Source organism: Microbispora hainanensis (genome assembly GCF_036186745.1).
GTDB lineage: Bacteria > Actinomycetota > Actinomycetes > Streptosporangiales > Streptosporangiaceae > Microbispora.
Genome location: NZ_CP108086.1, coordinates 284,730 through 342,400, shown reverse-complemented (window position 1 = coordinate 342,400; position 57,671 = coordinate 284,730). Strand labels below are relative to the sequence as shown.

Genomic DNA, 57,671 nt, shown 5'->3' with positions numbered 1-57,671 from the left:
GCGCCGGTCTTGGACGCGGCCAGCACGACGGGGGTGCTCGCGGCGTACCCGGCGGGTTCGGGCGCGTTCTTGACGCCGCTCAGCCACAGGCTGGAGTCGGGGATCCACAGGTCGGGGTCGATCTTGCCGTTGGTGGGACCGGTGCCCGCCATCGCGTTGGCGACGTCGGACGAGTCGGCGGCCTTGACCGTGACGGCGACGCACCTGCCGTCGACGGTCCTGCCCGACTTGCCGAACTTCGTGGCGATCTTCTGGACGGCGGGCTCGATGTCGGGCGCGGCGACGACCGAGAGTTCGACCTTCTCTCCGGCGCAGCCCGGGCTCTTGTTCACCACCACGTAGGCGGCGACGCCGAGGAGGACGGCGAGGGCGACCGCTCCGGCCAGCGGGACGAACACCGTCCCCCGCCCGGCGCGCCGCCGTGGCGGCGGGGGCTCGTACCGGGGGTCGAAGCCGCCATCGAGTTCGTCTGTGCGGTGTCGTCCGCCCACGGTGCTCTCTCCGGATATCGACGGGCCGTAACAGGTTTACGGAACGATACTGGCAAAAGGCATATCTTGTGCCAGGGTGCACAGACTGGGTGTACGGAGCGGGTGTGCGGGAGCGTTCGGCCTGGCCGTACGCTGAGGGCCGTGGTCATCCCGGTGGAGGACGCGGCGGATCCGCGCCTGTCGGACTACGTCCGGCTGCGCGACGTCGATCTGCGCAAGAGCGTCGAGAGCGAGCGCGGGCTGTTCGTCGCCGAGGGCGAGAAGGTCATCAGGCGGGCGATCGGCGCGGGCCACCCGGTGCGTTCCGTGCTGACCACGGCCAAGTGGCTCGACGCGCTGGCCGACGTCGTCGGCGACGCCACCGTCTATGTGGTCTCCGACCGGGTGATGGAGGGCATCACCGGCTTCCAGGTGCATCGCGGCGCGCTCGCCGCGATGGAGCGCACCCCGCTTCCCTCGGTCGGCGAGCTCCTCGCGGACGCGGGGGCGAGGATCCTCGTGCTGGAGGACCTGGTCGACCACGGCAACGTGGGGGCGATCTTCCGCTGCGCGGCGGCGCTCGGCGTCGGCGGGATCGTGCTGTCGCCGCGCTGCGCCGACCCCCTCTATCGCCGCGCCGTCAAGGTGTCGATGGGGGCGGTGTTCGCCATCCCGTACGCCCGGATGACCGACTGGCACGGCGGCCTGGCGGAGCTCAGGGCGGCCGGTTTCCGCCTGCTCGCGCTCACGCCCGACCAGTCGGCCGTGCCGCTGGACAAGGCCCCGCTGTCCGGCCGGGTCGCGCTGATGCTCGGCTCGGAAGGCGACGGGCTGTCGTCCCACTGGCTGCACGAGGCCGACGAGCCCGTCTGCATCCCGATGAGCGCACGGGCGATGGACCTCGGCGTCGACTCCCTGAACGTGGTGGCCGCCGCGGCCATCGCCTGCCACGGCCTGCTCAGGAGAGAATGACCCCGGCCCCTTCCATGACCTCTCCGCCAGGCCCTCCCGCGGCCCCTCCGCCAGCCCCTTCAGCGACCCCTTCGGCAGCCCAGTCGAGCAGCCTGCGCGCCGTCGCGAACCTGGCCCTGTCGCTGCGCTCGCCCAGCACGACCCCGACGTACGTGCGCCCGTCGCGGACGGCGGCGAACGACAGGCAGTAGCCGGCCTGGTTGGTGAAGCCGGTCTTCAGCCCCACCGCGCCGTCGCGCAGCAGGTCGTTGGTGTTGCGCCACACGTGCGCCCGGTGGTGGGCCGACTTCCCGACCACCCGCTTGGGCGTCTTGGCGACGGTCGCGATCACGGGGTCGCGCAGCACCGCGGCGGCCAGCGTCGCCTGGTCGCGGGCGGTGGAGTACGCCTTCGAGGGCAGCCCGTCGGGGTTGGCGTAGCGGGTGTCGCGCAGCCCGAGACGCCGGGCCGCGGCGTTCATCTTGGCGACGAACTTCGCCGTCCCCGGGCCGTACTTCTCGGCCAGGGCGTGCGCGGCGTCGGCTCCCGAGGGGAGCATGAGCCCGTAGAGCAGGTCGCGCACGGTGAGCCGCTCGCCCGCCCGCAGGCCCGCCGTCGTGGCCCCGCCGGCCACCGCGTGCCGTACGTCGGCCTGCTTGATGGTCACCACATCGTCGAGGCGGGCCTGCCGCCGCACCACGTAGGCGGTCATGACCTTGGTCAGGCTCGCTATCGGCACCCGGCGCGTCTCGCGCTTGGCGAACTGGACCGTTCCGTGCGCTCCATGCGCTCCGTCCGTGATGTCCACCAGGTAGGCCTCCCTGGCGGTGACCGACGGCTTCTCCGCGGCCTGAGCGGGCCCTGCCTGAGCGGGCCCTGCCTGAGCGGGCCCTGCCTGAGCGGGCGCCGCCGTGAGCCCTGTCGCGGCCCCCGCCGTGACGAGGGCGGCGGCCAGCGCGATGAGTACCCCGTTACGCATCCCGACATGATCGCACGGCCTCGGGCGCGGCGGGCGCGTCCCCGCCGCGGCCCCTCCTCCTGCGGCGCCGTACGAGGAGGGCGACGGCCACGGCGATGACGGCGACGACGGCGGCGGCCAGCACGGGGGAGCGGGCCGCCAGCGACAGCCAGGCCCACAGGAGCGAATAGAGGCCGAAGGAGGTCACCGGCACCCAGGTCAGGCAGCCGAGCGCGCTGGCCGTCACATACCAGCGGTAGTCCACCCGAAGAGCCCCCGCGACCCACGGCAGCGTGTGCCGCAGGCCGGGCACCCAGAAGCAGCCGTAGACGGCGAGCGCGCCCCACCGGCGCACGACGTTCTCCACGCGTTCGATCCGCTCCCGGCCGATCCTGCGGCCCACCCGGGAGCGGTAGAGCGCCTCGCCGAGCCGGCGGCCGACCCAGTAGTACACCTGGAACGCGCCGAAAAGGGCGACCGCGCCGACCGCGACGACCAGCCACAGAGGAAGGCCGAACACGGAGGCGGCCGTGGGGTCAGGGATCCTCACGTGCTCTCACCGCCGGTCATGGGGGCAGTCATCAGGCCAGCCTCACCTTAGCGTCCCGGCTCGCGCCGATTGCAAGCGAATGTCAACCGGCGATCAATTCGTCCTATGTACACCTGAGGGCACGAGAGGCGACGGGTTCGTGATGCGACAGGGGCCTTTGCGAACTCCGCCCCTCTGCTCCCTGCCCGCCCGCTCGCCCGCCCGCTCACCTGTTCGCGAGCGCCCCGCGGGCCTCGGCGACCCAGCGGGGCACGCCCACCCGCTCGGCCACGGCCAGCGCCTTCTCGTAGTGGTCGCGGGCCGGCAGGCCGAGCCGTACGGCGAGGTCGCCGAGCGTCTTCGCCACCGGCCACAGGGCGACCACACCGGTGCCGGCCCCGGCGATGCGGTCGCGGAACGGCGCGAGCTTCTCGTACGCCTCCCGCATCCGGCCCTCGTCGTCCAGCAGCATCCCGGCGAGGGCCCGCCAGATGAGCGCGAGCTCGTAGAGGAAGTCGGTGCGGACCGGTTCCCGGCTCGCGGCCACCACCTGTGCGTCCCTGATGTGCCCGGCCGAGGCGAGCGCCACGGCGTAGGCGTCGAGCGTCCACTTCGCGCCGCGCTGGTGCGCCTCGCCCAGCGGCTCGGCCATCTCGGCGGCCCGCCCGTCCACCAGGTGGAGGCAGAACGTGGCGATCAGCGGCAGGTCCTGGCGGCCTTCGAGCATGCCGGCCCGCGCGGTCAGCCGCGCCGCGTTGCGGTAGGCCCGCTCGGCCCCGGCGTAGTCACCGGTGATCATCAGCCGCTGCCCGGCGTACCACGCGCCGACCGCCGCCGGGGCGGGCAGGGCGTACTGCCGCCCGAGGCGCTCGGCCTGCGCGAGGTGCTCGTCGGCCTCGGCGAAGTCGCCCCGGGCCGCCGCGCACTCCAGCAACACGAGGTGCGCCAGCGTCTGCACCGCGATCTGGCCCGACTCGGCCCCGACCCGCAGCAGCTCACGGCCGATGGTCTCGCGCTCGTCCACCTGCGTCAGCGTGTAGGACTGCCGCAGCCGCCCGCTCAGCGCCATCGCCAGCAGCGCGGGGTCGCCGCTCGACCTGGCCAGCTCCTCGGCCTCCAGCGACGCCTGGTAGCCGCGCTCGGTGGCCGATCCCTCCAGCTCCAGGGCCAGCGTCGCGAGCAGGCTGGCCCGCAGCGACTGCTCGCCCTCCGGCAGCTCGACGAGCGCCTTCTCGGTGACGTCGACGATCTCCCAGGCCGTACGGGTGAAGTCGCGGGCGATGCCCTTGTGCGGCACCGCGAGCGCCGCCGCGACCCGGGCGGTCAGCTCCAGATCGCCGAGGGGCAGCGCGACCGACATCGCCTCACCCCGATGCGCACGGGCGGCGGTCATGTCCCCGCACAGCGCCAGCGCCCTGATCAGCCGCAGCTGCAGCTCCAGCCGGTCACGCGCCGGTCCCCGGCCCGCGTGAGCACGGTCGAAGGCGGCGATGGCCTGCTGCCAGAGCGTCGCGGCCTCCCGGTGGGCGAACCTGCGCTCGGCCTGCTCGGCCGCCAGACCGGCATACCGTACGGCCTTCGCGGCCGTCTCCACCGTGCCCGCCGCGTCGTAGTGGTGGGCCAGCGCCGCCACGTCGTTCGGGCTGCGCTGCTCGATCACCGAGGCGACCGCGGCGTGCAGCCGCGAACGGCGCAGCCGGGAGGCGTCCGAATAGATCGTGTCCCTGACCAGGTCGTGGTCGAACCTGAGCAGGCCGGGGCCCGGCTCGGTCACCAGCCCGGCGAGCAGGGCCGCCTCGACCGCGTCCACCACGGCGTCCTCGTCGCCCGAGACGTCGACCAGGACGTCCACGTCCACGTCGCGGCCGATCACGGCGGCCTGCAGCAACACCTGCTGGGCCCGCTCGGGCAGCCGGGCGATCCGCCGCCGCAGCACGTCGCGCACGCCCGACGGCACCTCGGAGATGTCGGCCTCGGCCTCGAACAGCCGGGCCGTCTCCTTGACGAAGAACGGGTTGCCCCCGGCCCGCTCGACGATCGTGCTGACGACCTCGTCGTCCACCTCGTGCACGCAGGTCGCCCGCACGAGCTCCGCGACCGCGGCGTCGTCGAGGCCGCCGAGCCCGACGCGTACGGGATCGAGCCGGGCCAGCGCGGCCAGCACGTCCTGCTGCTGGTCGTTCAGCTCGCCGTCGCGGCAGGTCACCACGACGAGCACGCGGCTGGCCGCGAGCAGGCTGGGCAGCGCGCGCAGCAGCGCGAGCGTCTGGTCGTCGGCCCAGTGCAGGTCTTCCAGGAGGATCAGCAGCGGGGCCTCGCGCGCCACGGCCGACAGGTAGCCGCCGACGGCCCGGTGCAGCCGGAAACTGCCCGCCGCCTCGTCGTCGGCGATGTCGGGGGCGGTGTCGTCGAGCAGCGGCGCCAGCAGCGCGGCGTACTCGCCCGCGCCCCTGCGCGCGACCAGGCCGCGCAGCACCTCGACCCAGGCCCAGCCGGGCGGGGTCGCCGTGCTGTCAGGGCAGCCTCCGGTCGCCCCGATCCAGCCGTCGCCCTCCAGGCGTTCGAACAGCCGCCGCACCAGCGTCGTCTTTCCCGCACCGGGGTCGCCGCTGACCACCGCGACGGTGAACCGGCCAGCCTGGGCGCGGGGCGCGGCGGCGGTGAGCGCGGCCAGCTCGGCGTCACGGCCCACGAACGGCTCGGGCTCCAGCGGCGGGGCGTCGCCGGTGGCGACCGGCCGGGGCGGCCAGGTCGCGGAGATCTCCACGGGCCGCCGGGGCGCGGGAAGCACGAGGTCGAGCCCGGGGTCCTGCGACAGGATGTCCGACTCCAGCTTCCGCAGCGCCGGCCCGGGGTCGATGCCCAGCTCGTCGGACAGGATCGTGCGGGCCCGGCGCAGCGCGGCGAGCGCGTCGCCCTGCCGCCCGCACCGGTAGAGCCCGAGCGCGAGCAGCCGCCAGCCCTCCTCACGCAGGGGGTGCTGGGTGGTCAGCGCCTCGAGGTCGGGCACGGTCTCGGCGTGCAGGCCCATGCGCAGCCCGGCGTCGGCGTGCCGCTCCCTGGCCACCAGGCGCAGCTCGCTGAGCCGCGCCACCTCAGCCTCCGCCCAGGGCTGATCGGCGAAGTCCGAGTAAGGCGTGCCCTCCCACAGCGCGAGCGCGGTGTCGAGCCGTGCCCGGGCGGCCTGGGGGCTGTCGTCCATCCGCTCCCCGGCCGAGCGGACCATCGCCTCGAAGCGCAGCGCGTCCACCTGCTCCGGCGCGGCGCGCAGGGCGTATCCCGACGCGACGGTCACGAGCAGGCGGTTGGGCCCGCCGCGCGGCCGGTTGGGCTCCAGCACGCGGCGCAGCCGGGAGATGTAGACCTGTAACCCCGACTGGGCGCCCTTCGCGGCGTCGTCGTCCCACAGGTCGAACAGCAGGGTGTCGACGGGCACGACCTGGCCGCGCGCCACGAGCAGGCGGGCCAGCACCGCGCGCTGCCGCAGCCCGCCGAGATCGAGCTCGTGGGTGCCGTCGTGCGCCCCCACCGGTCCGAGGACCCGGAACGTCACCGGGCTCGTCGGGGGGCTCATCGGGCGTTCCTCCGCTCTCGCACGTCGTGCCTGCCGGCCGCCGCTCGTCGTCCTGTCTCAGGCGTCACCGTATGCGCGCCCGCGAAGGGGCACAAGGCATTCACCAACCCGGACACCCTCACCTTCTCGCCCCGCGAGTGTAGGAGATCGGCAGGGTGACCCGCAGTTGATCAGCGGACCCGGGTGGGGTCCGGGGAGACGGCCGGTTCCGCCTCGGCGGAGGCGGCGCGGGCCTCACGCCTGCGCAGCAGGGACCAGCCGCCGAGCGCCAGCCCGCCCCAGGGGATCTCGATGGTGTAGGTCCAGAATCCGAACAGCACGGCGGCCGCGGTGGCCCCGCCCGCGGGCTGGCCGAACGCCCCGATCAGCAGCGTCGCGACGCCCCCCTCCATGATCCCCGCTCCGCTCGGCGTGACGAGGGCGGTGGTGAGGACGCGGCTGAGCGCGAAGACGGCGACGGTCTCGGCCGGCCCCGGGTAGGAGCCCGTGGCGACCAGGCAGGCGGCCATGATCAGGCACTGCAACGCGAGGAAGGCGACCATCCCGAGCGACAGGCCCGCCCACCGGCTGTGGATGATCTCGGCCGTGTCCCTGCGCAGCCGTTCGATGGCCGCCGACGCCGCGTGCTCCGCCGGGCGGAACCGCCGGGGCGCGAGCCGTACGATCCCGTCGAGGACGCGGCCGAGGACGGCGGCGGCGCGGTCCCAGTAGAGCGCCGTGGCGACGACGGCGACGAGCACGAGGATCGAGACGGCCCCGACCCAGCCCGCCTTGGCGACCGTGGGATTGGTGGCCTTGCCCGCCATGAGCAGGCACACGATCCCCACGGCGGGCAGGATGAACCGGAACAGCGAGTTCCAGATGCCGGTGACCAGCGTGTAGACGACGATCGGCCGGTTGGCGAAGCCCCAGCCGCGGGTCATGCCGAACGTCAGGGCCACGCCCGCCGCGCCGCCGAACGGCAGCAGGTTGCTGACCGCGCTGCCCGCCGCATTGAGCGTGAGCGCCTGCATGTGCGTGAGCCCGGGCAGCGCGGAGGTCATCACGAACGTGTACGCGTACAGGCTCGCCAGCCACAGGATCGTCATCAGCGCGATCGTCTGCCAGCCGAGGCCGCCGAACTCGTGGCCGATCTCCGTCCAGCTCACGGTGGCGCCGGTCAGGGTGTGCACGATCTGCGGGAGATAGATCACCAGTGCTGTGGCCAGCCCGAGCGACACCACGGACAGCGCGATCTGCAGCCACTTCCTGTTCACCCGCGTACGCCCCCAAGTCCGGTTGCCGGTCCCCTCCAGTCTGCCGGTCCCCGGAGGTGCCGGGCTCCTCCTGGGGGAGGAGTAAGCCCTTAAGGGATGTGCGGGCCGCCGTCGAAGGGGTGCCGCAGGCGGGTGCCGCGGGGCAGGCCGCGGCGCACGTACCACTCGGTGCCGAAGACGAACCGGTAGGCGGGCCCGGGGATCTTCAGCATCGCGCCCAGCGTGCGGTCGCCGTCGCCGCCGGTGGCCTGGGTGGCGTGGGCCGCCATCGCCGCCCGCTTGGCCTTGGCGTACTTGCGCACGTTGACGCGGTGGGTGATCGCGTCGCGGGGCGAGTAGGCCCGTTCGAAGCTCCGCACGTCGATCGCCGGGTAGAACCGGGAGGCCAGCCGCACACCCTTGAGCAGGAGGTCGCGGTCGACCGTCGCCTCCAGCACGATGGGCGTCCCGGCGATCTCGGCGGCCCGGCTGCCGACCCGGTAGACCTGCACGTGGTCGGGGTGGCCGTAGCCGCCGGCCGGGTCGTAGATCGTGAGCAGGTCGGCCGTCTCCTCCTTGAGCACCGAGGCCAGCCGCTGCGCCGCCTCCTCGACGTCGGCGTCGATGAACGCGTTGTCCGGCCGGTCGTCGGCCACGCCGCCGTCGATCGCCAGGCCGGAGTCGCCGTAGCCGAGCAGCACGACCCGGGCGCAGCCCAGGGCCGCCGCCGAGCGGTGCAGCTCGTCCATGCGGGTCCTGCCGAGCTCCTCGCCGTGCGGGAGGTCGGCGAGGCCGCGCTCACCGGCCGTCGCGACGACGAGCACCACGCGGTGCCCCTCGTTGGCCAGCATTGCCATGGTCCCGGCGGTCAGCAGCGCCTCGTCGTCGGGATGGGCGTGGAAGAACACCGCCGTCCTCATCGCGCCCCACGGAACGTCGTCATCGCGTGCTCCACTCGTCTGCGCCGCCGGTTCCGCCCATGATCCCACGTGGCCCGGGTCGCGTGACGTCGCCCTCCCCCTGAGCAGTCCGAATAGGCACGCGGTTTGATGGGCGTGGCGGGCTCTGTCAGGCTGACCCGGTGAGGATTCTTCACGTCAGCGACTGCTATCTGCCGCGGCTCGGGGGGATCGAGGTGCAGGTCGCCGACCTCGTCAGGGCTCAGCGCGAGGCGGGCCACACGGTCGAGGTGGTGACGGCGACGCCGGGGGAGCGGCTGCCGGGGGTGCACCGGGTGGTCGCGAACCTCCCGTTCGACCTGCCGGTCCATCCGCGCGGCACGGCCCACCTTCTCCGGATCATGAGGAGCGGCCGGTTCGACGTGGTACACGTCCACACGGGGGCCGTCTCGCCGTTCGCGTGGATGGGCGTGCAGGCGGCGGTCCGGGCCGGGCTGCCGGTGGTCGCGACCGTCCACAGCATGTGGGATCCGGTCACCCGCGGCGTCTACCGGGCGCTCCAGGCGGCCTTCGGGTGGCGGCGCTGGGGCCTGGTCCTCACCGCCGTCAGCGAGGCCGCCGCGCGGCCGATCCGCGCCGTGGCCGGGCCCCGCGTGCCCGTGCAGGTGGTGTCGAACGGCCTGGACGTGACCTCATGGCGGCCCGAGCCCGGCCCGTCACAGCCCGGCCCGGCGCAGTCCGGCCCGTCACAGTCGGGCACGTCACAGTCGGGCACGGCACAGTCGGGCACGGCACAGTCCGGCTCGGCACAGTCCGGCTCGGCTCGGCTCGGTTCCGTACGGGACGGTGTGCAGGACGCCGGGGACGCGGCGGTGCACGTGGTGGCGGTCGGCAGGCTGGCGCCGCGCAAGCAGCCGTTGCGCCTGCTCAAGCTGCTGGAGACGGCCCGCGACAGGGTGCCGAGGGACATCGCGATGCGCGCGACGATCGTGGGCGACGGACCGGCCCGCGGGCGCATGGAGCGCTACCTGCGGGCGCGCCGGATGAGCTGGGTGTCGCTGCCGGGCAGGTACAGCCGGGAGCAGATCAAGGACCTGCTGGCCGTGGCCGACGTGTTCGTGGCCCCGGCGCCGCGCGAGTCGTTCGGCCTGGCCGCGCTGGAGGCCCGCGCGGCCGGCGTGCCGGTGGTCGCGCGGGCGCAGAGCGGCGTGGCCGACTTCGTCAGGCCGGGCAAGGAGGGCCTGCTGGGCCGCACGTTCGACGACCTCGTCGCCTCGGTCGTACGGCTGGCCCGCGACTCCGCCCTGCGCCGGTCGATCGCCGAGCACAACAGGGAGACGGAGCCGGTCCGGTGCTCCTGGCCCGCCGTGCTCGAGGGCTTCGCCCACTGCTACGAGCTGGCCGGACGCTGATCCGGAGCCATCGGGGTTAGTAGGGGAGGACCCTTCCCGAGGGGGTGCGCAGGTCGATCGGGGCGGGAACTCTCGGCGGCCGCGGTCGCGGCACGATCTGCACCTTCTTCATCGGGGCCCTCCTTTCGGCGGTGTCCGTCAGCTGGTGCCTTCATGATTCCCATGAATCGGCCGAGATTATCCTCCGGTCGCCAGTTCTTGTTCTTGTAACATTCGCCGCCCGGTCATCCGCGCGCCGCGGACGGCCCGGCGGCGGCCCGCGCGCCGGCCGGGTCCCGCGCCGGGTCCGCGTCACGTGTGCGCCGTGTGTGTACTGGGTCCGCGTCGCGTGTGCGTCGCGTGTGCGCCGCGTGTGTGCTTGGGCCCGCGCCGACGCCGCGTCGGCTGTGTGCCGGCTCTGTGCCGGCTCTGTGCCGGCTCTGGGCCGACGCCGCACCGACGCCGCGCCGTGCGATCAAGATCTATCTGATAAGCGCGGCGTGCTCGATTTGGTGGCGTTTAGCGAGCGCCCTCTCGATGTGCTGCTCCATGATCCGCGCACGTTCGTGATCTCCCTGCCGGGCGCTGGCGGCGGCGAGATTACGGACCACCCGGAGTACGGCCCCCGCCACTTCCTGCAGATGCGTTTCCCGATGCCAGGTATCGCTGAGCGGATCGAGGCCGAGCACATTCAGCATGGCCCGCACCGATCGGCATTTCCCGGCCGCCCGTTCGCGATCTCCGGACGCCAGCGCGGCGTTGCCTTCGGCCACCGCGCCGTGGACGGCCGCGAGGGCCTGCGGCACGTTCAGGTCGTTGTCCATGGCCTCGCTGAACTGCGGGGGAAGGGGCGCGGCGGCGTCGGAGGCCACCCGCAGCACGAACCTCTCGATCCGCCGGTAGGCCGCCGCCGCCTCGTCCAGGGCGTCGGGGCTGAATTCCACGGGCGACCGGTAATGGGCCGCCGCCAGGTAATAACGGAGTTCGGCCGGCCGCACCCGGTCGAGCAGGGCGGGGACGGCCAGCGGGTTGCGCTGGTGTTTACGTATCTTCTCGCCCCGGTGCGTCACCGGCCCGTTGTGCAGCCAGAATCGCGCGAACGAGTCCCCTGCGGCCCGTGACTGCGCCATTTCGTTTTCATGGTGCGGAAATATGAGATTTGCCCCGCCGCCGTGGATGTCGAATTCCGTGCCCAGATATCTGCGGGCCATCGCGGAACACTCCAGATGCCACCCCGGGCGCCCCTCGCCCCAGGGCGAGTTCCACACCGGCTCGCCGGGTTTGGCGCTCTTCCACAACGCGAAATCGCGTGGATCGCGTTTTCCGTGCTCGTTCTCCTCGGTCGCCCGCAGATGCCTCGCCTGCTGCCGGGAAAGGGATCCGTAATGCGGGTAGGTGCCGACCGAGAAATAGACGTTGCCGTCGGACTCGTACGCGTGCCCGGAGGCGACCAGCTGCTCGACCATCTCGATCATCTCCGGGATGTGCCCCGTCGCCCGCGGCTCCACGCTGGGCGGAAGGCAGCCCAGGGCGGTGTAGGTGCGGACGAAGGCGCGGTGGACGGGATCGGTGATCCGCCACCAGGGAACCCCCTCGGAAATGGCCCTGTGGATTATCTTGTCCTCGATGTCGGTGACGTTCCGGCAGAGCAGGACCTCATATCCGCTGTTTTTCAGCCAGCGGTGCAGGATGTCGAAATTCACCTGCGATCTGAGTTGCCCCACGTGCGGCGGAACGACGACGGTGGGACCGCAGAGATAAATCGACACAGTTCCGGGAATTCGGGGGACGAAATCGCGGACGGCGCGGCGATGCGTATCGTATAGGCGAAGACCCACCTAGCCGAGGGTAAGCGACTTATCCGCTCGCTGTCGATAGCGCGGAGCGACCCCGCACCGCACACCGAGAAATGGCGATTGTGAGGCCGGGGAATAAGGACGATCCGCCCGCTGGTTGGTGCGGGCATGGAGCCGACGAAACGGGGCCGTGTCCGGGTGGAGACGACGGCCAAGCGCGTGCGCGTCTACGTCGAGGGCAGGGCGGTGGCCGACACCACCAGGGCCCTGCTGGTCTGGGAGGTTCCCTACTACCCGACGTACTACTTCCCGGCGGACGACGTCCGCATGGAGGAGCTGAAGGCCACCGGGGAGACGCGGCACTCGCCGAGCAGGGGCGACGCGGTGGTCCACGACGTGGCCGGCCGGGCGGGCGCCGCCCTCGTGTACGGGGACGACGCGCCGCTCGATCAGATCCGGGGCCACGTCCGCTTCGACTGGGACGCGATGGACAACTGGTTCGAGGAGGACGAGGAGGTCTTCGTCCACCCCCGCGACCCGTACACGCGGGTGGACATCCTGCCCAGCTCGCGCCACGTCCGGGTGGAGGTGGGCGGCGTGACCGTGGCCGACTCGCACAACCCGCGCATCCTGTTCGAGACCGGTCTGCCCCCGCGTTACTACCTGCCGAAGACCGATGTGCGGCTGGACCTGCTGCGCCCGTCCGAGACCGTGACGCACTGCCCGTACAAGGGCCGCGCGGTGTACTGGTCGGTCGGCGAGGAGGAGTCCGGCAGGGACCTCGTCTGGTCGTATCCCACGCCGCTCCCGGAGTCGCAGAAGATCGCCGGGCTCGTCGCCTTCTACGACGAGAAGGTGGACGTGTACGTCGACGGCGTTCTCCAGGACCGCCCGAAGTCGAAGTTCGCCTGACCGCCTCGCCACCGGTCAGCCGAGGTCCACCTCTCGTGGGAGGTCCTTGTGCCGGGGGAACTCGACGTCGTCGTCCCAGTCGGGGTCCGCGAGGAGGAAGCGGACGAAGCCGGGGGCGTCTTCGTGCCACTCGGTCACAGCGGTGCGCCTGTCCAGCCTGTCCGGCCTGTCCTGACGGAACTGTAGGCGGCCGGCAGGCGGCGGTGCGGGCGATCCGGTGCTGTGGTCCGGATGGCCCAGCGGCGGATCAGTGGCGGATCAGCGGCGGATGACGTGGAGGACGCTGGCGATGCGCTCGGCGGCGGTGACCACGTCGGAGGCGTGCCCGATCCGGCCGGCCCACGACAGCCAGTACCACCACTCGCCGTCGCTGGCGTTGGACGCGAGCACGTCCTCGGCCATCGTGGGCTCCATGGGGTTGATGACGCGCAGACGTGGATAGAGACCGGCCGGCGCCGTCAGGCGCACCTGGAAGGAGTGGGCCTCGAGCTGCGCGGCGAGCCGCTCCAGGTGGTCCATCGCCTCGCTGCGGTCTACCGTCGTCATGGTCAGCCTCCGGGAACGTCAGGACCTATCACCGGAAAGGGTGAACCCGCAACGACCCACCGGCAATCGCGCCGATTCGCCGAAACCGTGCAACAACCAGGGAATTCGCCCGGTTTCCGTGGAACACCCGCGGGTTCGGGAACACGAAGGGATAACAGTCCCGGGGGGTTGGGTGCCTGCGTGTTTACCTTGGGGAAACAACCGTAAACGGGGACCGCTTCACCAGTGGAGGGCGTGCACATGGCCCGCGGAGAGCACTCACCCGCTTGCGCGCGTCGTTGGCGCGAACAGGCACAGGCACGGCAGTGGACGCTGTGGCAGACCGTCCAGGCGATCCACGGATGCTGCGGCGTCAGCCTGCTGAAGGCGCACCGGCTCGGCCGCGGATGGTCGGCCCGGCAGGCGATCGAGGAGCTGGAGCAGCTCTGCGAGCAGCAGAACCTCGGCCACCCGCGAGCGAGCATCGACCTGCTGAACGCCTGGGAGAACAACCGGGCCCGCCCGCGCCCCCAGACCATCGACCTGCTGGCCCGGCTCTACCGGGCCAACGCCGTACGGCTCGGCCTGGCCGCCGACTACTGCGAGGACACGGGCGGGCAGAAGATCGTCGTGGTGGGGCCGGGCCAGACCGGTGAGCAGACCCGCGCCGAGGACCCGGCCGCCGACGACGCGGAGCGCCGGGCGATGTTCCACCAGGCGATGCTCATGGGCACGCCGAGCGGCCGGTTCTTCGCGGAGATCGAGAGCCTGCGCCACGACCTCGACCGCACGCTGGCCGCGGGCACGGTGAGCGAGGACCAGCTCGACCGGCTCGACGAGCAGGTGCTGCGCTACCGCAGGGAGTACATGACGACCCCGCCGACGCCGATGCTCTGCCGGGTCATGCTGGAGATCTCCGACGTGCGCCGGCTGAGCGCGGTCCGCCAGCCGTCGTCGGTGCAGCGCCGCCTGCTCACCGCGACCACGATGCTCACCCTGCTCGCCGCCGACGCGCTGATGAAGCTGGGCGACACCCGCCAGGCCCACGCCTGGTACGGCACCGCCCGCGCCGCCTCCGACGACGTGGGCGACCTGCGGCTGCGGGCGCTCGTGCGGGCCCAGCAGACGATGCTCCTCTACTACTACGGCGACCTGAACGAGACCGTGCGGCTGGCCCGCGAGGCGCGGACGCTGGCCGGCTCGGCCCCCAGCTCGCCCGCGGCGCTGGCGGCGGCGGCCGAGGCCCGCGCGCTGGCCAGGATGGGCGACGGCAAGGCCGCCAGGACCGCGCTCGCCGAGGCGGAGCAGATCTTCGCCCGCATGCGCGGCATCAGCCAGGACGACCTGGCCTTCGTCTTCACGGAAAAGCGGATGAAGTTCTACCGCACCGGCACCCTGATCGAGCTGGGGGACGCCCAGCAGGTGCAGGGCATCGACGGGTTCCCCCCGGGCTTCCAGACCATCGACCCGGCGCTGATCCTGCTCGACCAGGCGAGCCACCTGGCCAGGAACGGCGATCACGAGGAGGCGTGCAGGATCGCCGCGGACGCGCTGCGCCAGGTGCCCGCCGAGCACCGCACCTCGATCGTCGTCACCCGGGCCAGGGCCCTGCTGGCGGACGCCGACCCCGCGCTGCCCGCCGTACGGCGCCTGCGACGGGTGCTGGCGGAGTCGACGCCCACACTCGCCATGAGCGGGCTGTACCCGGCGGCCGAGGGTGCCTGAAACCGCGATGAGGACGATGGAGCCGGCACCGCTGGCCGAGGAGGCGTTCGGGGTCCTGCGCGAGGTCTGCGCGAGCATCGGGGTGGACGCGCGCGGGGCGCGGCTCCTGCGGCTGCGCAGCAACGCGGTCTTCAAACTGCAGGGGGACGTGGCGGGCGGGGAGCTGGTGGTGCGGATCGCGACCGCGCCGGACGCGCTGACCCGGCTGCCGGTGGTCGTGGCGGTCGCCCGCTGGCTCGCCGACCGGGGCTTCCCGACGGTGCGGCCCGCCGACGAGATCGCCGACCAGCCGATCGTGCACGACGGCCGGGCGGTCACCTTCTGGCGTTACGTCCCCTCCCGCGGCCGCCCGACGACCCGGCAGCTCGGCCGGGTGCTGCGCAGCCTGCACCGCGAGCCGCTGCCGCCGGTGGGGCTGCGGACGCTCACCGACCCGCTCGCCGAGGTGCGGCACGCGGTGGAGCACCGGGCCGAGGTGCTCACCGCCACCCAGCGGTCGTGGCTGAGCGACCGCATCGAGGAGCTCACCGGGCGCTGGCACGACCTCGACACCGGCTCGCCGGTGCTGCTGCACGGCGACGCCTGGATCGACAACCTGCTGCGCTGCCAGGACGGGCACGTGGTGCTGTGCGACTGGGACGGCGTGGCAGTCGGCCCGCGCCAGTGGGACCTGGTGCACACCTATCACGGGCAGCGCCGCTTCGGCCTGTCGGCGGCCGACGTGGACGAGTTCGCCCGCGCGTACGGCTCGGACCTGCGGCTGTGGCCCGGTTACAGCACGCTGATGGAGGTGCGGGACATGTACGCCGTGGGCATCCATATCCGGAACGCCTCCGGCGACCCGTTCTCCCGGCAGGAGCTGCCCCGGCGGCTCGACTCGCTCACGCGCGGTGACGGGCACGCGCGCTGGTACATGGCGGCACCGGCATAGCCTCGGGTAATCGCGGGTACTCTCCGTACAGGCTGCGAGTGTCGCAGTAGACAATTCCTGAAAACATGGTTTGTAAAAAGCGCACCCGGGTTACATCCGGCGGCGGATATGCGCGCACTTCCAGCGTCCCACGCGGGTCGCGCGACGAATCCGCTGTGCAGCCTCGTGTTCCTGACCTGGGAACATGGTGTGGCTTCCAAGAAGGAGAAGCAGTTGTCTGAAGGCACTGTCAAGTGGTTCAACGCCGAAAAGGGCTTCGGGTTCATCGCTCCGGACGACGGCACCGCTGACGTGTTCGTTCATTATTCGGCGATCAATTCGAACGGTTATCGGACGCTGGACCAGAACCAGAGAGTCAGCTACGTGACCGTTCAGGGAAACAAGGGACCGCAGGCCGAACAGGTCACGCCGCTCTGAAGACGTGACTCACGGTGACATCGCGGTCGTGACCGGCCGCGCCCGCGGTACCACGTCGGCCCGCGCCGCTGCGGCGGCGCGGGCCCGATGTTTTGCCGTTCCTTTGCCGGGCAGCGGCAACGGTCATGAGACTGAGCATGACCTCCGATCTGTGGTGGAAGAACGCGGTCGTCTACTGCCTCGACATCGAGACCTTCGCCGACGGCGACGGCGACGGGATCGGTGACTTCAGGGGGGCGATCCAGCGCATCGACCATCTGGACCGGATGGGTGTGACGTGCATCTGGCTCATGCCGTTCTTCCCGACGCCCGACAGGGACGACGGCTACGACATCACCGACTTCTACCGCGTCGATCCCCGCCTCGGCACGCTCGGCGACTTCGTCGAGTTCATGCGGGTGGCCAGGGATCGCGGCATGCGGGTCATCGCCGATCTCGTGGTCAACCACACCTCCGACCAGCATCCCTGGTTCAAGGACGCCCGCTCCGGCCGCGACTCCCGCTATCGGGACTGGTACATCTGGTCGGACAAGCCGGAGCCCGACGATCCCAAGGGCATCGTGTTCCCCGATCAGGAGGACAGCCTCTGGGAGTACGACGAGAAGACCGAGCAGTATTACTTCCACCGCTTCTACCGGTTCCAGCCCGACCTGAACACCACCAACCCCGAGGTGCGGGACGAGATCGCCCGGATCCTCGGCTTCTGGATGGAGCTGGGCCTGTCGGGCTTCCGGGTGGACGCCGTGCCGTTCCTCGTCGAGCAGGTCACCGACAGCGACGAGCTGCCCGACCCGCACGAGTTCTTCTCCTGCCTGCGGGCCTTCCTCAGCCGCCGCGACGGCAGCGCCATCCTCCTCGGCGAGGTCAACCTGCCGTACGACGACCTGGTGCGGTATTTCGGCAACGATCTCGGCGACGAGATCACCATGTGCTTCGACTTCATCACCATGCAGCGGAGCTACCTGTCGCTGGCCCGCCAGGACGCCGGTCCGCTGGCCGCGGCCCTGCGGGAGCGCCCCAAGGCGCCCAAGGACTCCCAGTGGGCGACGTTCGTCCGCAACCACGACGAGCTCACGCTCGACAAGCTGAGCGAGGCCGAGCGTGAGGAGGTCTTCGCGGCCTTCGGCCCGGACAAGGACATGCAGTTGTTCGGCCGGGGCCTGCGCCGGCGCGTGCCGACGATGCTGGGCGGCGACCTCGACCGGATCAAAATGGTCTACAGCCTGCTGTTCTCGCTGCCGGGCACCCCGGTGCTCTTCTACGGTGAGGAGATCGGCATGGGGGAGAACCTGGAGCTGGAGGGCCGCCAGGCCGTCCGCACGCCCATGCAGTGGACCCCGCACCGCAACGGCGGCTTCAGCGACGCCGATCCCTCGAAAGTGCGCATCCCCATGCCCGCCGGGGACTACGGCCCCGAGAAGGTCAACGTCAGCGCGCAGGAGCGCGACCCCGGCTCGCTGCTGTCGTGGATCACCCGGTTGATCCGGCACTACCGCGACTGCCCCGAGCTGGCCTGGGGCGAGTACGCGGTGCTGGACACCGGTGTTGACGCCGTGTTCGCCCACCGGGCCGATCGCGACGGCGAGACGGTCGTGGCCGTGCACAACCTCGGTGAGACCGAGGTCGAGGTGGAGATCACCCTGGACGGGCTCGGCTCGTCCACGGTGCTGACCGACCTGCTGGTGGACGGCACGGTGGAGATCTCCGGCGACGGCCGGGCCCGCTTCCCCATGGGCAGGTACGGCTGCCGCTGGTTCCGCGCCTCCACCCCCGAGACTGCCCCGGCCGATTCCGCCGACGTCTCCTAGGGGATCCCTCAGGGACGGCTCGGGTGGATCTCCGATGGGCCGGTGCCCTTCCCGCGGCCAGAGTGAAGAGCCATGGGAATGGTCTTGGGATACGCGCTGGTCGCGGCCGGCGCCACCGCGATGTTCGCGCTGCACCTGGTGGGAGGGCTCGACCCGCTCACGGCGACGATCAGCCAGTATTTCTACGCGCCGGACGGCTGGCTGTTACCCCTCTCGCTGACGTCGATCGCCGTGGGCTCGGCCGTGCTCGCCGTACGGCTCGACCGGCTGGGGCGGCTCGACCGGCGCGCAGCGCTGCTGGTGGGCCTGTGGAGCGCCTGCCTGCTGCTGGTGGCCGGGTTCCCGACCGATCCGCTGGGCGCGCCGCTGTCGCTCTCCGGCAACATCCACCGCTATGCGGCCTTCGTCGCCTTCGCCAGCCTGCCGGTGGCCGGGCTGCGCGTCGCCCGGGCCACCCGTTCGCGTCTGGTGCGTGTGCTGTGCGCCGTCGCGCTCGGCTCGCTGGTCCTCGTGGTCGTGCCGTACGTGTTCCGGATGCTGGGCCTCGACCCCGGGACGGTGCCGGCCGGGCTCACCCAGCGCCTCACCGTCGTGACCGAGATGGCGGCGCTGGTGGCCATGTCGATATCCGCGTCCCTGGCGGCGCCGAGGTCAGCCGCCGCAGCTCTGGTAGGTGTAGACGCCGGGCCGGACCTTGTATCGGTCGCGGACCCGGGTCGTGCCCGTCCGGGTGTCGATCGTGAGGACGGTCACCACGTCGCGGGCGCGCTCGTAATCGGAGACGTGGACGGTCACCTCGTGCTCGCCGGTCCAGTCGACGGTGTCGGGCGAAACGTCCTTCGGCAGCGCGATGGGCACGGAGCCTCCCGTCTGGTCGGTCCTGACGTCGTAGAAGCGCAGCGCGGCCTTCTTGCCGCTGCCGGTGACGAAGGCGACCGTGCGGCCGTCGGCGGCCAGCGCCCACGGGCCGTTGTTGGCCACGATCTGGGGTGGGACCGCGCCGGTCAGCTCGGCGCCCGTGAGGTCGTGGACGGACAGCCCGGTGGTGTTGGCGCCGGCGTCCCGCGGCAGGAGGACGGCCGAGCCGTCCGCGCTGAAGCCGGAGAACCCGTCCGACTTCGGGATCGTGCCGGTCGCGGCCGCCCGCGCGACGTCGAACAGGCGGCCGTGCGTCGCGCCGTGCTCGTCGGTGTAGAGGAGGGCCAGGCGGCCGCCGTCCTGGGACATGTCCAGCCAGACCGAGTCCATGCCGACGCCGCGCGGTAGCGGCGTCTTCGGCATCACGCGGACCCCCTTGAGGACCCCGCCGTGGAACTCGCGCACCACCAGGCGGTGATCGGACTTGCGGAAGTAGGCCACCGACTCGCCGTCGCCACTGACGGTGAGGGGCGCGCTGGTGCTCTTGTCGACCTTTCCCTTGGCGTCGATCGGCCACAGCATGGCGTCCTTGAGCGCGACCCGCCTGCCGTCGAGCAGGTCCAGCCGCCAGGTGTGACACGGCACCTCGGTGCCGTCCTTGATCCGGCAGGCGTCCACCGAGGCGTAGCGGATCGAGTGGTGCGTGGTCTGGGCCGTGGCGGGCGCGGCCGTCGTGAAGATCGTGAGCGTGGACAGGGCGAGGCCGGCCAGACCCGAGACGACCGGCAGGGCGGGGTGGCGCATGACTTCTCCTTTCTGGGAGGCCATGCAATTGGACCAGCCCCGGGCGTCGCCGGTTCGTCACATCTCTGTTGCGTACGCCTCGCCGTACCGGGTGACGGACCCCGGACGGCACGAAGGGGCGGGCCCGCGGCGGGCCCGCCCCTTCGTGCGCGGTCGTCAGACGAGGCGGTCGTCAGATGAGACCGAGAGCCCGTACGGCGTCGCGCTCCTCGACCAGCTCGTTCACCGAGGCGTCGATCCGCTCACGGGAGAACGGGTCGATGTCCAGGCCCTGGACGATCTCCCAGCGGCCGTTCCTGGACACCACGGGGAAGGACGAGATGAGGCCCTCGGGCACGCCGTAGGAGCCGTCGGACGGGATGGCCGCCGAGGTCCAGTCGCCCTCGGGCGTGCCGTTCACCCAGTCGTACACGTGGTCGATCGCCGCGTTCGCCGCGGACGCCGCCGAGGACGCGCCGCGCGCCTCGATGATGGCGGCGCCGCGCTTGGCGACGGTCGGGATGAAGGTGTCGCGCAGCCACTCCTGCTCGACCAGCTCGGCCGCGATCTTGCCGCCGACCTCGGCGTGGAAGAGGTCGGGGTACTGCGTCGCGGAGTGGTTGCCCCAGATCGTCATCTTCTTGATCTCGGTCACCGGCACGTTCAGCTTGGCCGCGAGCTGCGAGAGCGCGCGGTTGTGGTCGAGGCGGGTCATGGCGGTGAACCGCTCGGCCGGAACGTCCGGAGCCGCGGACTGCGCGATGAGCGCGTTGGTGTTGGCGGGGTTGCCCACCACGAGCACGCGGATGTCGTCGGCCGCGTGGTCGTTGATGGCCCTGCCCTGCGGGCCGAAGATGCCGCCGTTGGCCTCAAGGAGGTCGCCGCGCTCCATGCCCTTCGTACGCGGGCGGGCGCCGACGAGCAGCGCGATGTTGGCGCCGTCGAAGGCCTTGGCCGGGTCGTCGGAGATCTCGATGCCCCGCAGCAGCGGGAACGCGCAGTCTTCGAGCTCCATCGCGGTGCCCTCGGCCGCCTTGACGGCCTGCGGGATCTCCAGAAGGCTCAGCTTCACCGGAGTGTCCGCCCCGAGGAGCTGACCCGAGGCGACGCGGAAGAGCAGCGCGTAACCGATCTGGCCGGCCGCGCCGGTGACGGTCACTTTGACGGTCATGACGATCCCCATTCGCGATATGTGTGACTCACGGATGCTACCCGCCGGGCGGGTTCCTCCCGTGACCAGGTGGCGCCGTGTTCCCGCGTCGCGCGGGTTCCCCGCTTCCGCGCGTCGGGGGCCGGAGGAGACATCCGGCCCCCTGGCCACGCGTTTCGCCTGCGGAAGGGTGAAACTTTCACGAAACACGTAGGTGACTTCAGACGTAACAGCGTGACGGAATCCCTGCTCGGACGCGAAGTGAACGCCGCGCCGCGACTTCGCCGTTCATCCGCCCTTGACGGGTCCCTGTACGGCGCCGGAGGCGGTGCCTATGGTTCGTGGGAGCGCTCCCAAGCGCAGAATTCATCGCCAGGAGGACCTTCCCAATGAGATCCACCCCCCGACCGGGAGCCGTGAGCTCCACGGTGCGCCGCGGCCTGGTCGCGGCGGCCGTGCTCGCGCTCGGTTCCACGGCGGCCGTCGCCACCGCCACCTCGGCGAGTGCCGCGGTCTCCTGCAAAGTCACCTACTCCGCCAGTGAGTGGCAGGGCGGCATGTCCGTCAACCTGACCATTCAGAACCTGGGCGACGCCATCAACGGCTGGACCCTCGCGTTCACGTTCCCGAACAGCAGCCAGAAGGTCACCCAGGGCTGGTCGGGCAACTGGAGCCAGTCGGGCAGCAACGTGACCGTGACCGCCATGGACTGGAACAAGTCCATGCCCACCGGCTCCTCGACGAACATCGGCTTCAACGGCACCTGGTCCGGGAGCAACCCGACGCCGACCGACTTCAAGATCAACGGCGTCTCCTGCAACGGCACCCCGCAGTCGCCGTCGCCCTCGCCGTCGCCGTCCGTCTCGCCCTCGGCCTCTCCCTCGGCCTCTCCCTCGGCTTCTCCCTCGGCCTCCCCGAGCGTGTCCCCGTCGGCCTCGCCCTCCCCGCGGGTCTCGCCGTCGATCTCCCCCTCGCCGTCGCCCTCCCCGTCGACCTCGCCGCCGCCGCCCGGGACCCACGTGGACAACCCGTACTCCGGCGCGACGGGCTACGTGAACCCGGACTGGTCGGCGAGCGCCGCCTCCGAGCCGGGCGGCTCGCGCGTGGCCAACATGTCCACGGCGGTCTGGCTGGACCGCATCGCGGCGATCAGCTCCGGCTCGGCCGGCAACAACAGCATGGGCCTGCGCGACCACCTCGACGAGGCGGTCAGGCAGGACGCGGCCAACGGCAGCACGCCTCTCACGATCCAGGTCGTCATCTACGACCTGCCGAACCGCGACTGCTCGGCGCTCGCCTCCAACGGTGAGCTGAAGATCGCGCAGAACGGCCTCGCACGGTACAAGAGCGAGTACATCGACGTGATCGCCGACATCATGTCGGACTCGAAGTACTCGAACCTCCGCATCGTGACGATCATCGAGCCCGACTCGCTGCCGAACCTGATCACCAACGTGAGCTCGTTCCAGGCGTGTCAGGAGGCCCAGTCCTCGGGCGCCTACGTCCAGGGTGTGCAGTACGCGCTGAACAAGCTGCACGCGATCAAGAACGTCTACACCTACGTGGACGCGGCGCACCACGCCTGGCTCGGCTGGGACAACAACTTCCAGCCGATGGTGAACCTCTTCTACCAGGTCGCCAGCGGCACCACCGCCGGCGTGAACAGCATCGACGGGTTCATCGTCAACACCGCCAACTTCGGCGCGACGGTCGAGCCGTACTTCACCATCAACACCTCGGTGAACGGCCAGTCGGTGCGTCAGTCCCACTGGGTGGACTGGAACTGGTACGTGGACGAGCAGTCCTTCGCGATCGCTCTCCGCAACGCTCTGGTGGCGAAGGGCTTCCCGAACACGCTGGGCATGCTGATCGACACCTCCCGCAACGGCTGGGGCGGTTCGGCCCGGCCGACCGGTCCGAGCACGTCCACCAACGTGGACACGTTCGTCAACGAGTCCCGCGTCGACCGCCGCATCCACGCCGGCAACTGGTGCAACCAGTCCGGTGCCGGTCTCGGTGAGCGTCCGAGGGCGAACCCCGCCACCGGTCTCGACGCCTACGTCTGGATCAAGCCCCCGGGTGAGTCGGACGGCTCCAGCTCCGCCATCGACAACGACGAGGGCAAGGGCTTCGACCGCATGTGCGACCCGACCTACGGCGGTAACAGCCTGAACGGCAACAACCCGAGCGGCGCTCTCGCGAACGCCCCGGTTTCCGGCCACTGGTTCTCCGCTCAGTTCCAGCAGCTCATGCAGAACGCCTACCCGCCCCTCTCGTAACACGAGGCGCGAGTGACAGCGGGCCCCGCCGCATCCGCGGCGGGGCCCGCCCCTTTGTGCGCCCGGTCTTTGTGCGCCCGGTCTTTGTGCGCCCGGTCTTTGCGCGCCCGGTCTTTGTGCGCCCGGTCTTTGCGCGCCCGGTCTTTGCGCGCCCGGTCTTTGCGCGCCCGGTCTTTGCGCGCCCGGTCATGTCGCCGGGTCAGGAGTAGTGGCTCGACCTGCTGCTCCGGGTGAGCTTGAGCACGACCGACACGATCAGCGCGATCGCGCCGATGATGAGAACCCACTTCAGCGCGCCGAAGATGAGCCCGATGACGGAGCCGAGAAGGAAGAAGCCGACGACCACGGCTGCGGCGATGAGGAGAATGCGTCCCATGCCTTCACGGTACGGGCCGCCCTCCCGCCGGTCACAGGGCCGAAGGCCAAGTTCAGGGCAGACTCAGGGTCATCTCAGGGTGGGGGGAGGGGGCCCGCTCCGGCGTCAGTCGTTGGCGTGCAGCGCCGCGTTGAGCTCGATGCCCCTGCTGTCGCGGGACACCGCCTCGACCGCCCCGGTCGTCGAGTTGCGGCGCAGCAGCAGGCCCGACTTGCCCGACAGCTCCCGCGCCTTCACGACCGCCCCGTCCGGCAGCGTGACCTTGGTGCCCGCCGTGACGTACAGCCCGGCCTCCACGACGCAGTCGTCGCCGAGCGAGATGCCGATGCCGGAGTTGGCCCCGAGCAGGCAGCGCTCGCCGATCGAGATGACCTCCTTGCCGCCGCCGGACAGCGTCCCCATGATCGAGGCGCCGCCGCCCACGTCGGACCCGTCGCCCACGATCACCCCGGCCGAGATGCGGCCCTCGACCATGGACGCGCCGAGCGTGCCGGCGTTGTAGTTGACGAAGCCCTCGTGCATGACGGTGGTGCCGCTCGCCAGGTGGGCGCCGAGCCGTACGCGGTCGGCGTCGGCGATCCGCACCCCGGAGGGCAGCACGTAGTCGACCATGCGGGGGAACTTGTCCAGGCCGTACACGGTCACCGGGCCCCGGGCCCGCAGGCGCAGCCGTACCTCCTCGAACCCCTCCACCTTGCACGGGCCGTGGTTGGTCCACACGACGTTGGACAGCAGCCCGAAGATCCCGTCGAGGTTGAGCGCGCGCGGCCGGACCAGGCGGTGGGACAGCAGGTGCAGACGCAGGTACACGTCATGCGTGTCGGCCGGCGGGGCAGACAGGTCGGCGATGCCGGTGCGCACGGCCACGACCTCGACGCCCCGGGCGGCGTCGGGGCCGACGAGGGCCGCCATGGCCGGGTCGAGCTTGTCGCCCGCGATCCGCTCGGTGCCCACGGCCGGGGGCTCGCCCAGCGCCGGGGAGGGGAACCAGGTGTCCAGCACGGTGCCGTCCGCGGCGATCGTGGCAAGGCCGATGCCGTACGCACCCGAGGTGGTGGAGTCGATAGCTGTCATGTGCACCAACGCTACCGGCTCACGGCGAAAGATCCCCAGGACGGACGACGCGGGCGGCGCTGCGGATCGCCGCGAACAGGTGCTCGGGCCACTCGGTCAGGGATCGACGCCCGTCACGTGACAGAAGGGGCACGCCGCACCTGGTCGGTCGCCGGGTGATCAGCTGCCGAACTCGCCCTTCTTGACACCCGCGATGAAGGCGCTCCACTCGCTCGGGGTGAAGGCCAGGACCGGGCCCGTGCGGTCCTTGCTGTCCCGTACGGCCACCACCCCCGGCAGGTTCGTCGCCACCTCGACACAGTTGTTCCCGCCACCGCTGTAGCTGGATTTACGGAACTCGGCACCGGACAGATCAGGGGAGATCATGTTCACTCCTCGCCGCAGTTATGAGCTCTGCTGACTTCTCGGGGGACAGGCATATGTTGAGGATGCGTTCGAATGTCAGCATAAGCCGCCGTACTTGATCGGTCGCCTCTACGTACACGTCGCCGGCTGGCCCTTCGACGTATCCGACGTCAGGATCCTCGTCGTCGAAACTCAGCACGGAGAAGCCTCCCTCCATGCCGCCGTGGGCGCCGGCCGCCAGCGGAAGGACCTGGATAGTGACGTTCGGCCAAGCCGCGACTTGGAGGATGTGATCAAGCTGGCGTGCCGTGAGGCCCGGTGATCCGACGGGCTTGTGCAGGATGCCCTCGTCGAGCAGAGCGTGCACAGTAGGGGCGTGAGAGCCGAGAAGGTTGATCTTGCGTGCCATGCGGGCGTCCACGCGCCGGTCGATGTCCGGCGAAGCAAGTTCGGGTCTTGTAGCGCAGATGATCTCGCGGGCGTAATCCTCGCTTTGGAGCAGGCCGGGAACCAGCGTAGGTTCCCACATTCGGATGGCCGTCGCCTCGCTTTCCAGCGCGATGTAGGAGCCGGTGAAGACGTCGCTGTAGGCGGTCCACCAGCCTCGTTTGCCGGCGTCCTTGCCGAGCTGGATCAGGCCAGCCTTCCCGCTGCTGTCCACGCCGTACAGATCGCAGGCGTTGCCGATGTCCTCCGCGCTCGGCAGCAGCCGCGCGTTCTCGACGCGATTGAGCTTCGAACGGCTCCACCCAAGCTGGTGGGCTGCCACCTCGGGTGAGAGACCCGTCTGCTCACGGAGTCGCCGCAGTTCGCGACCCAATCGGCGGTGTCTCACAGTGGGACTTCTCATCACCAAGCCCTTGGATAGTCATGATCGCGTGAAGATTGCCCGCACAGTTCCTTGCCATCTCGCACTGTGCGAGCCATGATGTCGCAGAGCGGACACGAACAGTAAAAGAATGATGACAGAGGGGAGCGGCTAAGCAAAGTCATCGCCATCAGAGGCGATACAAGGACGGACCCGCCCGTCGCGGGCACGATCGGACGGGTCCTTGATCAGGAAGCGAGGTTCCTGACCCATGACCCAAGATAGGGCCGCTGCGCCCGGCACGGAGTTCGCCGGGTGGCGGATCATGAGGAGCGACGCCGGCCGCTTCTGGGCGAGCCGTGAACGGCCGTTCCCATCGGAGGCCGAGCAGGCGGGTGCTTGCCGTACCGTCGACGCCGACAACCTGCGCGAACTGTGTCAGGCCATCGCGGAACAGGAGAGCCTGGCCGAGATGGCGGTGCTCCGATGATCGGAAACCGCATCACGACGTCCGCCGGAGTCGGCCTCCGCAATCGGAAGGGACCAGCTACGTGGGGCATGCCTTTCCGGCCGGGCCGTACGGCTGAGCGTTCGCGCCGGTCGTGCCCGCCCTGGTGCGTGGAGCCCCACATCGATGAGCCTCCTGGTGAGCGCATTCACAACGCCTGGCTGCGGTCCATCGAGCTGAACGCGATCCCCCTGGCCGGGCAGCCGCAGTGGATGTGGATCGATCTCAGCCTCGGGCCGGGTGACGCCGAGCCCCGCGTCCACCTGAGCATCGAGGATCGCTCCTTTGTAGAGCTGACGATAGGCGAGGCGCGGAGCGTCGGAACGCATCTGATCGGCCTGGCCGCTATCGGTGTGATGGAGATCCCGCCGACGTCGCCCGTCTGATCCTCGTACGCAACGTACATCCCCTCTCAAGCCTGCCGGTCGTTGCCGCCCGCGACCGGCAGGCTCGGGCGGTCTACGCGCACAATCCGGGCGCCGTGGGCGTCGGCGCGACGCTCCTCCGCTACGCCGGGGGTTCTGTGGGTCCCCGGCGTGATCGGCCTCGCCCGCCTCGTACGGCGGAAGGGCGTGGTGCTCGCCAAGGTGGCGGGCGTGGGTGCGGCCCTCGGTGATCCGGATGCGTGACGAGGGCTGATCGGCGGGGTGTGACGCCCGATAGCTACCTGTTTGGATGGGTTTCAGGTTGAATGGGGCAATTACGGGGAAAGCTGACTCGGCGCGACATAGTCGGCAGACCTCGGCCCGATGGGGGGCGAATGACCGACGTGCAGAGGTACGCCAGGGACTGCTTCCGCGGGGTCACCTCCGACCGGTTGGGCGTCGAGCTGGAGTTCCTGGTCTTCGACGCGGACAACCCCATGCTTCCCGTCCCCATCGCCCGGATCGCGGGGGCGCTTCCCACGCTCACGGGCGGCAGCCGGGTGACGTTCGAGCCGGGCGGGCAGCTCGAACTGTCCGCCCCGCCCGACGTCCTGCCCGTCGCCGTCGCCAGGCTCACCGCCGACGTCGACGCCGTACGGCTCGCGCTCGCCCGGGCCGGGCTGCGGCTGGGCGGCCGGGGCCTGGACACCCTGCGCCCGGCCGTGCGGCAGTTACGAGAGCCCAGGTATGAGGCGATGGCCGCGTTCCTGGAACGGCCGCACGGCCTGACGATGATGTGCTCGACGGCGTCGATCCAGGTCAACCTGGACTTCGGCGCCGACCCCCGGGCCCGCTGGGAACGCGCCCACGCGCTCGGCCCGGTGCTGGTGGCGGCCTTCGCCAACTCGCCCTTCGACGGGTGGGCCTCCGGCCGCCAGGCCGTGTGGGGCAGGCTCGACCCGAGCAGGACCGCGCCGGTCGCCCGGGACTTCGACGGGCGCGGCGACCCGGTGGGCGACTGGGCGCGCTACCTCCTCGACGCCCGGCTGATGCTGGTCCGGGGGTCCGGCGGGCTCCGGCCGGTGCTCGACGGCTCGGCGTTCCGCGACTTCGCGCGCGTGGCCGGGCGGCCTCCCGGCGAGGCCGACCTCGCCTACCACGCCACCACGCTCTTCCCGCCCGTACGGCCCCGGGGCTGGCTGGAGGTGCGCTACCTCGACGCGCAGGGGGCCGCCGAGTGGCCCGTGTGCGTGGCCGTCGTCCACGCGCTCGTCACCGACGACAGGGCCGCCGCGATCGCCATGGAGGCGGCCCGGCCGGTCGCCCACCGATGGGCGGACGCCGCCCGTCTCGGTCTCGCCGACCCCGGCCTGCGCCGGTCGGCCTCGGCCTGCTTCCGCGCCGCCGCCGAGGCCCTGCCCCGCCTCGGGGCCGAGCCCGCGCTGGTCGCCCGGGTCCGCGCGTTCGCCTCTCGGCACATCGAGTCCGGCCGATCGCCGGCCGCCGATCAGATGGAGGAGATACTCGCGTGACCGATCTCGACGCCGTTCTCGGCAACGCCGGCCCGACCGGCCTGAAGGAGCGGATCGCGGCCGAGCTCGCCGCCGTACGCGAGCGGTCGCTGGCCTACACCGACGCCGACGACGACCTGCTCGTGCGCCAGCACTCGCCGCTGATGTCGCCGCTGGTCTGGGACCTCGCCCACGTCGGCAACTACGAGGAGCTGTGGGTGCTGCGCGAGGTGGGCGGCATCGAGCCGCTGCGCCCGGAGATCGACCAGCTCTACGACGCGTTCAGACACCCGCGCAAGGACCGGCCGTCCCTCCCGCTGCTCGGCCCGGCCGAGGCCAGGAAGTACGTCTCCGGCGTACGCGGCCGGGTGCTCGACGTCCTCGACCAGGTGGACCTGACCGACCCCGATCCGCTGCGGTCCGGCGGCTACGTCTTCGGGCTGGTGCTGCAGCACGAGCACCAGCACGACGAGACCATGCTCGCCACGATCCAGCTGTCCCGGCGGCCCGGCCTGGTCCGCGACGGGGAGCTGCCGCCGGGCAGGCCCGCCGCCGACCCCGAGGTCCACATCCCCGGCGGCGTCTTCAGGATGGGCACCGACACCATCGGCTGGGCGTACGACAACGAGCGGCCGGCCCACCGGCTCTACCTGCCGGGCTACCTGATCGACCGCCACCCCGTCACCAACGGGGCCTACATGGAGTTCATCGAGGACGGCGGCTACCGCGACCCGCGCTGGTGGCTGCCCCAGGGGTGGGAGTGGGCCGAGCGCAACGGCGTGGAGGCCCCGCTATTCTGGACGCGCGACGGCGGCACCTGGTGGCGGGTCCGGTTCGGCCGGGAGGAGCCGGTGCCGCCGGACGAGCCGGTGCAGCACGTCTCCTGGTACGAGGCCGACGCGTACGCCCGGTGGGCGGGCAAGCGCCTGCCGACCGAGGCCGAGTGGGAGAAGGCGTGCGGCGGCCGCAGGTATCCCTGGGGCGAGGCCGACCCCGGCCATCTCGGGCGCTGGGCCAACCTCGGCCACCGCGCCGCCCGGCCCGCGCCCGCCGGGGCGTTCCCGGACGGCGCGAGCCCGTACGGCGTGGAGCAGCTCATCGGGGACGTGTGGGAGTGGACCGACTCGTGGTTCCAGCCCTATCCCGGCTATCGGTGCTTCCCCTACGAGGAGTACAGCAAGGTCTTCTTCGGGGAGACCTACCGGGTGCTGCGCGGCGGGTCGTGGGCCACCCATCCGTCCGCCGTCCGCACGACCTTCCGCAACTGGGACTACCCGATCCGGCGGCAGATCTTCGCCGGCTTCCGCTGCGCCCGCTCCGAGGAGTGAGGGATGTGCCGCCACGCGGCGTGGCTGGGCCCGGTGCGGTCCCTGACCACGCTCATCAACGACCCCGCGCACGGCCTACTGCACCAGTCGTACGCGCCGCGCCTGCAGAAGTACGGCACGGTGAACGCCGACGGGTTCGGCTTCGGCTGGTATGACGGGTCCCGGCCCGTGCGCTACCGCCGTACGGTGCCGATCTGGGCGGACGCCAACGTGCCCGGCCTGGCCGGGGCGGCCCGCTCGCACTGCATGATCGCGGCGGTGCGGTCGGCCACGGCCGGGATGCCGATCGAGGAGACGGCCACCGCGCCGTTCGCCGACGGGCCCTGGCTGCTCAGCCACAACGGCAGGGTCGGGCGCGAGGCCGTGCGGCCACTCGCGCCCGACGCGGAGAGCGTGTGCGACTCGGCATGGCTCGCCGCGGCCGTGTTCGCCCGGTTGCGTGACGGCCTGCCGCTCGCCGGCGTCCTGCCCGCCGTGGTCCGGGCGGCGTCCGAGGAGGACCCGGAGGCCCGGCTCAACCTGCTCGTCACGGGAGGTTCCCACCTGGCCGCCGTCGCGTGGGGCGACACGTTGTTCACGCACCTGGAGGAGGGGGTGCTGGTCGCGAGCGAGCCCCTGGACGACCGGCCGGGCTGGCGGGCGGTGCCCGACCGGAGCCTGCTGCTCGCGTCCCCCGACGGCGTTTCGGTGACACCGATCGATTGAGAGGCGACCATGGTTACCGATCATCTCGGCGGCGACTATCTGCGCCAGGCTCTGGAGAACGACGTGCGCGCCGGGCTCACCTCGTCGCCCAAGTGGCTGCCCCCCAAGTGGTTCTACGACGCCGCGGGCAGCGAGCTGTTCTCCCGCATCACCCGGCTGGCGGAGTATTACCCCACCCGGTGCGAGCTGGAGATCCTGCGCCGCCGCGCCGTCGACGTCGCCGGCCTCAGCCGGGCCGACACGCTCGTCGAGCTGGGCTCGGGCACGAGCGAGAAGACCGTGCTGCTGCTCGACGCGCTGGCCAACGCGGGCACGCTGCGGGCCTACACGCCGGTCGACGTGGACGCCGTCACGCTGGAGGCGGCGGCCGGGCGGCTCGCCGTACGCTATCCCGGCCTGGACGTGCGGCCGGTGCGTGCCGACTTCGAACAGCACCTGGCGCTGCTGCCGAGGACCGGCAGGCGGCTGGTGGCGTTCCTCGGCGGCACGATCGGCAACCTCCCGCCCGCCGCGCGGGAGGTGTTCCTCAAGGAGCTGCGGGCCACGCTGCGGCCGGGCGACACCCTGCTGCTCGGCGCCGACCTGGTGAAGGATCCCGCCCGCCTGGTCAGGGCGTACGACGACCCGCAGGGGGTGACGGCCGCCTTCAACCGCAACGTGCTGCGCGTGCTCAACCGGGAGCTGGACGCCGGGTTCGAGCCGGAGGCGTTCGAGCACGTCGCGCTGTGGGACGACGACAACGAGTGGATCGAGATGCGGCTGCGGGCCACTCGGCCCATGGAGGTGCCGATCAGGGCGCTCGGCCTCACGATCCCGTTCGCCGAGGGCGAGGAGACGCGTACGGAGATCAGCGCCAAGTTCCGCAGGGAGGGCATGCTCGACGAGCTGTCCCGGGCCGGGTTCGCGGTCTGCCGCTGGTACACCGACAGTTCCGGCGACTTCGCGTTGACCCTGGCCGCGGCCGGTGACGCCCAAAGCATCACCGGATAAGCGTCACCTGAGCGTCACCGGGTGAGCTGCGCCCTGGCGCTCGCGAGCAGCGGCAGGCGCAGGACGAAGCGGGCCCCGCGCGGGGAGTCCTCGATCCGCAGCGTCCCATGGTGCGCGTCCGCCGTGAGGCGGCACAGGGCGAGGCCGAGCCCGGTGCCCTTGGGGTCGCGGCGGCGGCCGTCCTTCAGGCGGACGAACGGCTCGAAGACCCGCTCGCGGTCCTCCGGCGCGATGCCGTCGCCGTCGTCGAGCACGGTGACGACCGCGTCGTCCCCGGCCCGCCCGACGATGACGTCGACCTTGCTGCAGGCGTGGCGCTGCGCGTTGACCAGCAGGTTGGTCAGCACGCCGCACAGCTGGACCCGGTTGCCGAGGACGGTCACCTCGTCTTCGGCCTCGACGTGCACGTGCACGGGCACGCCGTTCGTGCGGGCGGCGGCCTCCTCGCGTGCGATCGCCGCGAGGTCCACCGGCTCGTGTTCCGCCGCCGCGGACGTGCGGACCCGGGCGACCGTGAGCATCTCGTCGATGATCGCCTGGCACCGCTCGGTGGTCCGCACCGCCGTACGGATCGTCTCGTAGGGGTCGGTGTCCTCACGGTAGAGCAGAGCCTCCTCAAGTTGCGTGCGCAGCCCGGCGAGCGGGGTCCGCAGCTCGTGGGAGACCATCGAGGCGAAGTGCCGCTGCTGACGCACCGAGACGTCGAGGCGGTCGAGGAAGCTGTTGGAGGCCCGCGCGAGCTCGGCGATCTCGTCGCGCCCGGGCGGCTGGGGAACGCGCAGGCTGAGGTCGCGCACGCTGATCTCGGTCACCTTCTCGCGGATCTCTCTGACCGGACGCAGCGTGCGGCCTGTGGCACGCCAGCTCGCCCAGGTCCATCCGGCGGTCATCATCAAAACTCCGATCGCGATGAACAGTTCCAGCCGATGCGTGGCCAGGAGGCCGGGCTCGGCCCTCCCCGCGTACACGGCGTGGGGCTCGCCGCCCCAGAACAGCCGGGACTGCACCGGCAGGACCCGTACGGCGGTGAGCACGATGCACCGGTCGCCGTCGGGGCACTCGATGCGGTACTGCAGCCGGTCCTCGCCCCCGGGGAAGGGGGACGTCAGCGGGGCCTGGCCGCTCGCCGCCCGGCTCGCGGTGATCACCCGGTTGCGGGAGTCGACGAGCTGCACCAGGTCCGCGTGGCCGGCCGGCGGCTCGGGGACGCCGTTGGGGCCCATCCCGGCGATCCAGTCGGTCGCGACCCGCTGGGTCTCGATGAAGAGATGGCTGTGGATCCGGCTGCGGATGGCGAGGTCGAGGCCGAACCCGATCACCGTGAGGACGATGAGGGACAGGACCGCGCTCATCAGGGCGGTCTGCGCCTGGATCGAGCGCGGGCGTAGAGGCAAAGGCATGTGCCGGCCCGCCATGACCCCTCCATCCGTGTACGCAATGCAATGGCTAGGAAAAAATCTTAATAAGGGATATCCGGGAACGACGACTCCTGAACGTGTCAAATGGAAACCCTTGCGAGAACAAGGCGAAGGATCGACGTCGTCTTTGCCTGATCAACCATTTGCGCTGGTAGACGGCTTGGCAGATGCTTTTCCAAATGTGACGGATGGTTTTCGTGCGAAAATCGTGCTCGCTCCGGCGGCGAGGACGAGACAGGCGGCGACCACGGCCGCGATCGCCGGCCAGGGGACGACGACCAGGGGAACTGCCGCGCCCGCCTTCTGCGCCAGCCCGGCGCGCATTCCGAGCAGCGCGGGAACGGCCACGACGAGACCGAGCACGGCGCCGATCCCGGTGACGAGCGCCGCCTCGGCCGCCGCCGCCTCGGCCGCCGCCGCCTCGGCCGCCGCCGCCATGGCCAGGCCGCCCGCGACCGACACGGCGCCCGTGATCCACCACGCCGACGACCACCGCCGGGTGCTCGCCGTGCTCGCCTACCTGCGCGCCGCCGTCTGAGCGGGTTCCGGGGACGGCGCGGGCAGACGCCGGGCGGCGCGCCGCTTCCTGAGCCATCTCACCAGCTCGGCGACCGCGGTGATCGACAGCACGATGCCGAGGCCGAGGAGCAGGCCCTTGATCGGGTCGTTCTCGAACGCCATCCCGCCGAAGAAGCCGATCAGCCCGGAGTACACCGCCCACGAGCCCGCCGCGATCGCGTCGAAGAACGTGAACGAGCGCAGCGGATGCCGTACGGCGCCCATGGTGAGCGTGGTCGCGGTGCGCCCGCCGGGGATGTACCTGGCCACGACCAGGACGAGACCGCCCCGCTCGGCCAGCGTGTCGCGCGCCCAGACGAACGGCTTCGTGTTCCGCAGCCTGCCCGCCGACCTGCTGCCGATCAGATAGGAGACGTGGTCACCCGCGCACGCACCGAGAGCCGCGACAACGATGACCAGGGCCAGGTTGGTCTCGCCCGACGCGGCGAACACCGCGGCGGTGATCACCGAGGTCTCGGCCGGAACGACCGGGAAGAACCCGTCGAGCAGCGCCAGGGCGAACAGCGCCACGTACAGCCAGGGCGATGACATCACCTGGTGGACCAGGTCGAGGATGGCGTGCGTCATGGGCGTGACTCCGATCGTTGGACACCCGTAAACCGTGTCGGCCTGGGGGCATCGGAGACATCCGGGAGATCCCGGATCGGACGCGGGCCCATCCCTCAACCGGGATCAGGGCCGGCACCCCGTGAAGCTGGGAACGCCGCAGGTCACGGCACATCGGACTGCACGTCACCGCCTGCATCCACCTGAAGGGCGGGCGGCGGCCCTGCCGGACGGGCCGTCGGCGAGGTATCCCGAAGTCGGCTTCTGGTAACCGGACGAGCGGCCGGGATCAGCGTGCGGCGGCCGGCTCGGGGGTGGGCATGACGCGCCGGACCTGCTCGCGCATGCCGGGCGCGAGCTCGGCCGCCATCTGCCCCTTGTCGGTGCGCAGCCGGTTGAGCGCGAAGGCGAGCGCGGTGCCCCACAGCAGGTGTCCCGCCAGCAGCGCGGCCTGGCGGCCGGGGCGGTCCTTCGGGACCGGCGGGTACGCGCCGATGCTCGGCGCCATGCCCTGATAGCCGAAATACCACACCAGCAACCCGTACGCCGTGCCGATCGGGACGGGCACCCGCTGCCCGGCCGACAGCAGGCCGAGCACAGAACCACAGGAGGAGCCGAACGCGAAGTGCGCGATCGTGCCCAGCACGTTCTCGCCCCTCCTGGGCTTGTCCCGCCCGGAAAGGGACAGCCGTGCGAACCGCCGCGGCGGCGGCTCCTCCAGCAGGCCGGCCCTGTCCGCCGCCATCAGCATCGCGCTGTACACCGCCGTCGCAAGCGCGCCGCCGACGGCGCCGTTCACCAGGTTGCGCATCATGAGGAGGCTTTTCCCACCCGGGCCGGATCACCTGCCCTCGCGGTGCCCCGTTCTCGGTAAACAATCAAGGCCCAGCGGCGCGGTCACGATTTCGCGGACGTCGCGTAGAGCGCGCGGGCGACCCCGACACGATTGGACACGCCGAGCTTGGCGAAGATCCGCGACAGGTGCATCTCCACGGTCTTCTGGGTGACGTAGAGCCGATCGGCGATCTCCCGGTTCTTCAGCCCTTCGCTGACCAGCCGGGCGATCTGCCGTTCGCGTTCGGTGAGGAGGGCGGCGCCGGGCAGGCCGCCGGGCGGGCCGGAGGGCATCAGCGACTCCGTGACGACGTGCTCGGTCACCGCTGCGGTCATGTCTGTGGCGCTCGTCGGTCGTGCGGCCGGACCGGTGAGCACAGGCTGTTCCCGGCCGCACCTGTTCGCCGCCTCCGCAACGCCTCTGGCCCGCGCCGCGTCCCACGCCAGCCCGGCGGCGTCCAGCGTCGCGGCGGCTTCGAACGCGGCCTTCGCCCCGGCCACCGCCTCGGCCGCCGCATCGGTGGCGGCGAGGACCTGTGCCCGGGCGAGCAGCGCGACGGCCGCGGGCACGGGGGAGTCGAACCGCGCGGCGAGAGCCTCGGCCGCGGTGGCCCATCGGGAGGCCACGTCGGGCCGCCCGGCGTCGAGCGCCGCGCGGGCGAGCAGTTCGTATCGCCGCACCGTCGGACCCGCCGCGCGGTCGTCGCCGGCGATATCGAGCAGACTCCGGCAGCCGTCGGGATCGCCCGCGGCCAGCCTCGCCTCCGCGACCATCTCGGTGGCCAGTGCCCCGGGCCACCCTCGCACGACCGGCGGGCCGGACGCCGCCAGGCGGCGTCGCAGGGTGTCGAGGTCGCCCACGCGGGCCGCGACCAGGCAGCGCGCCGCCTGCGCGTAGGAGCGGAGGGCGGTGCTCCCCGACAGCCAGGCCGCCTGCGCGGCCTCGTCGGCGCTCTCCTGGGCCGCCGCGAGCCGGTCGCCGGCGCACAGCGCCATGACACGCGCCACCAGCGCCTGGCATTCGACGGCCCACCGGCCCGTCGACCGGCTGACGGCCACGGCACGATCGAGATGCCGAATCGCGTCGTGGGGGCGTTCGAGGAGAAGCGCGGCCCAGCCGATCCAGAGCGGCGCGTCGGGCCGCGCGGCGAGCTCGTCGTCGGTGAGGGCGCCGAAGACCGCGGCGGCCCGGGGGAGTTCGCCGAGTCCTCCCGCCGACGGCGTCGCCGAGAGCACGGCCGCGACGGCGAGCGTCCCCCGGGCCGCGCAGCCCAGCAGGCGAAGGCCGAGCCGATCGGCCATGCGGCAGGCGCGTGCGGCGTCGTCGCACGCCACGGCGGGGTCTCCGCTCGCCGTTTCGAGCCACGCCTGCTCGTACGACAGGATCGCGCGATCGGCCTCGTGCCGGGTGTGCGCGAGCTCGGCGCGTACGAGGACGCGCGCTTCGCCGGATCGGCCCACAGCGTGCAGAAGATGGGCACGCTCCGCGACCACCGTGGTGCGCAGGCCGGAGACGCCGGGCGGGAGCGACCGCAGGGCCTCGCCCAAGGCGTCGGACGCCGGTTCCGGCTGCCCCGCCGACACGCAGGCTCTGCCGAGCGCGAGCAGCAGGCCGACGCGGCCGTCGGGATGATCGTCGTCATCGCCGGGAAGCAGGTCGAGGGCCGCCCGCCGCCATTGGGCCGCCCGCCGGGGACATGTCGCCTCGATCTCGTCGGCGGCCACGGCGAGCAGCGCGACCGCCGTGCGGTCGCGCGAGGTGGCGATTCGCGTGACGTGCGGCGCCCTCTCGACCGCCCTCTCGACCGCCCTCTCGACCGCCCTCTCGACGGGCATCCCGGCGGGCATCTCGGCGGGCATCCCGGTGGCGACGGCGGGCGTCCGGCCGCCGGTCAGCAGGCGGGCCACCCGTGCGTGCGCGGCGAGCCGCCAGCCGGGGCTCACGCCGTGGTAGACGGCGCGGCGCACCAGTGGGTGCCGGAACCCGAAACGTCCGGTGCCCGCCACGAGACGGATGAGGTCGTGGGAGGCGATCTCGTCGATGGCAGGATAGGCGTCGTCCTCGTCGAGCTCGGCGACCGCGGCCACCAACGGCACGGTGAGAGGATCGCCGAGCACCGAACACGCGGCGACGACCAGCCTGCTCGTGTCCGACAGGCGGGCGACCTCGGCGGTCACGCCCGAGGCGAACCACGGCGGCACCGGGGCGATGTCGGCCTCGTCGATGCCGGGCGGGCCGCCGTCCAGCAGATCGGTCAGGGCCGCGAGATAACCCGGATTGCCCTCGCTCGCGCGGTACAGATCCCTGCGCCATCGCACGGGCAGGTCCTCGTCGATCAGCGCGAGGGCGTCGCTCTCCGCCAGCGGTTCCAGGTGCAGACGGGTGAGCTCCCGCGCCGTGTCCGCGGCGGCGCGCAGCCGCGGGGACGCCTGCCGGGGCCGGTGCGCGAAGGCCAGGAGCACAGGGGCGCGCGGCGGCGTGGACAGCAGCCGCGACACCACGTCGATGGTGCCCGCGTCGGCGTGATGCAGATCGTCGAGGACGAGGGCGATCGGCCGCGACGCGGCGAGAGTCTCCAGGAGCATGCGTACGGCGTGGCCGGCGCGGCGGGGCGCGGCGGCCTCCGGCGGCGCGCAGCCGCCCGCGGCAAGGGAGGGAAAGACAGCCGCCAGCACGTCCCCGTGGACCGTCGTCAGCCCCTCTGGCCGTACGCTCCGCATGGTGGCGGAGAGCGGACCGTCCAGAGCGTCGACGATCGCTCCGAACGCCAGATCGCCGTCGGCCGGGTGCGGCCGTCCGGTGAACACGGCGGCTCCCGCCGCCTGTGCGATGCGGGTCACCTCGGCGAGCACCGCGGTCTTGCCGATTCCGGGATCTCCGCTGATTTCGACGAGAGCGGAGCGGCCCTCCGACAAGCGGGAAACGGCCGCTTCGATCTCCCGGTGTTGTGCCTCCCGTCCGATGAGCGGACCCGCCGACCGACATCGATTCGGCGCCGCAGCGGTCGTGTTTTCGGGTGCCGGATACCACCCTGACAGCGCACTCATTTCTGTCACTCAATGGCCTCGCACTCTTGTCGCGGTGCTTGCTAACCGGATTTCGGGCACGGTTGTGAAACGATCGGAGGGGTTGTGGGAGCGCTCCCACAATGTTTACAGAATTGTCCGCGGAATGTCAGTGGCCGCTGAGTGGCAAGAAATGTCCTGGCAGGTTGTTGTCAGCCGCCTGCTTTGGCCTGCGTCGTGAAAGTGGCGCCGCCGCCCGCGCGTCCACGCTCCGTAAGGGTGCGGCGACGTGGTGTGGGACCGGTCCACAAGTCCGCCGACATGCTCCGGTTGCCAAAGCAGATGGCAACCGGAGCCGCGGAGACGGGTCGGCGGGCCAGCCTTAATATGACGGGTGTCCGGCAGGCTGCCGCGGCCTTCTGTGCCGGATAACTGCCATGTGACGCGGTACAGCGATCTGCCGGCGGTGTACGAGGGAAATGGCATGTGGATTCGCAGGCATTGCCGTAATAGCGTGTTGCAGGGTTTCGGTTTGGACGCGACCAGCGAATCGGTTTACCTCACCATCCTGGCCGAGCCCGACAGCACGGTCGCCGACCTGGCGCTGCGGCTGGACCTGGACGAGGATGACGTCCGGGCCGCGCTGGACTGTCTGCGACGGCTCTCGCTGTTGCGGCCGTCGCGGGATAGCCCGGGGGCGTTGTGCCCGGTGAGCCCGGAAATCGCCTTGGAAGCCCTCGTCAAACACCAAGAGGCCGAGCTGGTCCGGCAGCAGAACCAGATCGCGGAGAGCCGGGCGGCGATCGCCGTGCTGGCGGCCGAGTATGCGATCACGCGGCACGCGTCCGGCGACGTCCTCGAACGCCTCGCGGACATCGACGCGGTCCGTGAGCGGTCGGTGCAACTGGCGCGTGACGCGCGCCACGAGTTCCTGTCCCTGATGCCGATCGGCGCGCAGTCCGCCGAGGGCATGACGGCGAGCCGGTCGGCGGACACGCAGATGCTGGAACGCGGAGTGGACGTGCGCACCCTCTGCCTCGACACGATCGATCGGGATCCGGCCACGTCGGGGTACGCTCACCGGCTCATCCGGCTCGGCGCCCGGGTGCGCACCGTTCCGGTGCTGCCCATCCGGATGATCATCGTGGACCGGGAGGTGGCGATGGTCCCGGTCGACTCGGAGCGCACCGCGCTGGGCGCGGTCCTGGTCCGCGGCGCGGGCATCGTCGTGGCGATGCGCACGCTGTTCGACCTGCTGTGGGAACGCGGCCGGGACTTCGGCGCGCCCCGGGCGCGCGACCGCCACGGCCTCACCGGCCAGGAGCGCGAACTGCTGAGGTTCCTGTACGAGGGGCACACCGACGAGGTGGTCGCGCGCAAACTCGGGATCTCCATCAGGACGTGCCGCCGGATCACGGCCGACCTGATGAACCGGCTGGGCGCCCGCAGCCGGTTCCAGGCCGGGGCACAGGCGGCGGAACGCGGCTGGTTCCACTACCCCGTGCCCGAAACCGACGTGTGCCTGGACGCGCCGTTGTCGTGACGTCACGCGTCCACCGGCCGGCGCTCCCCGGGCAGCCGGTCGCGCAGGTGATCGACCAGAGCCGCAGGTGTCGGATGGTCGAACGCGACGTTCGCCGGCAGGGCCAGCCCGCTGGCGGACGCCAGGCGGTTGCGCAATTCCACGATCATGAGCGAGTCGAGGCCGAGCTCGAACAGGGTGGCGTCCGGCTCGATCGCTTCGGCGGAATGGCCGCTGACCTCGGCGACGTGCCCGACGACCAGGTCGAGGAGGAACGCGTCGCGTTCGTCCGGCGACAGGCCGGACGGCATCGGCGAGGCCGCGGCGTCCCGCGTGGCCTCCCCTCCGGCGCGTGCCGCCGCGAGGTCCAGATCGGCCGGCATGAGCAGCGGCTCGGCCACCGTGAGGGCGTCGTCGAACAGGCCCAGCCCGTCTTCGGCCGGCATCGGCCTGATCCCGGCGCGCCGCATCCGTTCGAGATCGGCCTGCCCGAGGCCGCCGCCCATGCCGTCGGCGTCCCACAGCCCCCACGCGAGTGACGTCGCGGGCAGCCCGAGGGAGCGGCGGTGGTGGGCGAGGGCGTCGAGAAAACCGTTGGCCGCCGCGTAGTTCGCCTGACCCGCGGTGCCGAGCACGCCCGCCACGGAGGAGAACAGCACGAAGGCGTCCAGGTCGAGTGTGCGGGTGAGCTCGTGGAGATGCCACGCGCCGTCGGCCTTCGGCCGCATGACGGCGTCGACCTGCTCCGAGGAGAGCGCGGTGACCACGGCGTCGTCGAGCACGCCGGCGGCGTGGACGACCGCGGTGAGCAGGTGATCCTCCGGGACCGCGGCGAGCAGGGCCTCCACGGCGGCGCGGTCGGCGACGTCGCAGGCGACGACCCTGACCTCGGCGCCGTGGGCGGCCAGTTCGGCGACGAGCGCGCCGGCACCCTTCGCGGCGTCACCCCGGCGGCTCGCCAGGATCAGGTGGCGCACGCCGTGCTCGGTGACGAGGTGCCGGGCGAACAGCGCGCCAAGGCCGCCGGTGCCCCCGGAGACGAGCACGGTGCCGCCCGGATCGAGGTGCCGGCCGGTCCGGCCCGTGATGAGCGACACCTGTGCCGGCTCCGGCAGGTGGAGGATTCCGTTGCGTACGGCGACCTGCGGCGCACCGGTGGCCACCGCCTCCGCGATCGCGTCCTCCGACTCGGGCGCCCCGTCGACGTCGACGAGCGTGAACCGGCCCGGATGCTCGGCCTGGGCCGAGCGGATCAGGCCCCAGGACGCGGCGTTGGCGAGGTCCTCGACCGGGTCGGTGGGGAGGGCGGCGACCGCGTGCCGCGTGACGAAGACCAGCCGGACGCCGGCGACGGTGTCGTCGGAGAGCCACCGCTGGGCGATTTCCAGCGTGCGGCGGGTGGCGCGGCGGGCGGCGGCGGGCGTCATGTCGTCCGGCGGCAGCGGTACGACCACGCCGGCCGGCGGCTCCGCCTGCGCCGCGATCGCCGCCCGCGCGGCGGACGGGTCGCCACCGGGCACCGTGACGACAGGGCGCGATCGGCCGCGCGGCGGCTCGGCGGCCTGCCAGGCGATGCGGTGCAACGCCGCTCGGCGGCCGGACGAGCTTCCGAGCTGCTTCGGCGAGACGGGCAGCATGACCAGCGACTCGACGACGACCGCCGGGCGGCCGGTCTCGTCCCACGCGGTGATCGACACCGCGCCCGGGCCGGCGGGCGAGACGCGCACCAGCAGCTCGCGCGCGCCGTTCCCGGATATGGCGACCCCGTTCCAGATGAATGGGATGCGCGGCCTCGGGGTGCCGTCTCCGCCGTCGGTGATCAGGTCGATGAGCGGCTCCGGCGCGCCGTCGAGGCCCAGCCCGTGCATCACCGCGTCCAGGAGGGCCGGATGCAGGTCGAACAGGCCGGAGCGAAGGCGCGGGTCCTCCGGCAGCCGGAGCTCCGCGTAGAGATCGTCGCCGTGCCGGAAGGCGGCGCGCAGGTTCTGGAACACCGGACCCCAGCCGTAGTGGCCGCGGGCGTTGAACCGCTGGTAGAAGTCGCCGACCTCGATCGGGATCGCGCCGTCGGGGACGCCGCCCCGACCCGTCGCCGCGTCCTTGGCGCGCCGTGCCGGGACGCCGGAGGTCCGGGCAGGCCCGAGGACGCCGGTGGCCAGTTGCGACCAGGGACGCCCGCGTGAGGCGGTCGCGCTTCTGCACCGCAGGGAGAACTCCCGCCGCCCGGCCGGGTCGGCGGGCCCGGTCCGCAGCTGGAGCTCGATCCTGCCGTCCGGCGGGACGATCAGCGGTGCCTTGTGGGTCAGCTCGACGACCTCGGCGCAGCCGGTCTGCCGGGCCGCCCACGCGGCGAGCTCCAGGAACGTCACACCCGGCACGACGACGTGACCATGCACCTCGTGGTCCGCGAGCCACGGCTGCGTACGCGCCGAGATGCCGCCGGTGAACAGCATGCCGCCGTCGTCGAGTTCGATGGCCTGGCCGGCCAGGGGGTGGCGCTCGGCCGCCGGCGGTTCGTCGCCGGCGCGGCCGCGGCCGGAGGCCGGCAGCCAGAACCGGCGATCGTCGAAGGCATACGTGGGGAGGTCGACGGGCGTGCCCGTCCCGCTGGGAAGGAGGTTCCGCCACTCGACGGCCTGGCCCTGGCAGTACGCCTCCGCCAGCGCGGCGGTCAGGCCCCGCACCGCGTCGTGTGCGGGGCCGAGCACCATGACATGGCCGGTCCCGGCCTCGGTGAGCAGCCGGACGCCGTCGGAGGGCGTGGTCGCCTCCCCGCGGATCCAGTGCTCGGAGAGGGCCAGGTCTCCGGCGGTGACGAGCCGGCCGGTCGAGGGGGAGACCATCGATATGGCGGGCTCGCCGAACCGGATGCCGTCCACGACCGCGCGGAACTCGCGGAGCGCCGCCTCCTCGCCGGGCCATCGGCTGAGCCGGCCGAGGGCGGTGACCAGAGCCGCGGCGTCGGAAAGGGACAGGGCTCCGGCGACGTACGCGGCGGCGGGCGCGCCGCACCCGATGCCGAGCACGCACTCGGGCACCGGTCCGAGGTGGCCGAGCAGCCGGGTGAGCGCGACGTCGAACGCGAACCGCGCGGCGTACGCGTGGGCGGAGCGGCCGTCCTTGAGCGTGTCCGGGGCGTCGCGTAGCACGTCGCGCAGGGGCTCGTCCAGATGGACGTCCAGCGCGGCGCAGGCGGCGTCGAACTCGGCGGCGAACACGGGGAACGCGTCGTGCAGGTCGAGCGCGGCACCGGTCTCCCCGGCGCTCTCGCCGGAGTAGAGGAAGCCCGTCGGCGCCGTCTTCGCGACCCCGCGCACGACGCCGGGATGCTCCTCGCCGGCGGCGAGACGGTCGAGCGCCTCGACGCGCTCCGTGTGGGTCCGGCCGCTGACGGCGGCGCGGTGCTCGAACGCGTGCCGGGTGGTGACGAGCGCGTGGGCGATGTCATCGGGGGACAGCTCCGGGTGACGCCGGGTGAAGTTCCGGAGCCGGGCGGCCTGCGCCCGCAACGCCGTCTCGGACCGCGCCGAGACGAGCCACGGCACAGGAATCGGGACCGGGACCGGCATCGGCGCCGGTTCGCCGGGTCGAGTCCCGGACGCGTGCTCGGACGTCCCTTCCTGCGGAGCCTGCTCGATGACGACGTGGGCGTTGGTGCCGCTGATGCCGAACGACGACACCGCGCCGCGGCGCGGCCGGCCCGTGCCGGGCCAGGCGGTCGGCTCGGTCACCAGGCGGAGCGCCCCCGAGGACCAGTCGACGTGCGGGGTGGGCCGGTCGACGTGCAGGGTCTTCGGCACCGTGCCGTGCCGCATCGCCATGACCAGCTTGATGACGCCGGCCATTCCGGCCGCCGCCTGCGTGTGCCCGATGTTGGACTTCACCGATCCCAGCAGCAGCGGCGTCCGCGCGTCCCGGTCCCGGCCGTACGCGGCGAGCAGCGCCCCGGCCTCGATGGGGTCGCCGAGCGTGGTGCCGGTGCCGTGCGCCTCCACGACGTCCACCTCGGCCGGTTCGAGCCCGGCGGCGGCGAGCGCCTGCCCGATCACCTGTTCCTGCGCCGGCCCGTTGGGCGCGGTCAGCCCGTTGCTCGCGCCGTCCTGGTTGACGGCGCTGCCGCGGATGAGGCCGACGATCCGGTGGCCGTTGCGGGTGGCGTCGGACAGCCGTTCGAGCAGGAGCACCGCGGCCCCCTCACCCCACGCCGTCCCGTCGGCGGCGGCGGCGAACGGCTTGCACCGGCCGTCGGCGGCCAGCCCGCGCTGCCTGCTGAACTCGGTGAAGACCATGGGGGTGGCCATCACGGTGGCCGCGCCGGCCAGCGCCATGCCGCACTCCCCGGAACGGAGGGCCCGGACGGCGAGGTGCAGGGCGACCAGGGACGACGAACACGCGGTGTCCACCGTCAGCGCCGGTCCGCGCAGGCCGAGGGTGTAGGCGATGCGGCCGGAGTTCACGCTCGCCGCCGTACCGGTCAGCAGGTGGCCGGCGACGTCCTCGGGAACGTGCCCGCCGTCGCCGCCGTACTGGTGTGACGAGGCTCCGACGAAGACGCCGGTGTCGCTGTCGCGCAGGGTGGCGGGGTCGATCCCGGCGCGCTCCAGGGCCTCCCAGGCGAGCGTGAGCAGCAGCCGCTGCTGCGGGTCCATCGCGAGGGCCTCGCGCGGGCTGATGTCGAAGAAGGCGGGATCGAACTCCCCGGCGTCGTGGAGGAAGCCGCCGAGGTTCGTGTACGACGTGCCGGGCCGTGCGCTCTCCGGGTCGTACAGGCCGTCGAGGTCCCATCCGCGGTCGGCGGGAAACTCCGACACCGCGTCGGAGCCGGCCATGAGCAGGTCCCACAGGTCCTCCGGGGAGCGCACGCCGCCCGGATAGCGGCAGGACACGGCGACGATCGCGATGGGGTCCTCGGACACGGGCGGCGCGGCGCCGGCCGGGCCCGTGACGGGGGCGCGCTCGCCGGTGAGCTCGGCGTACAGGTGATCGGCGACCGCGGCCGGCGTCGGGTGGTCGTACGCGAGCGTGGGGGGAAGCGCCAAGCCTGTGGCGGCGGTGAGCCGTTCCGGCAGCTCGACGGTCATCAGCGAGTCGAACCCGAGGTCGCGGAACGGCCGGTTCGGGTCGGTCTCGTCGGCGGAGTCGCCGCAGATCGCCGCCGTGTGGCCCAGCACCACCTGCAGAATCCGCGGGCGCCGTCTGGCGGCGGGCAGGGCCGCGAGCTCCTCTCGCAGCCCCGGGCCGGGCGTCCGGTCCGGCGCGTCCGCCGGAGCGCGCGGCGTCTCCCTGCTTTGGGCCTCCCGCGCCGCCGCGAGGTCGTCCAGCAGCGGACGGGTGCGCCCTGCGGTGAACGGCGGCACGAACCGCTCCCAGGCGATGTCGGCGACGGTCAGGCAGGTCTCGTCGTCGTCGAGGGCGGCCTGGAGGGCGGCGATCGCCTTCTCAGGCGGCATCGCCTCGATGCCGTGCCGTGCGAGGTGCCGGGCGAACGCGGGGTCTTCACCCATTCCCGGGCCCTCCCACAGTCCCCAGGCGAGCGAGGTCGCGGAGCGGCCCAGCGCGCGGCGCCGCTCGGCCAGGGCGTCGAGGAAGACGTTGGCCGCCGCGTACGCGGCCTGGCCGGTGGTGGCCCACAGGCCGGTGCCGGCGATCGAGGAGAACAGCACGAAGGCGTCGAGCGCGGTCGCGCCGAGCAGGTCGTCCAGGTTGGCGGCACCGGCCGCCTTGGAGCAGGCCGCCGCAAGCTCGTCCGCCGTGAGCTCCGCGATCGGGACGCGCCGACCGACTCCCGCCGTGTGGAACACCGATGTGATGGGGCCGTGTCCGGCGTTGACGGTGGCGATCAGATCGGCCAGCGCGGCGCGGTCGGCCACGTCGCAGGAGGCGATGGTGACGGCGGCGCCGTGCCCGGTGAGCTCCTTTTCGAGTGCCTCGGCGCCGGGCGCGGACCGGCCCCGGCGACTGACCAGCACCAGGTGTTCGGCGCCCGCGGCGGCCAGCCATCGGGCGACGTGCGTGCCAAGACCGCCGGTGCCGCCGGTGATCAGGACGGTCCCGCGGGGACGCCAGGGCTCGGCCGCGGACGTGGGCCGCGGCGCGGTCGCCAGGCGGCGTCCGAACAGCCCGGCGGGGCGTATCGCGATCTCCTCTTCGTGCCCCGGTGCGGTCAGCGCCGTACGCACCAGATGCGCGCACCGGGTGTCGGCCGGGAGGTCGACCAGGCCGCCCCACATCCGCGGGTGTTCCAGGGCGACGGATCGGCCGAGCGCCCAGATCTGCGCCTGGGCGGGATTCTCCACCGGATCCGTGGGGCCGGTGCCGACCGCCCCACGCGTGAGCATCCACAGCGGGACGCCGAGCGCGGCGACGGCCAGGGCCCGCACCAGCGTCAGCGACGCGGACAGGCCGCGGGAGATCTCCGGGTGACGCGGGTCCGGGCGGTCGTCGAGCGCCAGCAGCGACAGCACCCCGCCCGGCGCGGCGCCGCCGCCGAGCGCGGCGCGCAGCCGCGACGCGAGCGCCTCCGGGCCGGTCTCGCCGCCGTCGTCGGCGATCACGCGGACGTCCGCGCCTCCGTCGCCGAGGACGCTCGCACACGCGGTCACCCACTCGTGGCCGGTGTACCCGGCCGGAACCACCACGAGCCAGGTGCCGCGCGGAGCGGGAGCCACCGTCATGGGGATCGGCCGCCAGACGATGCGGTAGCGCGACCCGTCGCGGACGGCCGGGGACGGTTGCGATCCGGACGTGGCGGTCAGCCAGAACCGCCGGTGCTGGAAGGGGTAGGTCGGCAGGTCAACGCAGGCGTCCGGCCGCCCGGGCCGTCCGGGCCGTCCGGGCCGTCCTGGCCGTCCTGGGCGGCCCGGGGGCAGGGTGACGCCGGCGGTGCGGGCGCGCGCCCAGCCGAGGGCCCGGTCGGCGGTCTCGGCCTCGGGGCGCCCGCGCTGCAGGACGGACATGAACTCCGGCGCCGCGCCGGGCTCGGCGGCGGGGCCGGGCTCGGCCGCCGGGGCGGCGAGAGTGACCCGCGCGAGCGGGGCGAGCACGGCGTCGGGGCTCAGCTCCAGATAAGAGGTGACGCCCTGTTCGGCGAGCCGGCGGACGCCGTCGAGGAAACGCACCGCCTGGCGCGCGTGCCGGGCCCAGTAGGCGGGCGAGCGCAGCTCCTCCGGGGTGGCGATCCGGCCGGTGAGGTTGGAGACGACGGGGATGGCGGGCGGCCGGAAGGCCAGGCCGGACGCGACCGCGATGAGGTCGTCGAGCATGCCGTCCATGTGCGGCGAGTGGAAGGCGTGGCTGACGTCCAGCCGCCGGGTCGCCCAGCCCAGCTCCGCGCAGCGCCGGGCGACGGCGAGCACGGCGTCGGTGTCGCCGGAGACGACGACCGAGGCCGGGCCGTTGACGGCCGCGACGCCGACCCTGTCCTCCTGGCCGGCGAGCAGCCCGAGCACGGCGTCCTCCGAGGCCCGGATCGACACCATCGCGCCGCCCTGCGGCAGCTCCTGCATCAGCCGCCCGCGCGTGGCCACCAGCGTGGCGGCGTCGGCCAGGGAGAGCACGCCCGCGACGTGAGCGGCGGCGAGCTCGCCGATCGAGTGGCCGATGAGATAGTCCGGGGTGATGCCGTGCTCCCGGGCCATCGCGTACAGCGCGGTCTCCAGGGCGAACAGCGCGGGTTGGGTGTAGCGGGTCTGGCCGAGCAGCTCCGCGCCGGCCGATCCGGCGGGCGCCCACATGACGTCGCGCAGCGGCAGGTCCAGATGCGCGTCCAGGTGTGCGCACGCCTCGTCGAGCGCGGCCGCGAAGACCGCGGACGCCTCATAGAGCTCACGGCCCATGCCGGGCCGCTGGCTGCCCTGCCCGGCGAACAGGAAGGCGGTCTTGCCTGCCGGGCCGGCGGCGCGGAGCACGCCGGGAGCGGTCTCACCGGCGGCGAGCGCGCCGAGGCCGGCCAGCAGGCCCGATCGGCCGGCCGCCGTGATCACGGCACGGTGCTCGAAGACGGTGCGGCCCGACGCGAGGGCGTGCGCGACGGCGTCGGTGTCGAGCCCGGGGCGGGCGGCCACGTAGTCCCTGAGCTGCTGCGCCTGCGCCCGGAGGGCCGGCTCGGTCTTGGCCGAGACCAGCCAGGCCGCGGGCGGGCCGTCGTCCGCGTGCGCGGTTTCCGGGGCGGCCGGGGCGGCCGGGGCCTGCTCGACGATGAGGTGCGCGTTGGTGCCGCTGATGCCGAAGGACGAGACCGCCGCGCGGCGGGGGCGGCCGGTGTCCGGCCAGGCGGCCGGCTCGGTCAGGAGCCGGACGGCGCCGGAGGACCAGTCCACACGGGGGGTGGGCTTGTCGACGTGCAGGGTCATGGGCAGGAGCCCCGCGCGCATGGCCATGACCATCTTGATGACTCCGGCGGCGCCCGCGGCGGCCTGGGAGTGCGCGATGTTGGACTTCACCGAGCCGAGCAGCAGCGGCCGGTCGGCCCGCCGGCCCTGGCCGTAGGTGGCCAGCAGGGCCTCGGCCTCGATCGGGTCGCCGAGCGAGGTGCCGGTGCCGTGCGCCTCGACGGCGTCCACGTCCGCGGGTCCGAGCCCGGCGGCGGCCAGGGCCGCGCGGATCACCCGCCGCTGGGCGGGGCCGCTGGGCGCGGTCAGCCCGTTGCTGGCGCCGTCCTGGTTGACGGCGCTGCCGCGGATCAGCGCCAGGACCGGATGGCCGTTCCGCCGCGCGTCCGACAGCCGTTCGAGCACCAGCAGCGCCGCGCCCTCGCCCCAGCTCGTGCCGTCCGCCGCGGCGGCGAACGGTTTGCACCGGCCGTCGGCCGCGAGCCCGCGTTGCCGTCCGAACTCGGTGTACATCGTGGGAGAGGCCATGACGGTCACGCCGCCGGCCAGGGCCAGGCCGGTTTCGCCCAGCCGCAGCGCCTGGCAGGCCATGTGCACCGCGACCAGCGACGACGAGCAGGCCGTGTCGACGGTCACCGCCGGGCCGCCGAGGCCGAGCGTGTAGGCGATGCGGCCGGAGATGACGCTGCCGGTGCCACCGGTCATGAGGTAGCCCTTGAGCTCGTCGGGCCCCTCGTGCCCGCGCGGGCCGTACTCCTGCGGGATGGCGCCCACGTAGACGCCGGTGTCGCTGCCCGCGAGCGTCCCGGCGGGGATCCCGGCCCGTTCCAGGGCCTCCCAGGTGACTTCGAGCATCAGCCGTTGCTGCGGGTCCATCGCCAGCGCCTCGCGCGGCGAGATGCCGAAGAAAGCGGCGTCGAAGCCGGCCGCGTCCGCCAGGAATCCGCCCACGGCGGGGATCCGCCAGCCACGGTCGGCGGGTACGCCGGAGACGGCGCAGACGCCGGACTCCACCAGACGCCACAGATCCTCGGGGGAGCGTACGCCGCCGGGGAACCGGCAGGCCATCGCCACTATGGCGATCGGCTCGCCGGCCTCGGCCTCGGCCTTGGCCGCGGTGGTGGTGGTCGCGGTGGTCGTCGGAGCCGCCGCGCCCGGCGTCGTCTCGGCCAGGCGCCCCGCCAGATGTTCGCCGATCGCCATCGGCGTGGGATGGTCGAAGATCAGCGTCTCCGGCAGGCGCAGCCCGGTCGCGGCGCTCAGGCGGTGGCTCAGCTCGACGCCGGTGACGGAGTCGAGGCCGAGGTCGCCGAAGGCGCGCCGCACGTCGACGGCCTCCGGCGCCGAGTGCCCGAGGACGTCGGCGACCTGCGCGCGGACGAGCCCGATCGCCGCCTCGCGCCGTTGCGCCTCCGGCAGGCCGGACATCACGTGCCTCCACCCGTCGGCGTCGTCGGCCCGGGTCGGCGACGTGACGGCGGCGGCCGGCGCGATCCAGTGCGACGTGCGCTGGAAGGCGTAGGTCGGCAGGTCGACCAGGGCCGTCTCGTCTCCGAAGACGGCGGACCAGTCGACGTCCGCCCCGTGCACGTGGGCCAGGGCGATCGAACGCAGCACACCGGCGCGGTCGGGCCCGGCGGCGAGAACCGTGCCGGCCTCCCTGCCGGCCTCCCTGCCGACGTCCTCGCGGGACGCGTCGAGCGCGGCCTGTATCGCGCCGCTCAGCAGGGGGTGCGCCGCGGCCTCGATGAAGACCCGGTGCCCCTCGCGGACCAGGGCGCCGATCAGAGCGCTGAGCCCATCGGGGGCGTCCTCGGATGCGGAGCCGACGTCGGCCCGGTCGAGCCGGCCGGCCGTACGCGTCGAGTAGCAGGGGATGCCGCCTGGCAGGCCCGGGGAGAGCGCGCCCGGTCCGCGCCCCGCGCCCCCGGCGATCAGCTCGGCGCCCTCGCCGAGGCTCAGCAGACCGGCCGCGCAGGCGGCCGCGATCTCTCCGTCGCGGTGGCCGACGACCGCGTCGGGGCGGACGCCGGACGACCGCAGCGTCGCGGCGAACGCCACCGCGACGGCCCACGACAGGGACCGGGCGACCTCCGGCGTCTCGGCGGGGGGCGCTCCGGGCGCGTTCCGCACCACGTCGCGCGGCGACCAGCCGGTGAACCGCGCGAGCGCCTCGGCGCACTCGTCCAGGTGGCGGCGGAACGTCCGCCCGAGGGGCGTGGCCGCGTCCATCAGACCGCCCGGGGCGGTGAGCCGGTCGAGGACGTCGCCGGATGACGTCCCGGAGAACACGAGGACCAGCTTGGCCTCCTCACCGGCGTCCCCCCGGATGAGATTCCCGGCCGGCGCGCCCTGCGCCGCCGCCGCGAGGCCCGTCAGGAACTCCGCGGGATCGGTGCCCAGGATGACGGCGCGCTCCCGCAGCGGCGCCCGGGTCATGGCGAGCGAGCGCGCCACGTCCGCCGGTGCGAGCCGCAGGTCCGCCTCGGCGAACTTCCGGAGCCGTCCGGCCTGGGCCCGCAGGGCCTGCCCGGTCGCCGCCGACAGCACCCACGGGAGAAGCAGGCCGTCGGCGGCGGCGCGCGCCACCGGACGGCGCGGCGGAGCCTCGCCCAGCACGACGTGGCAGTTGGCGCCGCCCATGCCGAACGCGGAGACGCCCGCCACCAGCGGACGGTCGGGCTTCGGCCAGGGGGACAGCGTGGTCTGGACCCGCAGGCCCAGCCGCTCCAGCGGGATCGCGGGATTCGGCGTGACGAAGTTGAGGCTCGGCGGGAGCTCCCGGTGCGCGAGGCTGAGGGCCACCTTGAGCAACCCCACGATTCCCGCGGCGCCTTCCAGATGCCCCACGTTGGTCTTGACGGATCCGACGGCCAGCCGGTCGCCGTCCGGCCGCCCCGTCCCCAGGACCGCGCCGAGCGCGGCCGCCTCGATCGGATCGCCGACCCGCGTGCCGGTGCCGTGCAGCTCGACGTACTGGACCTCGTGCCGGCCGACGCCCGCGCGGCGCGTCGCCAGGTCGATCACCCGCTCCTGCGCCTCGCGGTTCGGGACGGTCAGCGCGCCGGCGCTCCCGTCGTGGTTCACGGCGCTGCCGAGGATCACGCAGTGCACGCGGTCGCCATCGGCCTCGGCGAGGCGCAGCGGCTTGAGGACGACGGCCGCGGCGCCCTCGCCGCGGACGTACCCGTTGGCGCGGGAGTCGAAGGTGAAGCAGCGTCCGTCGGGCGACAGCGCGCCGAACCGCTCCGCGCCGACCGTGCTCTCGGGCACGATGGTCAGGTTGACCCCGCCGACGATCGCCAGCTCCGCCTCCCCGCCGCGCAGGCTCTCGCAGGCGAGGTGGACGGCCAGCAGCGACGAGCACTGGCCGCTGTCCACGGCGAAGCTCGGGCCGCGCAGGCCGAGGTGGTGGGAGATCCGGTTGGCGATGAGGCCGCGGTTGGAGCCGGTCAGGGTGTGGTGGCTGATCCCGGACGGCCCGTCGCGGTGGAGCACCGTGTCGTAGTCGGCGGACATCGTGCCGACGAACACGCCGACCGGGTGATCCTTGATCGAGGTCGGCGCGATCCGAGCGTTCTCCAGGGACTCCCAGGCGAGCTCCAGCATGAGCCGGTGCTGCGGGTCCATGGCGGCGGCCTCGACCGGCGGGATCCCGAAGAACTCGGCGTCGAACTCGTCGATCCCTTCGAGGAACCCGCCTCGCCGGTGTTCCGGTGCGGCCTCCGGCCGGCCGGGAGGCGGATCGGTGATCGCGTCCGTGCCCGACCGCAGCAGCCGCCAGAACGCGTCCGGGTCGGGTGCCTGGGGGAGCCTGCAGGCCAGGCCGATCACGGCGATCGGTTCGACGTGGCTCACCGCTGCTCCTTCCGGCCGTCGCCTTCGGCGAGGACGGGTCTGCGGCGCCAGGCCGCCGGGTCGTCCGGATCCTCGGGAGGCCCGGCACAGATCACGTACCGGCCGGGAGCCATCGCGGTGTATCGGCCCGTCAGCATGCTCATGCAGGCCTCGTGAGCCTCCCGGGGGGTACGTACGGGGCCGCCGGCGGTGACGTAGGCGGTCAGGACGGTGCGGCCGTGGTCGTCCGGGGCGGCGAACACCCGGGCCGGCACCCGGACGGCGTCGTCGACCAGTCGCTGCACCTCCGGCAGCTCGATCCAGCAGCCGTCCACCCGCTGCCACTCCGGGCCGCGGACGACCGGTGTCAGGCCGGTGATCTCGGTCATGCGGCGGAGATCCACATCTCCGGTGGCCGCCTCGGCCAGCAGCCGGTCGATCCCGAGCAGCAGCGACTCGATCTCGGCCGCGGGCACCAGATCGGCGTGACCGGTGGTGAGGCCGAGCAGCGGCTCGCCGTCGGAGTCGATGACCCGCAGCAGGAGCAGCACCCGGAAGTACGGCGGCACATGCCAGCGGAGGGTGGTCCGGTCGAGCGCGGCCTGCGCCTCCTCCGGCGGCCCGGCCGGCCGGACCTCGCTCTCGAAGAGGTTGATGTTGCAGGCGCAGTCCCGCTGGAACAGCACGCCGCGGCGATCGCCTATCTCGGCCTGCAGATTCTGGAGCAGTTTGACGTCGTACAGCCCGTGCATTGCCGCCCGGAGCGTCCCGCTGCCGGCCCGCCGGATCAGCTGGTCGAAGCTGGTGGTGTCGGCATCGACCGCGAGCAGAGTGTCCTGCGCCAGGGTGCCGACGTAGTCGTGCAGGTCGCGGCCGATCCGGTTGTTCGCCAGCGAGGCGAACACCAGGTCGGTGTTGCCGGTGCGCCAGGCGAGCACCGCGCAGAACGCGGCCGAGAGCACCATGGGGAGGGTGGTCTGGGTGCGCGCCGCGACGTGCGGCAGCGCGAGCCGCAGCGCGGGCGAGTCGAGCCAGCAGCCGAGCGGGGCGCCCTCGCCGGAGGCGGAGCCCGGCACCGCGTAGGCGTGGCGCACGTCGCGTTCGGCGCCGCCGGCCGGCCGGGGCATCGCGTACACGCTCTGCGGCATCCGCGACATGTGCTGCCCCCAGTATCGGAGCGACGCCTCGGCGCGGCGCCGGCCGCGCGGGGAGTGCTCGACGGCCGCCTGGTCGACCGGCTGGTGCGTACGCGGCCCGGCGCGGCGCTCGGCGGGATGGCGGATCATGTGGTCGAACTGCCGCACGACCACGGCCAGGCTCTCGCAGTCGACCGCCAGGTGGTTGCACGCGATGAGGACCAGCCGGATGGCGCCGTCGTGCACGGCGACCGCCGCGCGGAGCATCGGGTTCCCCATCTCGTCCACGGGCCTGGCCTGGAGCGCCGCGATGAGATCGGTGACCTCCTCCGGGTCGACGGGCGACCCGGCGTCGGCCTTGGTCTCGTACACGTCGACGGCCACCCGGCCCGATCCCGACACGCGCTGGCGTGCCGAATCGCCGGTGACGCAGGACGTCCGCAGCGACTCGTGGCGCTCGACCAGGGCCGCGAGCGTCTCGGCCACGTCGTCGAGCGTGGTCCCGTCCGGCACCGTGACGGCCCACTCCATCATCCGGTAGAGCCCGGCTCGCGTGTCGTCGCCGAGCCATTCGAGGGTGTTGATCTGCCCGAGCGTCAACGGCCCCTCCACCGCGCGTTCTCCGGCGTATTCAACAAGCATGCGCTCGGTGAAAGTCAGGTCACCCATGCCGCCTCCTGAGAACTCAGCACCCGGGCGTTTTACGAATTTGATGCGGAGAGTAATTTTCCGGCGGACCGGCGGCATATTGGGGAAACCCCTATATCTCCCGTCCCGCCGTCCGGCGGGCAAGGGTAGGGAAAACCCCAATATTGCTCCGGGGGTGGTCGGGCCTAGCCTGTGCATCGTTTCGACGAAGTGACCCATGTGGAGGCACGTCTCATGCCCACCGCCCTCGTCCCGGCCATAGAGGCGGTGCAGGGTTTCGTCCCGAGCCGGTCGGTCGCCATCGAGGAGGTGGCCGATCGACTGGGGATCAACCGGCACCAGCTACGGGTGTTCCAGCGCGTCCACGGCCTGGCGCGGCTGCCCATGGATCCGGACCTCGACCTGATCGACCTGCTCGTCGCGCCGGCGCGGGCGCTCGTCCCGTCGGCGGCCGACCGGGAGCGGATCCGCTACCTGGTCTACGCGCACACCGCCCCTGACGTCGCGCCCGCGCACGTCAGCGCGGCGCAGGAGCTGTGCCGCAGGCTGGACCTGCCCAGGGCCACGGCGTTCGCGGTCACGCAGCAGAACTGCGCCAGCGGGCTGGCCGCCGTCGACATCGCGGTGCGACTGCTGCTGGCGGACGGAGACCCCGGCGGGCGCGCCCTCGTCGTGACCGGGGAGAAGGCGTCGTCGCGGATCTTCTCGGTGATCCCCAACACGACGGTGATGGGGGAGGGGTCGGCCGCCTGCCTGGTCGGCGTGGCGGGCGCCGGCCGGCGTATCCGGTCGTACGCGGTGCGGACCCGCGGTGAATACGCGCAGTTGTATCGCCCGCGGCCCGAGGTGCTCGCGGAATTCTTCACCTCCTATACGCCGGCCGTCGTCGAGATCATTCGCCAGGCCGTTCACGAGGCCGGGCTGAGTCCGCAGGAAATAACGATGATCGTGCCGCACAACGTGAACAACTCGTCATGGCGGGGCGTGATTCGCGAGCTGGGTTTCGGGGTCGAGCGAATATATCTCGACAACGTGCCCCGATATGGCCATTGTTTCGGATCGGATCCGTTCATCAATCTCGCCTCCATGCGTGACGAGGGCAGGCTGCGCGACGACGGCGTCTATCTGCTCGCCGCCGTCGGCCTGGGCGCCACGTACGCCGCGATGGTGATCGGCGGATAGGGGGAACACGCTGTGACACGCGAGAGCACGGACTACCTCCAGCGGCTGAAGACCGCGCTGACCGGAGACCCGGCCACGCCTCTGGCGTTCCTGTGCAACTTCGAGGTGGAGGCCCAGTGGGCCCGGCATCACGTCGGCCTGCCCGCGCCGGCGGCGGCGCCCACGGCGATCGTCCAGCGGATGGAGGAGCTCGGCATCCTGCTCGCCGGGCCCGGCGACGTCCTCGTCGTCAAACACGCGCCGGACGAGGGCTACCTCCGCTACCTGGAGGAGGACCTCGGGGTCGGCCTCCCGGAGGTGCTCGTGCCGGAGAGCACCACGCCGGACAGATCGACCGCGGAGGATCTGCTGAACTCGCCGCGCGCGCTCGACCGGCTGAGCCTTCTCGGCCGACGCGGGGCGCAGCTCATGCCGATGGGGACCTCGGAGCACGAGGAGAAACTGGCGGTCTCCGCCCAGGTGCCGCTGGCAGTGCCGGACGCGGCGACTTTCGAGCGGGTCAACAGCAAGATCTACAGCCGCAGGATCACCGAGGAGCTCGGGCTGCCCGCCGTGCCCGGATGGTGCTGCGAGTCGCTCGGTGAGCTGCGGGACGCGCTCGCCGAGGCGGCCGGCGCCTCGAAGCCGGTGGTGGTCAAGGACGCGTACGGCGTCTCCGGCAAGGGCCTGGTCGTGCTCGACACCCCGGCCAAGGCCGACCGGCTGCTGCGCATCGTGGAGCGGCGCGCGGCCCGCACCGGTGACGACCGTCTCGCGGTGGTGGTCGAGCGCTGGATCCCCAAACGCGCCGACCTGAACTACCAGATCACCGTCGACCGCCGTGGCGACGTGCGGTTCGACTTCGTCAAGCAGGCGTTGACCGAGCGCGGCGTCCACCAGGGGCATCTCATGCCTCCCGAGCTCGGCGCGGACCAGCACGCGCTGCTGCGCCGCGCCGCCGCGGAGGTGGGCGGCCGGCTGGCCGCCGACGGGTTCTCCGGGGTGGCGGGCATCGACGCGATCGTCGCGGAAGACGAGCGGGTCTACCCGGTCCTGGAGATCAACGCCAGGCTCAACATGTCGACCTACCAGGGCGGGATGACCGAGCTGTTCCACCAGCCGGGTCACGTGGCCTTGGCCCGGCACTACCCGGTGCGGTCGGCGGCGCCGATCGTCTTCGACGACCTGCGCCGGGTGCTCGGCCCGTTGCTGTCCCCGGCGCCGGGCGGCCGGGTCGTCGTCACCTGCTTCGGCACCGTCAACGCCGGCACCGTCAACGCCGGCACCGGTGACGGCCCGCCACACCAGGGCCGGCTCTACACCCTGCTCACCGCTCCCGACCACGACCGGCTGGCGGCGCTCGACGAAGCCGCTCGGGCCGCCCTGGCCGGTGTGCTCCAGCCCAGGGAGGGCTCATGACCGATGCGTACGCCGTCCAGGGCATCCCGGTCGCGGATCTCGCCGACCGGTTCGGCACCCCCTTGTACATCTACGACGCCGACGTGCTGGCCGAGTCCTACACCGCGCTCCGGCGACGCCTCCACCCGGCCGTCGACGTCTTCTATTCGGCCAAGGCCAACCCGAACGTGAGCGTCTGCGCCGTCATGCGGTCACTCGGCGCCGGTCTCGAGGTGTCCTCCCTGGCGGAGCTCGCCACGGCGCGATGGGCCGGCGCGCGGCCGTCCGACGTCATCTTCCTCGGGCCGGGCAAGTCCGAAGAGGAGCTGCGGGCCTGCCTGGAGTATGGGATCGCGGCCGTCGTCTGCGAGTCGCTCGACGAGCTGGCCGCGCTCGACCGGCTCAGCCCTCCGGGGACCCGGGCCCTGCTGCGGGTCAACCCGGCGTTCAGCACCAAGGGCGCCCGGCTGTCCATGGGCGGCAAACCCCGGCAGTTCGGCATCGACCACGAGCTGCTGCTGCAGAGCGGGCCGTCGCTGCGCGCCCTGCGCAACGTCCGCGTCGTCGGGATTCACGCGTACATGGGCACCCGCATCCTCGACGCCGACGGCGTCGTCCAGAACACCGCCGGCATTCTCGCCGCCGCGCGTGAGCTGAGCGCCGAGCTCGGTTTCCCGCTCGAGACCGTCGACATCGGCGGAGGCCTCGGCATCGCGTACTTCGAGAACGAGAAGGACCTCGATCTCGACCAGTTGACCAAGGGGGTCAACGCGGTCGTCGCGGACTTCACGGCCGAGCACCCGGACTGCCGGGTGATCATGGAACTCGGCCGCTATCTGGCGGGCCGCTGCGGCCTCTACGTCGTGCGGGCCAGGTATGTGAAGTGCTCCAAGGGGGAGTGGTTCGTCGTCACCGACGGCGGGATGAACCATCACATGGCCGCCGTGGGGGTGGGCAGTTTCGTCAAGCGCAACTTCCCCATTCGCTCGATCGACCACCACGACGCCCTCGCCGACCGCCGCTACACCGTCACCGGGCCGCTGTGCACCCCCGACGACGTGCTCGGCCGCCGGGTGGCCCTGCCGGAGATACGGCCGGGCGACCTGATCGGCGTCGAACGCTCGGGCGCCTACGGACCCACCTCGTCGCCGGTGCTGTTCCTCAGCCACGGCTATCCCGCCGAGGTCCTCGTCTCGGGCGCGACCGCCCACCTCGTGCGGCACCGCGACACCGTCGAGGACCTGCTGGGACGGCAGGTCCTCATCGACCAGCCGGTGCCGGCGGCCGGCGGCCAGGAGACGAGCACAGCGAACAGTTCCACCGTGAGAAGGGAAACCCGGCAATGACCCGACCCGAGATCGTCGCAGCCGTCGTCCGGTCCATCGGTGAGGTCCTCCAGCGGGAGATCTCCGACGTGACGGAGGACACCCGGCTGTTCGACGACCTCCAGCTGGACTCCACGTCGATCCTCGAACTGCTCATGGCCGTGGAGGACACAATGGACGTCGAGATCGACCCCGAGGGCCTGGACATGGACAGCTTCCGCACTGTCGGCACCCTGGTCGACTACCTCCAGGGGCTCGTGGACCTCGTCGCCACCGGAAACGCGGGCTGACGCACGGCCATGGCCCTGTCATTGGAGACCGCGGTCGCCTACGTGCCGCGGGTCACCCGTCCGTGCCACTTCGAACCCGACATCCTCGAGTTCAACGAGGGCGTGCTCGCGCCGTACGGGATGCGGTTCGATCCGTCGTACGCGGCGGGCGGGAGCAACACGACCTTCCTCGAACTCGCGGAGGGGGTGCTGCGGGCGGCCCTCGGCCCGCTGCCCGCCCCTGACCTGCTGATCGTCGCCTACGCGCTGCCCGACCCGCACGCGCCGGAGAAGACGCTGGCGGCGCACCTCACCCGCGTGTTCGACGGCCGTCCCATGAGTTTCGCGGTCTCCGAGCAGGGACTCGGCGCTCCGTTCACGGCACTGCGGATCGCCGACGCCTACCTGCGCTCCGGCCGCTGCCGCAGCGTCGTCCTGCTGATCCTCGAACAGACGTCGTT

At 72.4% G+C, this 57,671-nt stretch carries 42 protein-coding genes and 1 pseudogene (2 of these 43 cut by a window edge); 22 read left to right on the top strand and 21 right to left on the bottom strand.

The window, feature by feature from the left end:
- Positions 1-491: the 5' portion of a substrate-binding and VWA domain-containing protein gene (locus OHB01_RS01535; RefSeq protein WP_142651069.1), read on the bottom strand. 1,267 nt of this gene lie to the left of the window's left edge; 491 of the gene's 1,758 nt are visible here — the first part of the coding sequence; its start codon is at positions 489-491; its stop codon lies beyond the left edge, outside the window.
- Between the two features lie 141 nt (positions 492-632).
- On the opposite strand from OHB01_RS01535, the gene OHB01_RS01530 reads away from it, so the two are divergent.
- The gene (locus OHB01_RS01530; RefSeq protein ID WP_142651068.1) at positions 633-1,442 is read left to right on the top strand and encodes a TrmH family RNA methyltransferase; all 810 of its coding nucleotides are present in this window, start codon (positions 633-635) and stop codon (positions 1,440-1,442) included.
- Here the strand turns inward: OHB01_RS01530 and OHB01_RS01525 are convergent.
- The 5 genes from OHB01_RS01525 to OHB01_RS01505 form a co-directional block, all read right to left on the bottom strand.
- On the bottom strand, positions 1,429-2,400 hold the full coding sequence (locus OHB01_RS01525) for a D-alanyl-D-alanine carboxypeptidase family protein (RefSeq protein WP_328854834.1): 972 nt from the start codon (positions 2,398-2,400) through the stop codon (positions 1,429-1,431). The two genes, OHB01_RS01530 and OHB01_RS01525, sit on opposite strands and share 14 nt — an antisense overlap.
- The gene (locus OHB01_RS01520) at positions 2,393-2,929 is read right to left on the bottom strand and encodes a DedA family protein (protein WP_142651066.1); all 537 of its coding nucleotides are present in this window, start codon (positions 2,927-2,929) and stop codon (positions 2,393-2,395) included. Before OHB01_RS01520 ends, OHB01_RS01525 begins: the two co-directional genes overlap by 8 nt.
- A gap of 205 nt (positions 2,930-3,134) precedes the next feature.
- Positions 3,135-6,482, bottom strand: coding sequence for an AfsR/SARP family transcriptional regulator (locus tag OHB01_RS01515; RefSeq protein ID WP_142651065.1), 3,348 nt, complete (start codon positions 6,480-6,482; stop codon positions 3,135-3,137).
- Between the two features lie 170 nt (positions 6,483-6,652).
- Positions 6,653-7,738, bottom strand: coding sequence for a lysylphosphatidylglycerol synthase domain-containing protein (locus OHB01_RS01510; protein WP_142651064.1), 1,086 nt, complete (start codon positions 7,736-7,738; stop codon positions 6,653-6,655).
- Positions 7,739-7,827: 89 nt separating this feature from the next.
- Positions 7,828-8,637 (bottom strand): PIG-L deacetylase family protein, encoded by an 810-nt coding sequence (locus OHB01_RS01505; RefSeq protein ID WP_142651063.1) that lies wholly within the window; start codon positions 8,635-8,637, stop codon positions 7,828-7,830.
- A gap of 161 nt (positions 8,638-8,798) precedes the next feature.
- On the opposite strand from OHB01_RS01505, the gene OHB01_RS01500 reads away from it, so the two are divergent.
- On the top strand, positions 8,799-10,028 hold the full coding sequence (locus tag OHB01_RS01500) for a glycosyltransferase family 4 protein (RefSeq protein ID WP_328854833.1): 1,230 nt from the start codon (positions 8,799-8,801) through the stop codon (positions 10,026-10,028).
- 461 nt (positions 10,029-10,489) lie between these two features.
- On the opposite strand, the gene cysS is transcribed toward OHB01_RS01500, so the two are convergent.
- Entirely contained in the window at positions 10,490-11,845 is a 1,356-nt protein-coding gene (cysS, locus tag OHB01_RS01495) for a cysteine--tRNA ligase (protein ID WP_147943584.1), read from the bottom strand.
- Positions 11,846-11,971: 126 nt separating this feature from the next.
- Between cysS and OHB01_RS01490 the strand changes: the two genes are divergently transcribed.
- The gene (locus OHB01_RS01490; RefSeq protein ID WP_142651060.1) at positions 11,972-12,715 is read left to right on the top strand and encodes a DUF427 domain-containing protein; all 744 of its coding nucleotides are present in this window, start codon (positions 11,972-11,974) and stop codon (positions 12,713-12,715) included.
- A 15-nt stretch (positions 12,716-12,730) separates the two neighbouring features.
- Here the strand turns inward: OHB01_RS01490 and OHB01_RS01485 are convergent, their stop codons facing one another.
- Together OHB01_RS01485 and OHB01_RS01480 are read right to left on the bottom strand one after the other, a co-directional pair.
- Positions 12,731-12,853, bottom strand: coding sequence for a hypothetical protein (locus tag OHB01_RS01485; protein ID WP_261985814.1), 123 nt, complete (start codon positions 12,851-12,853; stop codon positions 12,731-12,733).
- 120 nt (positions 12,854-12,973) lie between these two features.
- Positions 12,974-13,261, bottom strand: coding sequence for a hypothetical protein (locus OHB01_RS01480; RefSeq protein ID WP_079315904.1), 288 nt, complete (start codon positions 13,259-13,261; stop codon positions 12,974-12,976).
- A 240-nt stretch (positions 13,262-13,501) separates the two neighbouring features.
- On the opposite strand from OHB01_RS01480, the gene OHB01_RS01475 reads away from it, so the two are divergent.
- The 5 genes and pseudogenes from OHB01_RS01475 to OHB01_RS39800 all read left to right on the top strand — a co-directional run.
- Positions 13,502-14,965, top strand: a complete 1,464-nt coding sequence (locus OHB01_RS01475) for an XRE family transcriptional regulator (RefSeq protein ID WP_142651059.1) — start codon at positions 13,502-13,504, stop codon at positions 14,963-14,965.
- A gap of 7 nt (positions 14,966-14,972) precedes the next feature.
- Positions 14,973-15,896, top strand: a complete 924-nt coding sequence (locus tag OHB01_RS01470) for a phosphotransferase enzyme family protein (protein WP_142651058.1) — start codon at positions 14,973-14,975, stop codon at positions 15,894-15,896.
- Between the two features lie 213 nt (positions 15,897-16,109).
- The gene (locus tag OHB01_RS01465; RefSeq protein ID WP_079315906.1) at positions 16,110-16,313 is read left to right on the top strand and encodes a cold-shock protein; all 204 of its coding nucleotides are present in this window, start codon (positions 16,110-16,112) and stop codon (positions 16,311-16,313) included.
- A gap of 137 nt (positions 16,314-16,450) precedes the next feature.
- A complete protein-coding gene (locus OHB01_RS01460) occupies positions 16,451-18,121 on the top strand; it encodes an alpha-amylase family protein (protein ID WP_261985813.1) in 1,671 nt (556 codons plus the stop codon).
- A 72-nt stretch (positions 18,122-18,193) separates the two neighbouring features.
- A pseudogene (locus tag OHB01_RS39800) lies at positions 18,194-18,685 on the top strand (DUF998 domain-containing protein); the annotation flags it as partial.
- Between the two features lie 87 nt (positions 18,686-18,772).
- Here the strand turns inward: OHB01_RS39800 and OHB01_RS01450 are convergent.
- Together OHB01_RS01450 and OHB01_RS01445 are read right to left on the bottom strand one after the other, a co-directional pair.
- Positions 18,773-19,783, bottom strand: coding sequence for a hypothetical protein (locus tag OHB01_RS01450; RefSeq protein WP_240971999.1), 1,011 nt, complete (start codon positions 19,781-19,783; stop codon positions 18,773-18,775).
- 172 nt (positions 19,784-19,955) lie between these two features.
- On the bottom strand, positions 19,956-20,933 hold the full coding sequence (locus OHB01_RS01445; protein WP_142651054.1) for a malate dehydrogenase: 978 nt from the start codon (positions 20,931-20,933) through the stop codon (positions 19,956-19,958).
- Positions 20,934-21,301: 368 nt separating this feature from the next.
- Between OHB01_RS01445 and OHB01_RS01440 the strand changes: the two genes are divergently transcribed.
- On the top strand, positions 21,302-23,191 hold the full coding sequence (locus OHB01_RS01440) for a glycoside hydrolase family 6 protein (protein ID WP_328854832.1): 1,890 nt from the start codon (positions 21,302-21,304) through the stop codon (positions 23,189-23,191).
- A gap of 199 nt (positions 23,192-23,390) precedes the next feature.
- Here the strand turns inward: OHB01_RS01440 and OHB01_RS01435 are convergent, their stop codons facing one another.
- The 4 genes from OHB01_RS01435 to OHB01_RS01420 form a co-directional block, all read right to left on the bottom strand.
- Positions 23,391-23,567 (bottom strand): hypothetical protein, encoded by a 177-nt coding sequence (locus OHB01_RS01435; protein ID WP_167530540.1) that lies wholly within the window; start codon positions 23,565-23,567, stop codon positions 23,391-23,393.
- A gap of 105 nt (positions 23,568-23,672) precedes the next feature.
- Positions 23,673-24,641: a 2,3,4,5-tetrahydropyridine-2,6-dicarboxylate N-succinyltransferase gene (gene dapD, locus OHB01_RS01430; protein WP_328854831.1), complete on the bottom strand. Its 969-nt coding sequence runs from the start codon at positions 24,639-24,641 to the stop codon at positions 23,673-23,675.
- A 159-nt stretch (positions 24,642-24,800) separates the two neighbouring features.
- On the bottom strand, positions 24,801-25,007 hold the full coding sequence (locus OHB01_RS01425) for a DUF397 domain-containing protein (RefSeq protein WP_142651051.1): 207 nt from the start codon (positions 25,005-25,007) through the stop codon (positions 24,801-24,803).
- Entirely contained in the window at positions 24,994-25,836 is an 843-nt protein-coding gene (locus tag OHB01_RS01420; protein ID WP_205830954.1) for a helix-turn-helix domain-containing protein, read from the bottom strand. The genes OHB01_RS01425 and OHB01_RS01420 overlap by 14 nt, the downstream gene beginning before the upstream one ends.
- A 229-nt stretch (positions 25,837-26,065) precedes the next feature.
- Between OHB01_RS01420 and OHB01_RS01415 the strand changes: the two genes are divergently transcribed.
- The 6 genes from OHB01_RS01415 (at position 26,066) to egtD (ending at position 31,201) form a co-directional block, all read left to right on the top strand.
- On the top strand, positions 26,066-26,284 hold the full coding sequence (locus OHB01_RS01415) for a hypothetical protein (RefSeq protein ID WP_142651050.1): 219 nt from the start codon (positions 26,066-26,068) through the stop codon (positions 26,282-26,284).
- 128 nt (positions 26,285-26,412) lie between these two features.
- Positions 26,413-26,688 (top strand): hypothetical protein, encoded by a 276-nt coding sequence (locus tag OHB01_RS01410; protein ID WP_328854830.1) that lies wholly within the window; start codon positions 26,413-26,415, stop codon positions 26,686-26,688.
- 374 nt (positions 26,689-27,062) lie between these two features.
- Positions 27,063-28,199: an ergothioneine biosynthesis glutamate--cysteine ligase EgtA gene (gene egtA / locus OHB01_RS01405; RefSeq protein WP_328854829.1), complete on the top strand. Its 1,137-nt coding sequence runs from the start codon at positions 27,063-27,065 to the stop codon at positions 28,197-28,199.
- Positions 28,196-29,506: an ergothioneine biosynthesis protein EgtB gene (gene egtB, locus OHB01_RS01400; RefSeq protein WP_328854828.1), complete on the top strand. Its 1,311-nt coding sequence runs from the start codon at positions 28,196-28,198 to the stop codon at positions 29,504-29,506. The genes egtA and egtB overlap by 4 nt, the downstream gene beginning before the upstream one ends.
- A 3-nt stretch (positions 29,507-29,509) precedes the next feature.
- Positions 29,510-30,211 (top strand): ergothioneine biosynthesis protein EgtC, encoded by a 702-nt coding sequence (egtC, locus tag OHB01_RS01395; protein ID WP_328854827.1) that lies wholly within the window; start codon positions 29,510-29,512, stop codon positions 30,209-30,211.
- A 9-nt stretch (positions 30,212-30,220) separates the two neighbouring features.
- The gene (gene egtD, locus OHB01_RS01390; RefSeq protein WP_328854826.1) at positions 30,221-31,201 is read left to right on the top strand and encodes an L-histidine N(alpha)-methyltransferase; all 981 of its coding nucleotides are present in this window, start codon (positions 30,221-30,223) and stop codon (positions 31,199-31,201) included.
- A gap of 14 nt (positions 31,202-31,215) precedes the next feature.
- Here egtD and OHB01_RS01385 read toward each other — a convergent pair whose 3' ends face one another.
- On the bottom strand, positions 31,216-32,601 hold the full coding sequence (locus OHB01_RS01385; RefSeq protein ID WP_328854825.1) for a HAMP domain-containing sensor histidine kinase: 1,386 nt from the start codon (positions 32,599-32,601) through the stop codon (positions 31,216-31,218).
- Between the two features lie 226 nt (positions 32,602-32,827).
- On the opposite strand from OHB01_RS01385, the gene OHB01_RS01380 reads away from it, so the two are divergent.
- Positions 32,828-33,157, top strand: coding sequence for a hypothetical protein (locus OHB01_RS01380; protein WP_328854824.1), 330 nt, complete (start codon positions 32,828-32,830; stop codon positions 33,155-33,157).
- Here OHB01_RS01380 and OHB01_RS01375 read toward each other — a convergent pair.
- The 3 genes from OHB01_RS01375 to OHB01_RS01365 all read right to left on the bottom strand — a co-directional run bounded on the left by OHB01_RS01375 (position 33,136) and on the right by OHB01_RS01365 (position 37,626).
- Positions 33,136-33,765, bottom strand: a complete 630-nt coding sequence (locus OHB01_RS01375; protein WP_328709382.1) for a DedA family protein — start codon at positions 33,763-33,765, stop codon at positions 33,136-33,138. The genes OHB01_RS01380 and OHB01_RS01375 overlap by 22 nt on opposite strands.
- Before the next feature lie 268 nt (positions 33,766-34,033).
- Positions 34,034-34,558: a DUF6789 family protein gene (locus OHB01_RS01370; protein WP_185948991.1), complete on the bottom strand. Its 525-nt coding sequence runs from the start codon at positions 34,556-34,558 to the stop codon at positions 34,034-34,036.
- A gap of 83 nt (positions 34,559-34,641) precedes the next feature.
- Positions 34,642-37,626 (bottom strand): helix-turn-helix transcriptional regulator, encoded by a 2,985-nt coding sequence (locus OHB01_RS01365; RefSeq protein WP_328854823.1) that lies wholly within the window; start codon positions 37,624-37,626, stop codon positions 34,642-34,644.
- Positions 37,627-37,978: 352 nt separating this feature from the next.
- Here OHB01_RS01365 and OHB01_RS01360 point away from each other — a divergent pair, with 352 nt between their 5' ends.
- Positions 37,979-39,127: a helix-turn-helix transcriptional regulator gene (locus OHB01_RS01360; RefSeq protein WP_205830423.1), complete on the top strand. Its 1,149-nt coding sequence runs from the start codon at positions 37,979-37,981 to the stop codon at positions 39,125-39,127.
- A 2-nt stretch (positions 39,128-39,129) separates the two neighbouring features.
- Here the strand turns inward: OHB01_RS01360 and OHB01_RS01355 are convergent, their stop codons facing one another.
- Complete coding sequence (locus tag OHB01_RS01355; protein WP_328854822.1) at positions 39,130-51,294, bottom strand: SDR family NAD(P)-dependent oxidoreductase; 12,165 nt, start codon at positions 51,292-51,294, stop codon at positions 39,130-39,132.
- Positions 51,291-53,078 carry a condensation domain-containing protein gene (locus OHB01_RS01350; protein ID WP_187280654.1) on the bottom strand — a complete coding sequence of 596 codons (1,788 nt, stop codon included), beginning with the start codon at positions 53,076-53,078 and terminating at the stop codon, positions 51,291-51,293. Before OHB01_RS01350 ends, OHB01_RS01355 begins: the two co-directional genes overlap by 4 nt.
- A 213-nt stretch (positions 53,079-53,291) precedes the next feature.
- On the opposite strand from OHB01_RS01350, the gene OHB01_RS01345 reads away from it, so the two are divergent.
- The 5 genes in view from OHB01_RS01345 to OHB01_RS01325 are tightly spaced (at most 12 nt apart) and all read left to right on the top strand, a layout consistent with a single transcriptional unit that may run on beyond the window.
- Positions 53,292-54,239: a ketoacyl-ACP synthase III family protein gene (locus tag OHB01_RS01345; protein ID WP_142648561.1), complete on the top strand. Its 948-nt coding sequence runs from the start codon at positions 53,292-53,294 to the stop codon at positions 54,237-54,239.
- Between the two features lie 12 nt (positions 54,240-54,251).
- On the top strand, positions 54,252-55,637 hold the full coding sequence (locus OHB01_RS01340; protein ID WP_328854821.1) for an ATP-grasp domain-containing protein: 1,386 nt from the start codon (positions 54,252-54,254) through the stop codon (positions 55,635-55,637).
- Entirely contained in the window at positions 55,634-56,962 is a 1,329-nt protein-coding gene (locus OHB01_RS01335; protein WP_142648563.1) for a type III PLP-dependent enzyme, read from the top strand. The genes OHB01_RS01340 and OHB01_RS01335 overlap by 4 nt, the downstream gene beginning before the upstream one ends.
- Positions 56,959-57,231: an acyl carrier protein gene (locus OHB01_RS01330; RefSeq protein WP_142648564.1), complete on the top strand. Its 273-nt coding sequence runs from the start codon at positions 56,959-56,961 to the stop codon at positions 57,229-57,231. Before OHB01_RS01335 ends, OHB01_RS01330 begins: the two co-directional genes overlap by 4 nt.
- 9 nt (positions 57,232-57,240) lie before the next feature.
- Positions 57,241-57,671, top strand: the 5' portion of a protein-coding gene (locus OHB01_RS01325) for a hypothetical protein (RefSeq protein ID WP_142648565.1). The gene runs 430 nt beyond the window's last position; only the first 431 of its 861 coding nucleotides appear in the window; it begins with the start codon at positions 57,241-57,243; the stop codon falls past the right edge of the window.

Coding starts and splice junctions, on each gene's coding strand:
- OHB01_RS01525 (WP_328854834.1), bottom strand. CDS start 2,400: ATGCGTAACGGGGTACTCATCGCGCTGGCCGCCGCCCTCGTCACGGCG.
- OHB01_RS01515 (WP_142651065.1), bottom strand. CDS start 6,482: ATGAGCCCCCCGACGAGCCCGGTGACGTTCCGGGTCCTCGGACCGGTG.
- OHB01_RS01505 (WP_142651063.1), bottom strand. CDS start 8,637: ATGAGGACGGCGGTGTTCTTCCACGCCCATCCCGACGACGAGGCGCTG.
- OHB01_RS01490 (WP_142651060.1), top strand. CDS start 11,972: ATGGAGCCGACGAAACGGGGCCGTGTCCGGGTGGAGACGACGGCCAAG.
- OHB01_RS01480 (WP_079315904.1), bottom strand. CDS start 13,261: ATGACGACGGTAGACCGCAGCGAGGCGATGGACCACCTGGAGCGGCTC.
- OHB01_RS01475 (WP_142651059.1), top strand. CDS start 13,502: ATGGCCCGCGGAGAGCACTCACCCGCTTGCGCGCGTCGTTGGCGCGAA.
- OHB01_RS01470 (WP_142651058.1), top strand. CDS start 14,973: ATGAGGACGATGGAGCCGGCACCGCTGGCCGAGGAGGCGTTCGGGGTC.
- OHB01_RS01460 (WP_261985813.1), top strand. CDS start 16,451: ATGACCTCCGATCTGTGGTGGAAGAACGCGGTCGTCTACTGCCTCGAC.
- OHB01_RS01450 (WP_240971999.1), bottom strand. CDS start 19,783: ATGCGCCACCCCGCCCTGCCGGTCGTCTCGGGTCTGGCCGGCCTCGCC.
- OHB01_RS01445 (WP_142651054.1), bottom strand. CDS start 20,933: ATGACCGTCAAAGTGACCGTCACCGGCGCGGCCGGCCAGATCGGTTAC.
- OHB01_RS01440 (WP_328854832.1), top strand. CDS start 21,302: ATGAGATCCACCCCCCGACCGGGAGCCGTGAGCTCCACGGTGCGCCGC.
- OHB01_RS01435 (WP_167530540.1), bottom strand. CDS start 23,567: ATGGGACGCATTCTCCTCATCGCCGCAGCCGTGGTCGTCGGCTTCTTC.
- dapD (WP_328854831.1), bottom strand. CDS start 24,641: ATGACAGCTATCGACTCCACCACCTCGGGTGCGTACGGCATCGGCCTT.
- OHB01_RS01425 (WP_142651051.1), bottom strand. CDS start 25,007: ATGATCTCCCCTGATCTGTCCGGTGCCGAGTTCCGTAAATCCAGCTAC.
- OHB01_RS01420 (WP_205830954.1), bottom strand. CDS start 25,836: ATGAGAAGTCCCACTGTGAGACACCGCCGATTGGGTCGCGAACTGCGG.
- OHB01_RS01415 (WP_142651050.1), top strand. CDS start 26,066: ATGACCCAAGATAGGGCCGCTGCGCCCGGCACGGAGTTCGCCGGGTGG.
- egtA (WP_328854829.1), top strand. CDS start 27,063: ATGACCGACGTGCAGAGGTACGCCAGGGACTGCTTCCGCGGGGTCACC.
- egtC (WP_328854827.1), top strand. CDS start 29,510: ATGTGCCGCCACGCGGCGTGGCTGGGCCCGGTGCGGTCCCTGACCACG.
- egtD (WP_328854826.1), top strand. CDS start 30,221: ATGGTTACCGATCATCTCGGCGGCGACTATCTGCGCCAGGCTCTGGAG.
- OHB01_RS01385 (WP_328854825.1), bottom strand. CDS start 32,601: ATGCCTTTGCCTCTACGCCCGCGCTCGATCCAGGCGCAGACCGCCCTG.
- OHB01_RS01375 (WP_328709382.1), bottom strand. CDS start 33,765: ATGACGCACGCCATCCTCGACCTGGTCCACCAGGTGATGTCATCGCCC.
- OHB01_RS01370 (WP_185948991.1), bottom strand. CDS start 34,558: ATGATGCGCAACCTGGTGAACGGCGCCGTCGGCGGCGCGCTTGCGACG.
- OHB01_RS01365 (WP_328854823.1), bottom strand. CDS start 37,626: ATGAGTGCGCTGTCAGGGTGGTATCCGGCACCCGAAAACACGACCGCT.
- OHB01_RS01350 (WP_187280654.1), bottom strand. CDS start 53,078: ATGGGTGACCTGACTTTCACCGAGCGCATGCTTGTTGAATACGCCGGA.
- OHB01_RS01345 (WP_142648561.1), top strand. CDS start 53,292: ATGCCCACCGCCCTCGTCCCGGCCATAGAGGCGGTGCAGGGTTTCGTC.
- OHB01_RS01335 (WP_142648563.1), top strand. CDS start 55,634: ATGACCGATGCGTACGCCGTCCAGGGCATCCCGGTCGCGGATCTCGCC.
- OHB01_RS01330 (WP_142648564.1), top strand. CDS start 56,959: ATGACCCGACCCGAGATCGTCGCAGCCGTCGTCCGGTCCATCGGTGAG.